The following is a 57671-nucleotide window of genomic DNA, read 5'->3' as shown; positions in this document are numbered from 1 at the left end:
CGGAATTCATCAGGGCGCGGCGCGCGCTGCACGTGAGCTGGCAGGTCGGCGTTTTCGTCGTGGGGCTCGCGGTGGTCGCGGCGGGCGTGATCATGCTCCCGCTGCCGGGCCCCGGCTGGCTGGTGATCTTCGGCGGTATGGCGATCTGGGCGACCGAGTTCGTCTGGGCGCAGCTCGTGCTCCGCTGGACGAAACGCAAGGTCACGGAGGCGGCACAGCGCGCGCTCGACCCCAAGGTCCGGCGTCGCAACATCATCCTGACCACGGTCGGCCTGGTGATCGTGGCCGTCCTCGTCGGCGTCTACGTCTGGAAGTTCGGCTTCGAGATGCCCTGGAACATCACGGAGTGACCGGGCGGGACCGGCCCCTCGGCGGGCCGCTCACGCCGGTCGAGGCCACCCGCTGACATGGGGTAATGTTCTCTCTGCGCCCGGGCGATTAGCTCAGCGGGAGAGCGCTTCGTTCACACCGAAGAGGTCACTGGTTCGAACCCAGTATCGCCCACTTGTACGAAACGGCTCCGGTCCACGTCATCGTGGACCGGAGCCGTTCTCGTTGTCACCACGGGCCCCCGTGCCGGCCTGCCGAGGTCGAGCGGCACGGGGGCCCGTGTCGGCCTACGGAGGTCGGGCGCGCCCCGGGCCGCTTTCCCGCCGGGTCGCCGCCCCTCACGCTCCGTTCCGTGGCGCGTCTCCGACGGCCGCGGCGTCGTACGTTTTCGGCCGCGCGTCCCTCCCGCCTCACCTTGCGAAACGTGTTCGACCAGTCGATCGTGTGCGCCCACCTGTGCGTCTCTCTCCTGGATGCCGACCTCGCCGTAGGGGCCTGAGTGCCAGGTCGTCGTCGGCGTCGGCGAGATGCGGAAGGTGACGGTCCGTTACCTGAGGCGGGGTCGGATGAGGGTGATCGAGGTGACCGGCGGGGTGTGGCCCGGTACTTCGGGGGATGGGGGGAGTTTCCGGCGGGCGAGTGAAGTGGACTTCCAGGATTATGTGGACTTCTGAGGGAAGTTCTTGTGCCCGGCCATGGAACGAAATCCGGGCGCGCATTTCGGAACGCCGGCTGATTTTCTGCGGAAATACGACAAGAGCCGGAGCCGGTTCGCGCTCAAGTCGCGGATAAGGGCAGGAAATAGCAATCCGCTCGGAAATCGTTGAGCCGAAGTCGTGGGGGAGTGGTCGCGCCGGACGGGAAAGGGACCGGTATTCCGGTTCGATCCAACGCCGTGTCACTTGTCTTCGGTGGGGCGGCGCTTGGGGCCGGGTGAGCCCCGAGTGGGGGAGGGGGCGAGCGGGAGTCGTCGCGTCGGCGCGTACTCAAGGGGATGCGCCCCGTGTTCGTCAAGCACCCCGCGTGCGGCGCGCCGTGAGATGCGTCCGGACGGCCGTGGCGGCGAAATGTGAAGAGGGGCGGAGAGAAGTCGTACGTTCTCTCCCCGCCCCTGGTCGACGCATGGTCTCCGGACGTCGGTGCCGGACGCGGCGGTCGCCCGGTGTGCCCGTCTCATTACCGGAGACATCCCGCTGAATTCCGGTAAAGGGCCCGAAACCGTTCACCCTCGGCGGCCGCCGGTCAGTCCATCCGTCCCAGCACGTCCCGCACCCGGCGCGCGTCGCGGATCCGCTGCTCGTACGTGGCACCCAGGGCCAGCAGCAGCACACCGGCGAGCGCGGGCAGCACCCAGCGGGGGAGCGCCCCGACCATCTGCACGATGTACGGCGCCAGTTCGTGCAGCGCGTCCAGCGTGAGCACGGCGCCGCCCAGCAGCAGCGGCGCCTGGAGGCGGTGCCGGGCGCCCAGCAGCGTCACGGCCAGCGCCGCCGCACCGAGCAGCAGGGGACGCAGCGGCCGCGGGTCGGCCCACGCGGCCAGCAGGCTCGGGAAGAGCGTCAGGCACAGGCCCGGCGCGAACGCCGTCCACGACGACACCGCCGGGTCCTCGCGGCGCCGGTACGCGCCCACCAGCAGCGCCGGGACCGACACCGGCAGCGTGTACGCCTCCGGGGACGCCACGCCCCAGGCCGCCAGCCGCACCCAGGCGGCCAGCACGAACAGGACGGCGGCCGCATATCCCGCCGCGCGCCGGTCCTCCCGTACCGCCGTGCCCGCCGTGATGGCGGCGCACAGCGCGAGGACGGTCGCCAGCATCGGCGGGTCCGTGACGGTGAGCGCGATGGCGAAGAGTCCCGCGACGGCTCCGGCGATCTCGGCCGACACCGTCGTCGGCACGTCGGTGAGGCGCGCCGCCAGCAGGGCCGCCGCGACGGGGACCACGAGCACGAGCAGGGCCGTGTGCTGGGGCTGCCAGCCGAAGGCCGCGCCCGCCGCGCAGGCCAGGGCGGTGGTGTAGCCGAGGGCGGCGGGCGTTCCGGCCGGGCCGAGACCGGGCTGCCGGGCGACGGCCGCGAACAGGACGGTCAGCGAGGCGAACACGGTCAGCGTGGCGGTCTCGGAGGCGAGCGCCAGGAACGAGAGGTCGACGGAGGTGACCAGCGCCAGGACCACCGCCGCCGGCGAAAGACGCGGGCGACGGGCGTACCCGAGCAGCACGGCCACCGTCAGGCCGTGGACGGACAGGCCGGCCGCGTAAGGGAGTTCGAGCGCGGCCGGGAGGACGAGCGCCGTCGACCAGGAGAGGAGCAGAGCGCCCGTCCGGGCCGCGGTGCGCCAGGCGGTGGAGCGGACGACCGCCACCAGGACCGCCGCGACGAGGGCGAGGACGAGCGGTGCCGGGGCCGCGTCCGGGGGCCAGGGTAGGCCACGCGTCACCGCGTCCCGCGCGGTCGCCGGGGCACCGGACCACACCGAGCCCACCCGGGCGAGCGGTCCCACGAGCGCGACCACGACCGTGGGCAGCGCCCACACCACGGCGAGCGCCTGCACGGAGCCGGAGGCGGCGGCGATCCCACGGCGCACCGGCTCGGGTACGGCGGGCCGTACCGCCGCCAACAGGGCCAGCCCGCACAGCAGATGGCCGACAACGGTCCACTCGCCGGGCAGGACGGTCCGCAGCACACCGCCGAACGCGACGACCGTGATCAGTCCGCCGGCCGTGGCGGTCACGGTCGCGACGCCCGGCCTCGCCGCCGCCCACGCCGCCGTGAGCGCGATCGAGGCGGCGAGCAACAGCAGCGCGCCCGCCCGTGCGGCGGCGCTCGGACCGGCGGCCGTCCAGGACAGCCAGCAGGCGGCGAAGACACCCCAGCCGCCCAGACCGAACGCGCCGACGGCCGCGACGACCCGGACCGGTGTCCGCGCCGCCCGCAGCGCGATCACGGCGTCGAACGCGGCCGTCACCAGCAGGGCCGCCGTGATGGCGTGCGCCCCCGCGCCGACGGCCGCCGCCCAGAGGACGAGCGGGAACTGAGCGGCGACCACGGCGGCCGGAAGCGGCAGCCGCAGCCCGAAGCCCGCCCGAGTCCCGGGGGCGCCGTTCCCGGCACCGGACTTCGTGGGGGACGGCTGCCCGCCGCCCGCCCCGCCCGGCGCCTGGGCCCCCGCCCCGCCCGGCATCCGGGTCCCCGCCCCGCCCGGCATCCGATTCCCCGCCCCGCCCGGCATCCGGGTCCCCGCCCCGCCCGGCATCCGGTTCCCCGCGCCGCCCGGCATCCGGTTCCCCGCGCCGACCGTGAGCCCGTAAGCGGTCCAGCCCGTCGCCAGGAGCCACGAGGCGAGTGCCGCGTAGCCGACGGCGTCGGTGTCCGGGAGCGCGACCGTGTGCAGCGCGTACGCGTCCAGAACCGTCAGGACGAGGCCGAGTCCCGCCAGTGACTCGGCGGTCGACCGCAGGCCCCGCCGCAGCAGGGTCACCGGCGCCCCGAGCGCGGCCAGCGTCACCGCGCCGAGCACCGCCGACCGGCCGGCGATCCCCAGATGCCCCCAGCTCACCAGCGTGAACGCGATGGCGGCCACGGTGAGCAGGATGCCGCCGAGGACCAGGAGGACGTTCTGCACACCGGGTGCCGTGGCCTCGGGGTCACGCGGCCGAGGAGCCGCGGGCGCGGGCAGGGCGGGGCGCTGCTGGAGCACGTGGACCAGCCAGGCGCGACGGTGCAGCAACACGGCCCGTCGGGCGTCCAGTTGACGCAGCTCGGCGTCCAGGAGCCGCAGCTCCTCGGCCGGGGGCGGGATAGGGGTCATGCCTCGGAGTGTGGTTCCGGCCAGGTGGCCTGGACATGAGTGCGCGTACTCACGCCGTACTCAGGTCCGCCGAGAGGTGCCTGGGCACCGGAACCGGGCCGCCCCGGAGAGGGGGTCCAACTCGGCTCCGTACAGCGGGACATGGACCCGGGGCGGTCGTGGGCACACTCGTTCCATGGACTGGAGTCACTACCGCTTCCACACCGAGTGGGACCTGCCCGCGACCCCCACGGCCGTCTACGCCGCCCTGGAGCAGGCCGAGAACTACCCGCGCTGGTGGCCCCAGGTGCGCGAGGTGACGCCCGTCGACGACCGCAGCGGCGTCATCCGGATCCGCTCCACCCTGCCGTACGACATCACCTTCACCGCCCGCGAGGCGCGCAGGGACCCGGCGGCCGGCGTGCTGGAGATCGCCATGACCGGTGACCTGGACGGCTGGGCGCGCTGGACCCTCGACGCGACCGGGCCAGGAACCCGCGCCCCGTACGACCACGCGACCGGGCCGGGAACCCGCGCCCGCTACGACCAGGAAGTGCGGGTGACCACGGCGCTCCTGCGCCGCCTGGCCGTGCCCGGACGGCCCTTCTTCCGAGCCAACCACGCCCTGATGATGCGCGCCGGACGACGCGGACTGAGGGCCTACCTCGAAGCGGTTTGAACCACACCCGCCGGGACCTGTATGGTTCAGTGCGTTCCCGGGCGATTAGCTCAGTGGGAGAGCGCTTCGTTCACACCGAAGAGGTCACTGGTTCGAACCCAGTATCGCCCACCCGGAAAAGACCGGTCCGTCGTCGACGGACCGGTCTTTCGTTGTGCTCACCCGCTCACCCGCTCACACCGCCGCCGGTCAGCCCTTCCGGGCTTCCCGCGCTCTGCGTGGCCGCTCAGGCCGCCGCCGGGAGGTCCGGGCGCAGCGGCCACGCCGGGTCCACAGCCTCGGGGGAACCGCTGCGCGCGAACCACGCCTGGAGCCCGCGCGCCTGCGCCGCGTGCCACACCGCCTGGAGCGTGTGCAGCTCGGCCGGCGACAGCCGCTCCAGCCGCGAGGCGAACCGCCGCCCCACCGCTCTGACCAGCTCCAGCGAGGCCAGCGCGTCCGCCGCCGCGTCGTGCGCGCCCTCCAGCGCCACGTCGTAGTGGGCGCACAGGTCGGTCAGGGTGCGGCGGCCCTTGCGGTACCGGTCCAGATGCTTGTCCAGCACCCGGGGATCGAGCACCCGCAACGCCCTCGGCTCCAGCCAGCGGTCCAGCGGCGACGCCCGGTGCCGGCGCAACTCCCGGTCCAGGAGCGTCAGATCGAACGGAGCGTTCATCACCACGAGCGGGCGGCCCGCCGCGGCCTGCTCGCCCAGCTCGCGGGCTATCTCCTCCATCACGGGCGACGGCCAGCGGCCGTTGCGCCGCAGATGCTCGTCCGTGAGCCCGTGCACCGCCGTCGCCTCCGCGGGCACCGGCACTCCCGGGTTCACCAGCCAACGGGTCACCCTGGGGCGGGAACCCGCGGCGTCCTGGACGACGACGGCGGCCGACACGATCCGGTCGGTCTCCACGTCCACGCCCGTCGTCTCCGTGTCGAACGCGGCCAAAGGGCCCTCGTACCAGCACGTCATACCAACACAACTCCTCGTTCACCCACGGCAGATGACGCACCGTCTTCTGCCCGTTTGGTGATACCCGGGCTGTTTGCGCCGTACGCCGGAAGGAGACAACACAGGTACGGGTCTTTGCAGTTCAGCGACCCGAAGCGCGGACACACCAAGCCTGGAAGGCTGTTGCACTCATGGCACTCGCGCAGCCCGAGCGGGGCGGGCTGCTGCCCCAGCGGACGGCACCCCATCGCGGCTCACTCGCCACCACCGCCTGCATGGAGACACTCCAAGTGGGCTATCTGCACGCCGTAGCGGCGGCGGCCGGCTGCTCGCTGTCCCAGCCGTTCCCCGACAACGGCATCGACTGGCACGTCAGCCACAGCGCCCCCGGGCACACGGTCGACGACGAGGTCACCATCAAGGTGCAGCTCAAGTGCACCTACCAGATCCCGCCCGGCCCACCGGGACCCGCGTTCTCCTTCACGCTCGACAACGCCCACCTGGCGAAGCTCGCGCGCACCCCGGTCTCGGTGCACAAGATCCTCGTGGTGATGCTCGTGCCCCGGTCCCAGGACGACTGGCTGCGCGCCGGCCACGACCGGCTCGACCTGCGGCACTGCTGCTACTGGATCAACCTCGCCGGGCACGCCGTCACCGGCCGGCACCGGACCACCGTCCGCATCCCGACGGCCCGGATCTTCGACGACCGAGCCCTCTGCGAGATCATGACGAGGGTCGGGACGGGAGGCAGACCATGACACACCGCCCGGCACACCGTCCGGCAGACGAGCCCCCGCGCCCGGCCAGGGCACACCCGGCCGAGACCCTGTGGAGCGACCCGCCGGACCCCGGCCGGGTCGACCCCGCCGTCCTCGGCGCACTCCTGGAACGGCACGGCTGGCAGCGGTGCGGCGGAGCGCCCGGCCGGTACGGACGATGGACACCACCAGGGCCCGGGGGCGGCGGCACCAGCCTGCTGGTGCCGGAGAACCGGGCCTTCCCCGACAGCGACGACCTGCTCGGCGAGGCACTCGTCGCGCTGGGACGCAGCGGCGCGCCCTGTGCCCGCGACGTGCTGCTCGCCCTCGCCGTCCCCAGCGACGAGATCCGCTGGTGGCGCGACGTACCCACCGGGCCCGCCGGCGCCACGCCCTGGACCGTCGCGGAACACCTGCGCGGGGCCGCCCGGCAGACGCTCCTCGCCGCCGCGCTCGCCACCCGCGCCCGGGCCGGCTACCACGGCGCCCGGCACCGCAGGTCCGCCGCGGCCTCCCTGGACGGCGTCCTGGTCGGTGCCGAACCGGGCGGCCGGCGCCTGACCGCGTTCGTGCCCGCCGCCACCGGGCGGCCGCTCGCCGTCCGCCTTCACGAAGCGCTCCACGCCGCCCGCGAGGCGATCGACTACCAGCGGGCCACCGGCGGCATGGACGCCTTCGACGCGGCCGTCGAGGCGGGCGTCAGCCACGAACTCACCCAGGCCTTGGTGGCTCTCGTACGGGGGACCGAGGGCGCGCGGATCGCCGTCGAGTGGTCACCCGCCGTAGGCGCACCGCAGGGCGGCGCCAACCCCGCCGGCCCCGCTCCCGCCGAGCCCGTCGAGTTCTCGCCCGGCGACCTGCCCGTGCTGCGCGAGGCCGGAGCCCGGTATCTGCGCGAGGAGCCGTCCGTCCCGGTGCGCATCACCGCGGACGTGGTCAGGATGCGCCGCTCGGGACCGCGCGGCGCGGGCACGGTACGGCTGCGGGTCATCGCCGGCGCGGAGGTCCCGCACGTACGGGCCGCCCTCGACGAGGAGGCCTACCGGACGGCGGGCCGGGCCCATCTGGCCGGGCTGCCGCTGCGCGTGCACGGACGGCTGGAGAGCCGCGGCGGCTTCCGCCTGCTCACCGACGCCTCCGGGGTCACCCCCGTCCAGGTGGACGATGCCGAGCGGGACCGCCTGATGAAGTCGGGGCAGGAGCCGGCGGAGACGGCGGCCTTCTTCGAAGAGGCGTGCGGAGAGGGCTGAGGAGACCCGGGCCGGGGAGAGAAGGGCCGTTCGCTGTTCGGCGTTCGCTGTTTGACGTTCGCCGGACGCCGGACGTAAGCCGCTGGTCCGGACGCCGGACGCCGGTTGCCGATCCGGTCGCCGCTCGCCGGGACTGCGGGCCCCTGCGAGGACCGCGGAGCCCACCGGGCCGGGCGTCGGGCGGGGGCTCGGGCCGGGCGCGCGCGGGCTGTCCACAACCCTTTCGCGGAGGGGCCCCCGGGCTCGGTAGGATTCGGGGCATTGCCATGCCATGCCGTATGTGGTGTGGAGTCGCCTTCAGTCAGGAGAGTCCGGTGTCAGAGGTCCGTGTGATCATCCAACGCGATTCCGAGCGGGAAGAGCGCGTGGTGACGACGGGCACTACGGCCGCCGAGCTGTTCGCCGGCCGGCGCACCATCATCGCCGCCCGCGTGGCCGGCGAGCTGAAGGACCTCGCCTACGAGGTGAGGGACGGCGAGGAGATCGAGCCCGTCGAGATCTCCTCCGAGGACGGCCTGAACATCCTGCGCCACTCCACCGCGCACGTCATGGCCCAGGCCGTGCAGGAGCTGTTCCCCGAGGCCAAGCTCGGCATCGGGCCGCCGGTCAAGGACGGCTTCTACTACGACTTCGACGTCGAGAAGCCCTTCACCCCGGAGGACCTCAAGGCCGTCGAGAAGAAGATGCAGGAGATCCAGAAGCGCGGCCAGCGCTTCTCCCGCCGCGTCGTCACCGACGAGGACGCCCGCGAGGAGCTGGCCGCCGAGCCCTACAAGCTGGAGCTCATCGGCATCAAGGGCTCCGCGTCCTCGGACGACGGCGCGGACGTCGAGGTGGGCGGCGGCGAGCTGACCATCTACGACAACCTCGACGCGAAGACCGGCGAGCTGTGCTGGAAGGACCTCTGCCGCGGTCCCCACCTGCCCACCACCCGCAACATCCCGGCGTTCAAGCTCATGCGCAACGCCGCCGCGTACTGGCGCGGCAGCGAGAAGAACCCCATGCTCCAGCGCATCTACGGCACCGCCTGGCCCTCCAAGGAGGAGCTGAAGGCGCACCTCGATTTCCTCGCCGAGGCCGAGAAGCGCGACCACCGCAAGCTGGGCAACGAACTGGACCTGTTCTCCATCCCGGACCAGATCGGCTCCGGCCTCGCCGTCTTCCACCCCAAGGGCGGCATCATCCGCCGGGTCATGGAGGACTACTCGCGCCGCCGGCACGAGGAAGAGGGCTACGAGTTCGTATACACCCCGCACGCCACCAAGGGGAAGCTCTTCGAGACCTCGGGCCACCTGGACTGGTACGCCGACGGCATGTACCCGCCCATGCAGCTCGACGAGGGCGTGGACTACTACCTCAAGCCCATGAACTGCCCGATGCACAACCTGATCTTCGACGCGCGCGGCCGTTCCTACCGTGAACTGCCCCTGCGCCTCTTCGAGTTCGGCACCGTGTACCGGTACGAGAAGTCCGGCGTCGTGCACGGCCTGACCCGCGCCCGCGGCTTCACCCAGGACGACGCGCACATCTACTGCACCAAGGAGCAGATGGCGGACGAGCTGGACAGGACGCTCACCTTCGTCCTGAACCTGCTGCGCGACTACGGCCTCACCGACTTCTACCTGGAGCTGTCCACCAAGGACCCGGAGAAGTTCGTCGGCTCGGACGAGGTCTGGGAAGAGGCCACCGAGACGCTCCGCCAGGTCGCCGAGAAGCAGGGCCTCCCGCTCGTCCCGGACCCGGGCGGCGCCGCCTTCTACGGCCCGAAGATCTCCGTGCAGGCGCGTGACGCCATCGGCCGCACCTGGCAGATGTCGACCGTCCAGCTGGACTTCAACCTGCCCGAGCGCTTCGACCTGGAGTACACCGGCCCGGACGGCACCAAGCAGCGCCCGGTCATGATCCACCGCGCCCTGTTCGGCTCCATCGAGCGGTTCTTCGCCGTCCTCCTGGAGCACTACGCGGGCGCGTTCCCGGCGTGGCTGTCCCCGGTGCAGGCGGTGGGTATCCCCGTGGGCGACGCGCACGTGGAGTACCTGGAGGAGTTCGCGGCGGACGCCCGTAAGAAGGGCCTGCGGGTCGAGGTGGACTCGTCGTCCGACCGTATGCAGAAGAAGATCCGTACGCAGCAGAAGCTCAAGGTGCCGTTCATGATCATCGTCGGTGACGACGACATGAACGCCGGCACGGTGTCCTTCCGCTACCGCGACGGCTCGCAGGAGAACGGCATTCCGCGCGACGAGGCCATCGCCAAGCTCGTGGACGTGGTGGAGCGTCGCGTACAGGTGTGACGCGCTCCCCGCCCGGCGGGGTCCAGGCCCCCGGAAGCTCAGCTCTCCGGGGGCTTCTCCCTGTCCCCCTCGCGGGCGAACACCTGGAGCAGCCAGGAGGAGAACGAGCCGGTCACCGCGCCGAGCAGGGCCAGCCCGCACGCCATCATGACGACGGCGACCACCCGTCCCCGCACCGTCACGGGCGTCACGTCCCCGTAGCCCACCGTCGCGAGCGTGGAGCAGGCCCACCACACGGAGTCCCCGAAGGTGCGGATGGTCGCGCCGGGCGCCGTGTACTCCGCCTGGTAGACGGCGAGGGCGCCGGCGAAGCCGAGCAGCAGGACCGCGATGCCCGCGTAGAACATCACCCGCGTGTACAGCGGCAGCCGCGGCTCGCCCCGCCGGTCCAGCACGGCGTCGTACAGCCTGACGATCCACAGGGGCCGCAGCAGCGGCAGGACGACGACCAGCGTGTCCAGGCCGTGACTGCGCACGAAGCCGAGGCCCCGCCCGCTCAGCCGCCAGCGCACCAGGTAGTCGCCGATGAACATGGCCCAGGTGGCCGCGATCACGGCCAGGCAGATCCGCCGGCCCCACTCGGGCATCCCGTGCGCCAGCACATGAGCGGCGTAGGCGGCCAGGAAGAGCATCGACGCGATCCCCAGCGGCAGCTCGGTGCGCAGCCTCCAGCGTCGTGTCGGGCTGTCGTCGTCCATGGGCCCCAGCTTGGTCGCAGGCCCCTTTGCCGGGCACCCGCCGACACGCCGCGAACGGGCGAAGCAATATGCTGCTCACCATGACGAGTGAGCCGGAGCAGCAGATCGGAGTGGGAACGCAGGACGCGTTCCAGCGCCTTTGGACGCCCCACCGGATGGCTTACATCCAGGGCGAGAACAAGCCCACCGGCCCGGGGGCCGACGACGGCTGTCCCTTCTGCTCGATCCCGGCCAAGTCCGACGAGGACGGGCTGATCGTGAAGCGCGGCGAGCAGGTGTACGCGGTGCTGAACCTGTACCCGTACAACGGCGGCCACCTGATGGTGGTGCCCTACCGGCACGTCGCCGACTACACCGATCTCACCGCACCCGAGACCCTGGAACTGGGCGAGCTGACCAAGCAGGCCATGACCGCGCTGCGGACCGCCTCCGGGGCGCACGGCTTCAACATCGGCATGAACCAGGGCGCGGTCGCGGGCGCCGGTATCGCCGCCCATCTGCACCAGCACATCGTCCCGCGCTGGGGCGGCGACACGAACTTCATGCCGGTGGTCGGCCACACCAAGATCCTGCCGCAGCTCCTCGCGGACACCCGCAAGATGCTGGCGGACGCCTGGCCCACGGCCTGATCCAGCCCGGGAGCCGCCAGGTCCCGCGCCGGGCGCCCCTGTCCGGGGCGCCCGCACTTGTTCAGGGCGCCCGTACTCGTTCAGGGCGCCCGTACCCGTTCGGCTTCACTCGGGCCGCGCGGTAGTACGTACCGATCGCTCTACGCCTCGTACGAGCGAGCCCTACGCGTCGTACAGGTCGGCCTTGCGAGGGGCCGCGTCCTGGACCGCGGTGCTGAGGAACGCCGAGCGGGTGCCGAACTTCTCGGTGTCCACGCCGTTCTCCTCCAGGACCTTGATCGCCGCCGCGTGCACCACGCGCAGCACGGGTGTGGCGGCCCGCAGCGCGTCGTCCGCCATGAAGCGGTGCCGCCACGGCTGGTCGGCCCAGGCGTGCCGCAGCCCGAAGGGCTCGGGCAGCGCGAGCGAGCCGCCCAGCCAGTCGAGCAGCGGGGGATACCAGCTCAGCGGCGCCCGCGCGGCCAGCCGTACGACCTCGTCCGCGGTGACCAGCGGCAGGTTCACCTTGCGGGTCTCCCAGAACCGGACGGTCTTGGCGACCTCCTTGGTCGGGGCCTCCGGTTTGGTGGTGAACAGCGGGTTCACCGGGCCCAGCGCGTGACCGGTGACCTCGATGCGCAGCGTCTCGTGCAGCACCGTCACCGTGATCAGCATCGTGATGACCAACTGGCCGTCCCAGAGCGTCCACTGCACGCCCAGGTAGTGCCGGTCGCCGCTGCCGAACTGCTGCTTGTTGCAGATGTCCTGGATGGCGTGGGTCTTGACCGTGTAGGCCTCGACGTCCGTGCCGCCGGGCCGGGACACCGCCTTCGCGTTCTCGCCGATCGGTGTGACCACCCAGTGCTTGATCGAAGGCGCCGGGAAACCACCGGTGTTGAGCGGGCCGCGCTCCAGCATGCGCAACTGGTCGTGGATGCTGCGGATGACGTCCCAACTGCGGAACGGGTGGATCTCCTTGGCCGCGTCCCGGGGCACCAGGTCCTCGGCGAGCTGCCAGCTTCCCCAGCGCGTGCCCATGCCGAGGATGCCCTTGGGGCCCGCGTAGAACACGGAGTTGGACTGCTGCTCGGCGCTCAGGCGGGCGAGGGACTGGCGCAGCCGCTCCGCCGCCGTCTCACCCGGGCTGCCGGGGACCGCCTCCGGGATCTTGGCGCCGAGGCCGCCGCCCGACAGGAGGCTGTCCCAGCGCGCCCGCAGGTCCTTGGCCGTGCGCTCGCAGATCTGCTTCGCCCACAGCCAGCCGACCACGGGCAGGACCACCGACGCCCGGCCGTACCACCCCCAGAAGCCCGTGAACGGCATCTTCAGCAGGAACAGGACGGCGAGGGCACCGGCCGCGAACAGCAGCATGGTGCCGAAGGCGGAGGCCCGCTTGTTCTCGCTCTTGGCGATCTGGGTGCGGATGGTGAAGACCAGCAGCCACACCACGAGGCCCGGCAGGAACAGCAGTCCGCAGAGCACCATGATGGCCGACAGCCAGTTGTCGCGGTCCCGGCGGATGTTGGTCGCCGCGAGACAGTGCTCCACGACGACCTGCGGCTCGGTGCCGAAGGACTGGATGAGCGGCTTGCGGCCGGCGCCGAGCATGCGGCCGGTGACCGCCGTCGCGAAGGCCTCGCCGAGGTTCGGCGCGAGCAGCTTGATCCGCGGGGCCTTGACGGTGGACTGGTGCCATTCGTTGTCGGCCTTGAGGATCTGCGCGACCGGGCCGTCCCGGTAGGCGGCCGAGGCCAGCGCGAACGTGGCCGCCGTCTGTCCCGCGGAGCCCGTGAGCGGCACCTGCGCCCCGGGAGTGAAATCGAACCCCTCGAACGTCACTTCCGCCCCCATCGCCGCCGCACCCGCTCCTGCGGCTTTCCCGACTTCGGTGCTCCGCACACCTGTTGATCAGGTCATCGTCTTGATCAGGTTCTCAGAGTAACGGCGTTGACCGACATTCGTCGGCGGACGGCCGAAGCCGTCCGCTGACGAAGGCACCCCGAACCCGCGCGGCCCCGGGGCCCGTTCACCCTCCGAACGCTCAGGTCTCCGGGTTCCGTTCCCGATCCGAACGCTCAGGTCTCCGGGTTCCGTTCCGGGTCCCGGCGCTCAGGCTTCCGGGCTCTGTTCCCGGACGCGTTCGGCGATCTGCTGCGGCATCGGTTCGTGCCGCGCGTAGTGCCGGTCGAACCGGGCGGTGCCGTGCGAGACGGACCGCAGATCGACGGCGTACCGCCCGATCTCGATCTCCGGGACCTCGGCCCGTACCAGCGTGCGCCCGCCGCCCGCCTGCTCGGTGCCGACCACCCGGCCGCGCCGGCCCGACAGGTCGCTCATCACGGCGCCCACATAGTCGTCGCCCACCAGCACGCTCACCTCGGCCACCGGCTCCAGCAGATGGATCCGGGCGTCGGCCGCCGCCTCGCGCAGTGCCAGCGCGCCCGCCGTCTGGAAGGCGGCGTCGGAGGAGTCCACCGAGTGCGCCTTGCCGTCGCGCAGGGTGACCCGTACGTCGACGAGCGGATAGCCGGCCGCCACGCCCCGGGCCGCCTGGGCGCGCACGCCCTTCTCGACGGAGGGGATGAACTGGCGCGGCACGGCGCCGCCGACGACCTTGTCCACGAACTCGATGCCCGAGCCGTTCGGCAGCGGTTCCACCTCGATCTCGCAGATCGCGAACTGGCCGTGCCCGCCGGACTGCTTCACGTGCCGGCCCCGCCCGGTGGCCGGGTCCGCGAACGTCTCGCGCAGGGAGACCTTGTGCGGGACCACGTCGACCTGCACGCCGTACCGGTGGCGCAGCCGCTCCAGCGCGACGTCCGCGTGCGCCTCGCCCAGGCACCACAGGACCACCTGGTGGGTGCTCTGGTTGTGCTCCAGCCGCATGGTGGGGTCCTCGGCGACCAGCCGGGCGAGCCCCTGCGAGAGCTTGTCCTCGTCCGCCTTGCTGTGCGCCTCGATGGCCAGCGGGAGCAGCGGGTCCGGCATCTGCCAGGGCTCCATGAGGAGCGGATCGTCCTTGGCCGAGAGGGTGTCGCCGGTCTCGGCGCGGTTCAGCTTGGCCACGCTCGCGAGATCGCCCGCGATGCAGTGCGTCAGGGCCCGCTGCTGCTTGCCGAACGGCGCGGACAGCGTGCCGATCCGTTCGTCGACGTCATGGTCCTCGTGGCCGCGGTCGGTCAGCCCGTGCCCGGACACGTGCACCGTCGCGTCGGGGCGCAGCGTCCCCGAGAAGACCCGGACCAGCGAGACCCGGCCCACGTACGGGTCCGATGCGGTCTTCACCACCTCGGCGACCAGCGGTCCGTCCGGGTCGCACGCCGCCACCTCGCGGGCCGCGCCGTCCGGCGTGGTGACCGCCGGTGCCGGGCGCTCCAGCGGGGTGGGGAAGCCGCCGGTGACCAGTTCGAGGAGTTCGACCGTGCCGAGGCCCTGGCGGGCGCCCTCGGCGGCCGGGGCGGCGGCGAGCACCGGGAAGAAGCTGCCGCGGGCCACCGCCCGCTCCAGGTCCTGCACGAGCGTCTTGAGGTCGATGTCCTCGCCGCCGAGATAGCGGTCCATCAACGTCTCGTCCTCGCTCTCGGCGATGATCCCCTCGATCAGCCGGTTGCGGGCGTCCTCGATGAGCCGCCGCTGCTCGGGACCCGGTTCCGCCTCCTCGCGCTCCCCGGAGGAGTAGTCGAACAGCCGCTCCGTCAGCAGGCCGATCAGGCCGGTCACCGGGGCGTGCCCGTCCGGCCCCTCGGGACCCCGCAGCGGCAGGTACAGCGGCAGGACGGCGTCGGGGTCGTCGCCGCCGAACGCCTCCGCGCAGATCCGGGTCATCTCCTCGAAGTCCGCCCGCGCCGATTCGAGATGGGTGACCACGATGGCCCGCGGCATCCCGACGGCCGCGCACTCCTCCCACACCATCCGGGTCGAGCCGTCCACCCCGTCCGAGGCCGAGACGACGAAGAGGGCCGCGTCCGCCGCGCGCAGACCGGCCCTCAGTTCCCCGACGAAATCCGCGTACCCCGGGGTGTCCAGAATGTTGATCTTGTATCCGCCCCAGTCGACGGGGACCAGGGAGAGCTGTACCGAGCGCTGCTGCCGGTGCTCGATCTCGTCGTAGTCCGAGACGGTGCCGCCGTCCTCGACGCGGCCCGCCCGGTTCACCGCTCCCGCCGTCAGCGCGAGAGCCTCCACCAGGGTCGTCTTGCCCGATCCGCTGTGGCCGACCAGCACCACATTCCGTACGGACGCGGGGTGGTCGGCCGCCGTAGCCCTGCCGGCGGCTCCGGGGTGTGCGTTCGCCTTGTCGCCCATGGCCTTGCCTCCCGTGCACGGTGAGGTCACTGTGGGCGCGGACATGCGGGGCCGCGTGCGGTGGCGGCACCGGTGACGCCCGCGGTGTCTTCGAGCTTCGCACTCGCGTCACGAGGCGTCCATACAGTGGACGTGATCGCGCCCCGGCACCCCCGGCGCGGCGTCGTGACACGGGCCTGTGGGTGCCCGGCCGTCGCACCGGCGCGCGCGTGGCTACGATGGGGCGGCCGGTGGCCAGCAGGGGCCGCCCGGCGACACCGACCCTCGGGAAGGCCATGCTGAACAAGTACGCGCGTGCATTCTTCACGCGTGTCCTCACACCGTTCGCCGCGTTTCTCATCCGCCGGGGGGTAAGCCCCGACACGGTCACCTTCTTGGGCACGGCCGGAGTGATGGCGGGCGCACTGGTCTTCTTCCCCCGGGGAGAGTTCTTCTGGGGCACGATCGTCATCACGCTCTTCGTGTTCTCCGACCTCGTCGACGGGAACATGGCGCGCCAGCTCGGCCGCTCCAGCCGCTGGGGCGCCTTCCTGGACTCCACGCTCGACCGGGTGGCCGACGGCGCGATCTTCGGCGGCTTCGCCCTCTGGTACGCGGGCAACGGCGACGACAACGTCCTGTGCGCGGTCTCGATCTTCTGTCTGGCCAGCGGCCAGGTGGTGTCGTACACCAAGGCGCGCGGCGAGGCGATCGGCCTGCCGGTCGCCGTCAACGGTCTGGTGGAGCGCGCCGAACGTCTGGTGATCTCCCTGGTCGCGGCCGGTCTGGCGGGCCTGCACGGGTTCGGCGTGCCGGGCATCCAGGTGCTGCTGCCGATCGCGCTGTGGATCGTCGCCGTCGGCAGCCTGATCACGCTGGTCCAGCGTGTCGTCACCGTCCGGCGCGAGTCGGCCGAGGCGGACGCGGCCGCCGCTGCCGCCGCGAACAGCGAGGCGACCCCGTGACCAGCGTCCGGGACCGGCTGGCGGACGGTGCCTACGCGGCGGGCTGGAGCATCGTCAAGAAGCTGCCCGAGCCCGTCGCCGTACGCCTCGGGCGGACCATCGCGGACCTCGCCTGGAAGAAGCGCGGCAAGGGCGTCCAGCGCCTGGAGAGCAACTACGCGCGCGTGCTGCCCGACGCGACACCGGAGCGCCTCGCCGAACTCTCCCGGGCCGGCATGCGCTCGTACCTGCGCTACTGGATGGAGTCGTTCCGCCTCCCGGCGTGGAGCGCGGACCGGGTGAAGGCCGGCTTCGAGCCGAAGGACCTGCACCACCTCACCGACGGGCTCGCCGCCGGCAAGGGCGTCATCCTCGCCCTGCCCCACATGGCGAACTGGGACCTCGCCGGCGCCTGGGTCACCACCAAGCTGGAGACGCCCTTCACCACCGTCGCCGAACGCCTCAAGCCCGAGTCGCTCTACGACCGCTTCGTCGCCTACCGCGAGGGGCTCGGCATGGAGGTCCTGCCGCACAGCGGCGGCAGCGCCTTCGGCACCCTCGCCCGGCGGCTGCGCGACGGCGGACTGATCTGCCTGGTCGCCGAACGCGACCTGTCCTCGTCCGGCGTCGAGGTGCGCTTCTTCGGCGAGGCGACCCGGATGCCCGCGGGACCCGCCCTGCTGGCCCAGCAGACCGGCGCCGCGCTGCTGCCCGTGACGCTCTGGTACGACGACTCGGCCGTCATGCGGGGCCGCGTCCATCCGCCCGTCGAGGTCCCCGAGTCAGGCACCCGTGCCGAGAAGACGTCTGTCATGACACAGGCGATGGCCGACGCCTTCGCCACGGGAATCGCCGAGCACCCGGAGGACTGGCACATGCTGCAACGGCTGTGGCTCAAGGACCTCGACCCCGGGAAGAAGGCCCCGTGAGGATCGGCATCGTCTGCCCGTACTCCTGGGACGTCCCGGGCGGCGTCCAGTTCCACATCCGGGACCTGGCCCAGCACCTCATCGGCCTGGGCCACGACGTCTCCGTCCTCGCCCCCTCGGACGACGACACACCCCTGCCGCCGTACGTCGTCTCGGCCGGCCGCGCGGTCCCGGTGCCCTACAACGGCTCGGTGGCCCGGCTCAACTTCGGCTTCCTGTCGGCCGCGCGGGTACGGCGGTGGCTGCACGACGGCACCTTCGACGTGGTCCACATCCACGAACCCTCCTCGCCCTCCCTCGGCCTGCTGACCTGCTGGGCGGCGCAGGGCCCGATCGTGGCGACCTTCCACACCTCCAACCCGCGCTCCCGGGCGATGGTCGCCGCGTACTCGATCCTCCAGGCCGCCCTGGAGAAGATCAGCGCGCGCATCGCGGTCAGCGAGTACGCCCGCCGCACCCTCGTCGAGCACCTCGGCGGCGACGCCGTCGTCATCCCGAACGGCGTCGACGTCGACTTCTTCGCCCGCGCCAAGCCCAAGCCCGAGTGGCAGGGCGACACCATCGGCTTCATCGGCCGCATCGACGAACCCCGCAAGGGCCTGCCGGTGCTCATGAGGGCCCTGCCGAAGATCCTCGCCGAGCGGCCGCAGACCCGGCTCCTGGTCGCCGGGCGCGGCGACGAGAAGGAGGCCGTGGAGCCGCTGCCGGCCGAGATGCGCTCGCGCGTCGAGTTCCTCGGCATGATCAGCGACGAGGACAAGGCCCGCTTCCTGCGCAGCGTCGACCTGTACGTCGCGCCCAACACGGGCGGCGAGAGCTTCGGGATCATCCTGGTCGAGGCGATGTCCGCGGGCGCGCCGGTGCTCGCCGCCGACCTCGACGCGTTCGCCCAGGTCCTCGACCAGGGCGCGGCCGGCGAACTGTTCGCCAACGAGGACGCGGACGCCCTCGCCGCCGCCGCGATCCGTCTGCTCGCCGACCCGCAGCGCCGGGCCGAGCTGCGCGAGCGGGGGAGCGCCCACGTGCGGCGCTTCGACTGGTCGACGGTCGGCGCGGACATCCTCGCCGTCTACGAGACGGTGACGGACGGCGCGGCAGCGGTCGCCACGGACGAACGCACCGGCCTGCGAGCACGCTTCGGCCTGGCGGCCCGCGACTGATCCCCTGGCGGGGGGCCGCTTGCGGTCAGGCGCTGCCCGAGGCGGTCGGCCGCCTGCCGTCTGGGGGTGCTGCAGTGTCGTCTTGGAGCGCTCCCGGCGGTCGGCCACCTGCGGTGGTGGGGCGGCCTGAGCGGTCGGCCACCTGTGGTCGTGGGGGGCGCCTCGCGCACCGGGGCGATGACGGCGCCGGAGATGAGAAGCGGCCGACCGGGACGCCGTCGCCGTACGCGATCGTGTGGACGCACCTCGCGCCAGCTGCCCCGCTCCGCCGCCACAGCGGCATCCCCCGCGCGGGTGGACGTTTCCCGCCCCGCCTCGTCCGCCGCGCGGGTGGACGATTTCCGCTCCGCCTCGTCCGCCGCGCGGTTGGACGATTTCCGCTCCGCCTCACCGGGGAGGCGCCGTGGGCGTGCGGCGCGAGGGCCGCGTGGGGCCGAGGAGGCGCACCGGTAGCCTTGCGGTCCGTGACCGCAACCCTCATCTGGATCCTCGTCGCGCTCGTCGCGATCGGCCTCTATCTGAGCTGGACCGCCGGGCGGCTCGACCGTCTGCACGCCCGGATCGACGCCGCCCGTGCCGCCCTCGACGCGCAGTTGCTGCGCCGGGCCTCCGTGGCGCAGGAACTGGCCACCTCCGGAGTGCTCGACCCGGCCGCCTCGATCGTCCTCTACGAGGCGGCCCACGCCGCTCGCCAGGCCGAGGAGGAGCAGCGTGAGGTGGCGGAGAGCGAGCTGAGCCAGGCCCTGCGGGCGGTGTTCGGGGAGACCCAGCAGGTCGAGGCGGTCCGCGAGGTGCCCGGCGGCGAGGAGGCGGCCGGTGAACTCGCCCAGGCCGTGCGGCGGGTGCCGATGGCCCGGCGCTTCCACAACGACGCCGTACGGGCCGCCCGCGCGCTGCGCCGCCACCGCAAGGTCCGCTGGTTCCGGCTGGCCGGACACGCCCCCTTCCCGATGGCCTTCGAGATGGACGACGAGCCTCCGACCGCGCTGGCCGACCGCCCCACGACCTGAGCCGCCCCCCCCGGAGGGCAGGGGAGCGCACGCCGCTCGCGGGGAAAACGATCCACCGCCTCCTCATTGGCCCTTGCAGTGGACTGGTCACCTCGCGTTTCCTCGAAAGCGCACAAACCGTCTTTCACCCAGCGAGGTCACCCGTGTCCAGCACCCTCCCCAGCACCGCCCCGTCCGAGAACACCGCGACCGGCACCGCCCGCGTCAAGCGCGGCATGGCCGAGCAGCTCAAGGGCGGCGTGATCATGGACGTGGTCAACGCCGAGCAGGCGAAGATCGCCGAGGACGCCGGCGCCGTGGCCGTCATGGCCCTGGAGCGGGTCCCCGCCGACATCCGCAAGGACGGCGGCGTGGCCCGGATGTCGGACCCGAACATGATCGAGGAGATCATCGAGGCCGTCTCCATCCCGGTCATGGCCAAGTCGCGCATCGGCCACTTCGTCGAGGCCCAGGTACTGCAGTCCCTCGGCGTCGACTACATCGACGAGTCCGAGGTCCTCACCCCGGCCGACGAGGTCAACCACTCCGACAAGTGGGCCTTCACGACCCCCTTCGTCTGCGGTGCCACCAACCTGGGCGAGGCCCTGCGCCGCATCGCCGAGGGCGCGGCCATGATCCGCTCCAAGGGCGAGGCCGGCACCGGCAACGTCGTCGAGGCCGTCCGCCACCTGCGCCAGATCAAGAACGAGATCGCCAAGCTGCGCGGCTTCGACAACAACGAGCTGTACGCCGCCGCCAAGGAGCTGCGCGCCCCGTACGAGATCGTCAAGGAGGTCGCCGAGCTGGGCAAGCTCCCGGTCGTCCTGTTCTCCGCCGGTGGTGTCGCCACCCCCGCCGACGCCGCGCTCATGCGCCAGCTCGGCGCCGAGGGCGTCTTCGTCGGCTCCGGCATCTTCAAGTCCGGCGACCCGGCCAAGCGCGCCGCCGCCATCGTGAAGGCCACCACCTTCTTCGACGACCCGAAGATCATCGCGGACGCTTCCCGCAACCTCGGCGAGGCCATGGTCGGCATCAACTGCGACACCCTCCCCGAGACCGAGCGCTACGCCAACCGCGGCTGGTAGTCACCCATGAACACTCCCGGCACCCCCGTCATCGGCGTCCTGGCCCTCCAGGGCGACGTACGGGAGCACCTCGTCGCCCTGGCCGCGGCGGACGCCGTGGCCAGGCCGGTGCGGCGCCCCGAGGAACTCGCCGAGGTCGACGGCCTGGTCATCCCCGGCGGCGAGTCCACCACCATCTCCAAGCTGGCCGTCCTCTTCGGCGTGATGGAGCCGCTGCGCGCGCGCGTGCGCGACGGCATGCCCGTCTACGGCACCTGCGCCGGCATGATCATGCTCGCCGACAAGATCCTCGACCCGCGCTCGGGCCAGGAGACAGTCGGCGGGATCGACATGATCGTGCGCCGCAACGCCTTCGGACGCCAGAACGAGTCCTTCGAGGCGGCGGTCGCCGTCCGGGGCGTCGAGGGCGATCCTGTGGAGGGCGTCTTCATCCGTGCCCCCTGGGTCGAGTCCGTGGGCGCCGAGGCCGAGGTGCTGGCCGAGCACGAGGGCCACATCGTCGCCGTCCGCCAGGGCAGCGCGCTCGCCACGTCGTTCCACCCGGAGCTGACCGGCGACCACCGTGTGCACGGCCTGTTCGTCGACATGGTGCGCGCGAACCGGACAGCGGCGTCCTAGTAGGATCTGGAGGTCCCCTCAGGCTCCGCGAGCCCGGGGGAGTTCGTCCAGGTTGGGTTACGCGAAGGAGACAGGCAGATGTCCGGCCACTCTAAATGGGCTACGACGAAGCACAAGAAGGCCGTGATCGACGCCAAGCGCGGCAAGCTCTTCGCGAAGATGATCAAGAACATCGAAGTCGCGGCCCGTACCGGCGGCGCCGACGTGTCCGGCAACCCGACGCTGTTCGACGCCATCCAGAAGGCCAAGAAGAGCTCGGTCCCGAACAAGAACATCGACTCCGCCGTCAAGCGCGGAGCCGGTCTCGAAGCCGGTGGCGCCGACTACGAGACGATCATGTACGAGGGCTACGGGCCCAACGGTGTCGCGGTGCTCATCGAGTGCCTCACCGACAACCGCAACCGCGCCGCCTCGGACGTCCGCGTCGCCATGACCCGCAACGGCGGGAACATGGCCGACCCGGGCTCGGTGTCGTACCTCTTCAACCGCAAGGGCGTCGTCATCGTCCCCAAGGGCGAGCTGACCGAGGACGACGTCCTCGGGGCCGTGCTCGACGCGGGCGCCGAAGAGGTCAACGACCTCGGCGACACCTTCGAGGTTCTCTCCGAGGCCACCGACCTGGTCGCGGTGCGCACCGCGCTCCAGGACGCCGGCATCGACTACGACTCCGCCGACGCCAACTTCGTCCCGACCATGCAGGTCGAGCTGGACGAGGACGGCGCCCGGAAGATCTTCAAGCTGATCGACGCCCTGGAGGACAGCGACGACGTGCAGAACGTCTTCGCCAACTTCGACGTCAGCGACGAGGTCATGGAGAAGGTCGACGCCTGAGGGTTCGCACCGATCGAGGGGCCGACGGGCCGACGGGACACACCCGTCGGCCCGTCGCTTTGTGGGTGCCACCCGATAGCCTGCACGAACAGGCGAACCAAGGAGGGGCCGGCGTGCGGGTGCTGGGGGTTGACCCGGGGTTGACCCGGTGCGGTGTCGGGGTGGTCGAGGGAGTCGCGGGCCGCCCCCTGACCATGTGCGGCGTCGGTGTCGTACGCACCCCGGCGGACGCCGAGCTGGGCCTGCGCCTGGTCGCCGTCGAGCAGGGCATCGAGCACTGGCTCGACGAGTACCGGCCCGAATTCGTCGCCGTGGAGCGGGTGTTCAGCCAGCACAACGTGCGTACGGTGATGGGCACCGCCCAGGCCAGCGCCGTCGCGATGCTCTGCGCGGCCCGCCGCGGCATCCCGGTCGCCCTGCACACCCCGAGCGAGGTGAAGGCCGCCGTCACCGGCAGCGGACGCGCCGACAAGGCGCAGGTCGGCGCCATGGTCACCCGGCTGCTCCGGCTCGACGCGCCCCCCAAACCCGCCGACGCGGCCGACGCCCTCGCGCTCGCCATCTGCCACATCTGGCGCGGCCCCGCCAAGAACCGCCTCCACGAAGCCGCCACCACCGTGAACCAGCCACACCAGGCCGTCGCGCGGAACCGCCTCCAGCAGGCGGTCGCCGCGCACGCCGCACGCCAAGCGTCGAACGCCGCAAGCCAAGCATCGAAAGGCCGTACCGCATGATCGCCTTCGTCAGCGGCCCGGTCGCCGCCCTCGCACCCGACTCGGCCGTGGTCGAGGTCGGCGGCATCGGCATCGCCGTCCAGTGCTCGCCGGGCACCCTCGCCGGACTGCGCATGGGGCAGCAGACCAAGCTCGCCACCTCCCTCGTCGTCCGCGAGGACTCCCTCACGCTCTACGGCTTCGTCGACGACGACGAGCGCCAGGTCTTCGAGCTGCTCCAGACCGCGAGCGGCGTCGGTCCGCGCCTCGCGCAGGCGATGCTGGCCGTGCACAGCCCGGACGCGCTGCGCCGCGCCGTCTCCACCGGCGACGAGAAGGCGCTCGTCGCCGTCCCCGGCATCGGCAAGAAGGGCGCGCAGAAGCTGCTCCTCGAACTGAAGGACCGGCTCGGCGAACCCCTCGGCCCCGGCGGCCCGGCCATCGGCACGGCGGTCGCCGCCGGCTGGCGCGAGCAGCTGCACGCCGCGCTCATCGGCCTCGGCTACGCGACCCGCGAGGCCGACGAGGCGGTCTCCGCCGTCGCCCCGCAGGCCGAGGCCGCCGAAGGCACCCCGCAGGTGGGTCAGCTGCTGCGGGCCGCCCTCCAGACCCTGAACCGGGCCCGCTGACGACCCGGGCCGGCGCCGCGGGCGACGGCCCGCGCCCGGCGAACCGCCGACCGCCCCACCACCACGAGACCGCGAGGCACCACCGATGAACTGGGACGACACGACCGATGAAGCCGCCGCGGAGCGGTTGGTGGGCTCTGTCGCCGACCGTGAGGACCAGGCCGTCGAGGCCGCCCTGCGCCCCAAGGACCTGGACGAGTTCATCGGACAGGAGAAGGTCCGCGAACAGCTCGACCTGGTCCTGCGGGCCGCCCGCGCGCGCGGAGCCACCGCGGACCACGTGCTGCTGTCCGGCGCCCCCGGCCTCGGCAAGACCACCCTGTCCATGATCATCGCGGCCGAGATGGGCGCCCCCATCCGCATCACCAGCGGCCCCGCCATCCAGCACGCCGGCGACCTCGCCGCGATCCTCTCCTCCCTCCAGGAGGGCGAGGTGCTGTTCCTCGACGAGATCCACCGCATGTCCCGGCCCGCCGAGGAGATGCTCTACATGGCGATGGAGGACTTCCGCGTCGACGTCATCGTCGGCAAGGGCCCCGGCGCCACCGCGATCCCCCTGGAACTGCCCCCCTTCACCCTCGTCGGCGCCACCACGCGCGCGGGACTGCTGCCCCCGCCGCTGCGCGACCGCTTCGGCTTCACCGCGCACATGGAGTTCTACGGCCCCGGCGAGCTGGAGCGCGTCATCCACCGCTCCGCCGGCCTCCTCGACGTCGAGATCGGCACCGAGGGCGCCGCCGAGATCGCCGGACGCTCCCGCGGCACCCCCCGGATCGCCAACCGCCTGCTGCGCCGCGTGCGCGACTACGCCCAGGTCAAGGCGGACGGGATCATCACCCGGGAGATCGCCGCGGCGGCCCTGAAGGTGTACGAGGTCGACGCGCGGGGCCTGGACCGGCTCGACCGGGGGGTGCTGGAGGCGCTTCTCAAGCTCTTCGGCGGGGGACCGGTCGGCCTGTCCACACTCGCCGTCGCCGTGGGGGAGGAGCGTGAGACCGTGGAAGAGGTCGCCGAGCCCTTCCTCGTCCGGGAGGGACTCCTCGCCCGTACACCCCGCGGCCGGGTGGCGACGCCCGCGGCCTGGGCGCATCTCGGCCTCACGCCGCCCCGCCAGGCGGCGGGCGGAAACGGACAACAGGACCTGTTCGGGGCGTGACGGCGCGCACAGGTGCCGGGGCAGGAACCCCGGTGCCATGCTGAGCGTTGTTCCCTGAGCGCGGACTCGCTTAGACTCCGCCGATGCCGCCCTTGACGACGGCATACACACCCCCATCCAGCAGGCCGCTCACCACATGCGGTCGAAGAAGGAAGTTCCGACCCGTGAGTCTCGTGACCCTCCTCCCGTTCATCGTGCTCATCGGGGCCATGTTCCTGATGACCCGGTCGGCCAAGAAGAAGCAGCAGCAGGCGGCTTCCATGCGCAATGAGCTGCAGCCCGGCTCCGGCGTGCGCACGATCGGTGGTATGTACGCCACCGTCAAGGAGGTCAACGAGGAGACCGTCCTCCTCGACGCGGCTCCGGGTGTGGACCTGCTCTTCGCGAAGAACGCGATCGGCGCCGTCCTCTCGGACGACGAGTACAACCGCATCGTGCACGGCATCGAGCACGACCTGAAGGCCGACGGCAGCTACGTGCCCGACGACGCCTCCTCCCTCACCGAGACCGACGAGCCCGCCGCCGACGCCTCTTCCGACGCCTCCGACGACAAGCCCCTCGACCTCGGCAAGAAGGACGTGGCCGCCGCGCCCGCCGACGAGGTCGCCGAGGCGAAGGCCGACCAGGCCGCCGACGTCGACGCGAGCGAGCCGAAGAAGACCGACGGCGAGGCCGACGCGAAGTAGTCACGACCCGGGAGCGCGGCGCGAACCGCTTGCGCCCCGCACCTCCCGGGACGTGCTGTTCTCGCGCGGAGTCCCGACACCATGGCATGGCCGTCCACGCGCTCACCCGGCGCCGGGCGGCCCGAGAGGGAGTACGAGAAGGTGGCAGCACCGAAGAAGGGCCGGAGCGCCCGTGCCCAGAGCAGGCCGGGGCGCGCGCTGGTCCTGATCCTGATCGCCATCGCGGCGCTCACCGGGGGAATGTTCGCCTCCGGACACACCACTCCGCGTCTCGGCATCGACCTCGCCGGCGGCACGAGCATCACGCTCACGGCGAAGAACGAGCCCGGTCAGCCGAACGCGATCAACAAGACCAACATGGACACCGCGGTCGACATCATGAACCGCCGTGTCAACGGTCTCGGTGTGTCCGAGGCCGAGGTGCAGACCCAGGGATCCGACAACATCATCGTCAACATCCCCAAGGGCACGAACTCCAAGCAGGCCCGCGAGCAGGTCGGCACCACGGCCAAGCTGTACTTCCGCCCCGTGCTGACCACCGAGATCTCCGGCGCGGACGCCTCGGCCAGCCCCTCGCCCAGCGCGTCGGGCGGCTCGAAGGCCACGGACAAGGCCACCTCCTCGGCGTCTCCGTCCTCCTCGGCGTCCCCGTCCTCGTCCGTGACGCCGTCGGCCACCGCCACCTCCCAGGGCCGCGCGGTCACCGACGCCCTGAAGGCGGACGCCAGCCCCTCGGCGAGCAGCACCGCGAGTTCCTCCGCCTCCTCCGACGCCTCGCCGGCGCCGAGCGGCAGCGCGGACCCCGCGACGGCCAAGCTCCAGGCCGAGTACGCCGCGCTCGACTGCACGGACAAGGCCGACCGCGCCAAGGCCGGTGACGGCGCCAAGCCCGCCGACCCGACCGTCGCCTGCGGCCAGAACTCGTCGGGCCAGTGGCAGAAGTACGTGCTCGGCCCGGCCGAGGTCGCCGGTACGGACATCAAGAAGGCCGGCGCCGTCTTCGACACCCAGACCGCCGCGGGCTGGAAGGTCACCATGGACTTCACGTCCAGTGGCTCCAAGAAGTTCGCCGCCATCACCGGCAAGCTCGCGCAGCAGCAGCCCCCGCAGAACCAGTTCGCCATCGTCCTCGACGGCGAGGTCGTCTCCGACCCGTCCGTGTCCCAGTCGCTCAGCGGCAGCGCGGAGATCTCCGGAAGCTTCACCCAGACCGAGGCCCAGGACCTGGCCAACATGCTGAAGTACGGCGCGCTGCCGCTCAGCTTCAAGGAGTCCAGCGTCACCACGGTGACCGCCGCCCTCGGTGGCGAGCAGCTTCACGCCGGTCTGATCGCCGGCGCCATCGGCCTCGCCCTGGTCGTCCTCTACCTGGTGATCTACTACCGGGGCCTGTCGGTCATCGCCATCGCCTCGCTGCTGGTCTCCGCCATCCTCACCTACGTCCTCATGGCGCTGCTCGGCCCGGCCATCGGCTTCGCGCTGAACCTGCCGGCCGTCTGCGGCGCGATCGTCGCGATCGGCATCACGGCGGACTCGTTCATCGTGTTCTTCGAACGCATCCGGGACGAGATCCGCGAGGGCCGCTCACTGCGGCCCGCCGTCGAGCGTGCCTGGCCGCGAGCCCGGCGCACCATCCTGGTCTCCGACTTCGTGTCGTTCCTCGCCGCCGCGGTGCTCTTCATCGTCACCGTCGGCAAGGTCCAGGGCTTCGCGTTCACCCTCGGTCTGACCACCGTGCTGGACGTCGTCGTCGTCTTCTTCTTCACGAAGCCGCTCATGACGATCCTGGCCCGCAAGAAGTTCTTCGCGAACGGCCACCCCTGGTCCGGCCTCGACCCGAAGCGACTGGGCGCCAAGCCGCCGCTGCGCCGCACCCGTCGCCCCTCCGCCCCCGTCGACACGAAGGAGGCGTGAGATGTCGAAACTCGGCACCCTCGGCGCCCGACTGCACCGCGGCGAGATCGGCTACGACTTCGTCGGCAAGCGCAAGATCTGGTACGGCATCTCGATCCTGATCACCATCACGGCCATCCTCGGCCTGACGGTGCGGGGCCTGAACATGGGCATCGAGTTCCAGGGCGGCGCCGTCTTCACCACCGAGAAGACCAGCATCTCGGTCGCCCAGGCGGAGACCTTCGCGGAAGACGCCTCCGGTCACGACGCCGTCGTCCAGAAGCTCGGCAACGGCGGACTGCGCGTGCAGATCGCCGGCATCGACACCGACAAGTCGGACACGATCAAGGACCAGCTCGCCAAGGACCTCGGCGTCGACTCGGAGCGGATCAACGCCGACCTGGTCGGCCCGAGCTGGGGTGACCAGATCGCCAACAAGGCCTGGGAGGGCCTGGCGATCTTCATGGTCCTCGTGGTGATCTACCTGGCCATCGCGTTCGAGTGGCGCATGGCCATCGCCGCGCTGGTCGCGCTGATCCACGACATCACCATCACCGTCGGCATCTACGCCCTGGTCGGCTTCGAGGTCACCCCGGGCACGGTGATCGGTCTGCTCACCATCCTCGGTTACTCGCTCTACGACACGGTCGTCGTCTTCGACAGCCTCAAGGAGCAGACGAAGGACATCACCAAGCAGACCCGCTGGACCTACAGCGACATCGCCGACCGGTCGATCAACAGCACCCTGGTGCGGTCCATCAACACCACGGTGGTCGCGCTGCTGCCGGTCGCCGGTCTGCTCTTCATCGGCGGCGGCGTGCTCGGCGCGGGCATGCTCAACGACATCTCGCTGTCGCTGTTCGTCGGCCTCGCGGCCGGCGCGTACTCCTCGATCTTCATCGCCACGCCGCTCGTCGCCGACCTCAAGGAGCGCGAGCCGCAGATGAAGGCGCTGCGCAAGCGCGTCCTCGCCAAGCGGGCGCAGGCGGCGGCCAAGGGCGAGTCCCTGGAGCCGCAGGCCGCCCAGCCGGCCTACGACGACGAGGAGCCCGAGGACGCGACCCCCGCGGTCGTCGGTCCCCGCAACCAGCCCGCCTCGCGCTCCCGCGGCCGTGGCCGTCCCTCGGGGAAGCGCCGATGACCGGCATCGAGGAGCTGCTCTCCAGCCGCATCCGTGACGTGGCGGACTACCCGGAGCCGGGCGTGATGTTCAAGGACATCACCCCGCTGCTGGCCGACCCCGCCGCGTTCGGCGCGCTGACCGACGCCCTCGCGGACATCGCGGTGCGCACCGGGGCCACCAAGGTCGTCGGCCTGGAGGCCCGCGGCTTCATCCTCGGCGCCCCGGTCGCCGTCCGCGCGGGGCTCGGTTTCATCCCGGTGCGCAAGGCGGGCAAGCTCCCCGGAGCGACGCTGGCCCAGTCCTACGACCTGGAGTACGGCTCCGCCGAGATCGAGGTGCACGCCGAGGACCTGAGCGCGGGCGACCGCGTCCTGGTCGTCGACGACGTCCTCGCCACCGGTGGCACCGCGGAGGCCTCGCTCCAGCTCATCCGCCGGGCGGGCGCCGAGGTCGCGGGCGTCGCCGTGCTGATGGAGCTGGGCTTCCTGAGCGGCCGGGCCCGCTTGGAGGCGGCCCTCGCGGGTGCGCCGCTGGAGGCGCTGCTCACGATCTGAGCGCCCTCGGCGGCCACCGGGAGGAAAGTCCCGCGCCGGCCCGCCGAAAGGCCTGAGACACCCGCAGGACACCGCGCAGGCGGGCCCCGGAGGAATCCGGGGCCCGCCTGCGGCGTTCCGGCTGTACGAGGCGGTCCCGGCGGCCGACCAGGAGGCCGGCGCCCGGGATCGCTACCATGGGATCTCCGGAGCCTGACCGGGGGACCCGGAACGCGCACGAGGAGCCCTCTTGCCAGACGAGGCCCAGCCACTCGCCCCCAGTGCCCAGCGCCTGGGAGGAACCGCCTCCACCAAGCCCGAGCCCGCCTCGGGCCCCGCGGAGAAGCCCGCCGAGAACACCGCGAGCGGGCCGGTCGAGCACGCCGCGAGCGGGCCGGTCGAGCACGCCCAGTCCGCACCGGACGGCACGGCGGCCGAGGAGGCACGTCCCAAGCCGGCCCCTCCCGAGCGCACCGAGAGCGCCCCGAACACCCCGGCGGTCCGCCCCGCGCCCGGCCAGCCCGTGCGCTCGGGCGGCTCCTCCAACCGGGTCCGCGCCCGCCTGGCCCGCCTCGGCGTCCAGCGGTCGAACCCGTACAACCCGGTCCTGGAACCGCTGCTGCGGATCGTGCGCGGCAACGACCCCAAGATCGAGACGGCCACGCTGCGGCAGATCGAGAAGGCCTACCAGGTCGCCGAGCGCTGGCACCGCGGCCAGAAGCGCAAGAGCGGCGACCCGTACATCACGCACCCGCTCGCCGTCACCACGATCCTCGCCGAGCTGGGCATGGACCCGGCCACCCTGATGGCCGGTCTGCTGCACGACACCGTCGAGGACACCGAGTACGGCCTGGACACCCTCAAGCGCGACTTCGGCGACCAGGTCGCCCTGCTCGTCGACGGCGTCACCAAGCTCGACAAGGTGAAGTTCGGCGAAGCCGCGCAGGCCGAGACCGTGCGCAAGATGGTCGTCGCCATGGCCAAGGACCCCCGCGTCCTGGTCATCAAGCTCGCCGACCGCCTGCACAACATGCGCACCATGCGCTACCTCAAGCGCGAGAAGCAGGAGAAGAAGGCGCGCGAGACCCTGGAGATCTACGCGCCGCTCGCCCACCGCCTGGGCATGAACACCATCAAGTGGGAGCTGGAGGACCTCGCCTTCGCGATCCTCTACCCCAAGATGTACGACGAGATCGTGCGGCTGGTCGCCGAGCGCGCCCCCAAGCGCGACGAGTACCTCGCCATAGTGACCGACGAGGTCCAGTCCGACCTGCGCGCGGCCCGCATCAAGGCGACCGTCACCGGCCGCCCGAAGCACTACTACAGCGTCTACCAGAAGATGATCGTCCGCGGCCGTGACTTCGCGGAGATCTACGACCTGGTGGGCATCCGCGTCCTCGTGGACACCGTCCGCGACTGCTACGCGGCGCTCGGCACCGTGCACGCGCGATGGAACCCGGTCCCCGGCCGGTTCAAGGACTACATCGCGATGCCCAAGTTCAACATGTACCAGTCGCTGCACACGACGGTCATCGGCCCGAACGGCAAGCCCGTCGAGCTGCAGATCCGCACCTTCGACATGCACCGCCGCGCCGAGTACGGCATCGCCGCGCACTGGAAGTACAAGCAGGAGACCGTCGCCGGCTCCTCCAAGATCCGCACCGACGTGCCCCGGGCCGCGAAGGGCAGCGCCGGCCAGGACACCGTCAACGACATGGCCTGGCTGCGCCAGCTGCTCGACTGGCAGAAGGAGACCGAGGACCCCAGCGAGTTCCTGGAGTCCCTGCGCTTCGACCTGTCGCGCAACGAGGTCTTCGTCTTCACGCCCAAGGGCGACGTGATAGCGCTGCCGGCCGGTGCCACCCCGGTGGACTTCGCCTACGCGGTCCACACCGAGGTCGGCCACCGGACCATAGGAGCGCGGGTCAACGGCCGTCTCGTACCGCTCGAATCGACCCTGGACAACGGCGACCTGGTGGAGGTCTTCACCTCCAAGGCGGCCGGCGCGGGCCCGTCCCGCGACTGGCTCGGCTTCGTGAAGTCGCCGCGCGCCCGGAACAAGATCCGCGCCTGGTTCTCCAAAGAGCGCCGCGACGAGGCGATCGAGCACGGCAAGGACGCCATCGCCCGCGCGATGCGCAAGCAGAACCTGCCGATCCAGCGCATCCTGACCGGCGACTCCCTGGTCACCCTCGCGCACGAGATGCGCTACCCCGACATCTCGTCGCTGTACGCAGCGATCGGCGAGGGCCACGTCACCGCGCAGAGCGTCGTCCAGAAGCTCGTCCAGGCGCTCGGCGGCGAGGAGGCGGCCAGCGAGGAGATCGACGAGTCCGTACCGCCCACCCGGGGCCGCAGCCGCAAGCGGCGCAGCAACAACGACCCCGGTGTGGTCGTCAAGGGCGTCGACGACGTCTGGGTCAAGCTCGCCCGGTGCTGCACCCCGGTGCCCGGCGACCCGATCATCGGCTTCGTCACCCGCGGCAGCGGCGTATCGGTTCACCGCAGCGACTGCGTCAACGTCGACTCGCTGTCCCGCGAGCCCGAGCGCATCCTCGAGGTCGAGTGGGCGCCCACCCAGTCCTCGGTGTTCCTCGTCGCCATACAGGTCGAGGCGCTGGACCGCTCCCGGCTGCTCTCCGACGTCACCCGCGTCCTGTCGGACCAGCACGTCAACATCCTGTCCGCGGCCGTCCAGACCTCGCGCGACCGGGTGGCCACCTCCCGCTTCACCTTCGAGATGGGCGACCCCAAGCACCTGGGCCACGTCCTGAAGGCGGTGCGCGGTGTGGAGGGCGTCTACGACGTCTACCGGGTGACCTCGGCCCGCAGGCCCTCGGAGGCCTGAGCCGGGGCCGGGGGAACTCCTCGACGGGCCCGAGCAGCGAGAAGGGGCTCCCGTACGGTGCGTACGGGAGCCCCTTCTCGTGTGAAGCCGCGCGGCCCGCGCCTTCTTGCCTGCTCAGCCGCCGAACTCCTGAAGGCCCTTCAGCGCCTGGTCCAGCAGCGCCTGACGGCCGTCCAGCTCCTTCTGGAGCTTGTCGGCCTTCGAGGTGTTGCCCGCCGAGCGCGCCGCCTCGATCTGGCCCTGGAGCTTGTCCACGGCGGCCTGGAGCTGACCGGTCAGACCCTCGGCACGCGCGCGTGCCTCCGGGTTCGTCCGGCGCCACTCGGTCTCCTCGGACTCCTGCAGAGCCCGCTCCACCGCGTGCATCCGCCCCTCGACCTTGGGGCGGGCGTCACGCGGCACGTGACCGATGGCCTCCCAGCGCTCGTTGATCGAGCGGAAGGCCGCGCGCGCCGCCTTCAGATCCTGCACCGGGACGAGCTTCTCGGCCTCCTCGGCCAGCTCCTCCTTGAGCTTCAGGTTCTCCGCCTGCTCAGCGTCCCGCTCGGCGAACACCGAGCCGCGCGCCGCGAAGAACACGTCCTGCGCGCCGCGGAAGCGGTTCCACAGGTCGTCCTCGTGTTCGCGCTGGGCGCGGCCCGCGGCCTTCCAGTCCGCCATCAGCTCGCGGTAGCGGGCCGCCGTCGGACCCCAGTCGGTCGAACCGGACAGCGACTCGGCCTCCGCGACCAGCTTCTCCTTGGCCTTGCGGGCGTCCTCGCGCTGCGCGTCCAGCGACGCGAAGTGCGCCTTGCGCCGCTTGGAGAACGCCGAGCGCGCGTGCGAGAAGCGGTGCCACAGCTCGTCGTCCGACTTGCGGTCGAGCCGGGGCAGCCCCTTCCACGTGTCCACCAGGGCACGCAGCCGCTCGCCCGCCGACCGCCACTGGTCGCTCTGCGCCAGCTCCTCGGCCTCGACGACCAGCGCCTCCTTGGCGTGCCGCGCCTCGTCGGACTGCTTGGCCCGCTGGACCTTGCGCTCCTCACGGCGGGCCTCGACCGTCTCGACGAGCTTGTCCAGCCGGACCTTCAGCGCCTCCAGATCGCCCACCGCGTGGTGGGCCACCACCTGCTCACGGATGTGATCGATGGCGGCCTGGGCGTCCTTCGCCGACAGGTCGGTGGTCTTCACTCGCTTCTCGAGGAGGCCGATCTCGACAACCAGGCCCTCGTACTTGCGCTCGAAGTAGGCCAGCGCCTCATCGGGGGAGCCGGCCTGCCAGGAACCGACGACCTGCTCGCCATCGGCCGTACGCACGTACACGGTCCCCGTCTCGTCGACGCGTCCCCACGGGTCGCTGCTCACAGCGCCTCCTCCACATGATGCCTGTGAGGGGCGGCAGCGCCCCCTGGCATCGTCCACAGTTTCGTCACGGCCAACATAGGCGACCGGCGGGTTGCCTGTCCGCATCCAGCGCCACCGAAGTTCCCCCGGTTGACGCTCAGGATTTGGCGACGGTCGCCTTGTCGATCACCACGGTCGCGTTCGGCGCGGTGTTGCCCGTCTGCGGGTCGGCGGCCTGCGCGCCGGCGCCGGCGATCTTCTTGAGCACCTTCATGCCGGCCGCGGACACCGTGCCGAACGGTGTGTAGTCCGGCGGGAGCTGGCTGTCCTGGTACACCAGGAAGAACTGGCTGCCGCCGGTGTCGCGCCCCTTCTGCGTCTGGGCGTTGTACTGGTTCGCCATCGCGACGGTGCCCGCCGGGTACACGTTGCCCTTGAGGCTCTTGTCCTTGAGGTTCTCGTCCGGGATCGTGTAGCCGGGCCCGCCGGCGCCGGTGCCCTCGGGGTCGCCGCACTGGAGCACGTAGATGCCCTCGGTGGTGAGCCGGTGGCACTTGGTGTGGTCGAAGAAGCCCTTCCCGGCGAGGAAGGCGAAGGAGTTCACCGTGTGCGGGGCCGCCGACGCCTTGAGGGCGATGTCTATCTCGCCGCAGGTCGTCGCCATCTTCATCGTGTAGTCCGCGGACGTGTCGATGGTGACCGCCGGTTCCTTCTTCCAGCTCATCGTCTTCACCTTGCCCGCCGCCGGCTTCCCGCACGGGTCGGGCGCCTTGGACGGGGTCGCGCTCGGCGTCACCTCGGAGCCGGCGCTCGTCTTCTTCTTGTCGTCGCTCTTGAAGACCCCGGTCGCGTACGACAGCGCACCGCCCGCGACGAGCACGCCGACGACGGACGCGATCACCGCGTTGCGTGTATGGGTCCTGCGTCGCGCGGCCGTGCGGCGCTGCTGCTGTCGCAAGAACTTCTCCCGGGCGAGCTGACGCCGCCGCTGTTCCTGGCTGACCACCGGGTTTCTCCTCGTGCGTCTCGTACGTCGATGGGACGCGTGCGTCTTGTGAGCCGACCGCCTGCGTGTGCCCCGTACCGTATATGGGTTCGCTGAGGAAACGGCAGCGCCGGTAGGCTCTGATCCACAGCCACCCGCCCCGTACGACACCAGCGCGTACGCCACCCTGAAGGACGATCGTGCTCATTGCCGGGTTCCCCGCCGGGGCCTGGGGGACCAACTGTTATCTGGTCGCCCCCGCCGCGGGTGAGGAGTGCGTGATCATCGACCCGGGCCACCAGGCCGCCCAGGGCGTCGAGGACGCGCTCGCCAAGCATCGGCTCAAGCCCGTCGCGGTCATCCTCACCCACGGCCACATCGACCACGTCGCCTCGGTCGTTCCCGTCTGCGGGGCGCACGACGTGCCCGCCTGGATCCACCCCGAGGACCGGTACATGATGAGCGACCCCGAGCGCGCGCTCGGCCGCTCCATCGGGATGCCGCTGATGGGCGAGCTGACCGTGGGCGAGCCGGACGACGTGCGGACCCTGGCCGACGGCGCGGAGCTGAGACTCGCGGGCCTCGACCTGTCCGTCGCGCACACGCCGGGCCATACGAAGGGGTCGGTGGCGTTCCGGATGCCCGAGAGCGCGGACGTCCCGTCCGTGTTCTTCTCCGGGGATCTGCTCTTCGCCGGCTCCGTCGGACGCACCGACCTGCCCGGCGGCGACATGGACGACCTGCTCGACTCGCTGGGCCGCGTGTGCCTGCCGCTCGACGACTCCACCGTGGTGCTGTCCGGCCACGGCCCCCAGACGACCATCGGCCAGGAGCGCGCCACCAACCCGTATCTGCGGCAGGTGGCGGCGAGCCGGCCGGAACGCGGAGCGGACCCCGCCTCCGCTCCTCGACGAGGAATGTGACGAGAGACTTCCGTGAGCACCTTCAAGGCCCCCAAGGGCACGTACGACCTGATCCCGCCGGAGAGCGCCAAGTACCTCGCCGTCCGCGAGGCCATCGCCGCGCCGCTGCGCAACTCCGGCTACGGCTACATCGAGACCCCCGGTTTCGAGAACGTCGAACTCTTCGCGCGCGGTGTCGGTGAGTCCACCGACATCGTGACCAAGGAGATGTACGCCTTCGAGACCAAGGGCGGCGACCGGCTGGCACTGCGCCCCGAGGGCACCGCCTCCGTGCTGCGCGCGGCCCTCGAAGCCAACCTGCACAAGGCGGGCAACCTCCCCGTCAAGCTCTGGTACTCCGGCTCCTACTACCGCTACGAGCGTCCCCAGAAGGGCCGTTACCGCCACTTCTCCCAGGTGGGCGCCGAGGCGATCGGTGCCGAGGACCCGGCGCTCGACGCCGAGCTGATCATCCTGGCGGACCAGGCGTACCGCTCACTGGGCCTGCGGAACTTCCGCATCCTGCTCAACAGCCTGGGCGACAAGGAGTGCCGTCCCGTCTACCGGGCCGCGCTGCAGGAGTTCCTGCGCGGGCTCGACCTGGACGAGGACACGCTGCGCCGCGCGGAGATCAACCCGCTGCGGGTGCTCGACGACAAGCGCGACGACGTCCAGAAGCAGCTCACCGGCGCTCCGTTGCTGCGGGACTACCTGTGCGACGCGTGCAAGGCGTACCACGAGGAGGTGCGCGACCTGATCACCGCGGCGGGCGTCTCCTTCGAGGACGACCCGAAGCTGGTGCGCGGCCTGGACTACTACACGCGCACCACGTTCGAATTCGTGCACGACGGTCTCGGCTCGCAGTCCGCGGTGGGCGGCGGCGGCCGTTACGACGGCCTGTCCGAGATGATCGGCGGCCCCGCGCTGCCGTCCGTCGGCTGGGCCCTCGGCGTCGACCGTACGGTGCTGGCGCTGGAGGCGGAGGGCGTGCGGCTCGAAATCCCCGCGTCCACCAGTGTGTTCGCGGTGCCGCTCGGCGAGGAGGCGCGCCGGGTGCTGTTCGGCGTGGTCACCGAACTGCGCAAGCTCGGTGTGGCCGCCGACTTCTCGTACGGCGCGAAGGGCCTCAAGGGCGCGATGAAGAACGCCAACCGGTCGGGCGCGCGGTACACCGTCGTGGCCGGTGAGCGTGACCTCGCCGAGGGCGTCGTGCAGCTCAAGGACATGGAGTCCGGGGAGCAGACGGCGGTCGCCGTGGCCGAGATCGTCGGCGAACTGCGCTCCCGGCTGGGCTGACCGGAGTTCCCGCCCCCTCCCGGAGCGGAGGGGGCGGGAGACCGGCTCCGGCGCGCCGGAAGGTCAGCCCTCGCGCCGGTTCGTCCAGCGGAAGGTCAGCCGTCGCGCCGGTTCTTCCACCGGAAGGTCAGCAGGCACAGCAGCAGACCTCCGACGCACCACGCCCCGAGCACCAGGGCGATCCGGCCGAACTCCCAGTCGCCCGCCTGCTCCAGGACCTTCGCCGACTCGGGCAGGAACACCCCGCGCAGCCCCTGGCACATCCACTTCAGGGGGAACAGGGCGCCGATGTTCAGCATCCAGTCCGGGATGGTGTCGATGGCGATGTAGACGCCGGAGATGAACTGGAGCACCAGGAACGGCAGGACGACCACCGAGGTGGCGCTCTTGCCCGACTTGGGGACCGAGCTGACCGCGATGCCGAGGAGCGCGCACGCGGTGAGGCCGAGGACGAAGATCCAGGCGAAGTCCGCCCACTTGCCGGCGTCCGAGGGCAGGTCCACGCCGTACAGCGTGGTGCCGACCAGGAGCAGGATCGCGGTCTCCAGGGCGCCGGTGACGAGAACCAGCCAGATCTTGCCGAGGAAGTAGGCGGCCGGTGGCATCGGGGTGCCGCGCAGCCGGCGCAGCACCTTCTCGTCCCGTTCGATCGCGATCGATATGCCGAGGGACTGGAAGCTGGTGGACATGATGCCCGCCGCCATCATCGCCGGGACGTAGAGCTGGGAGGCGGTGATGCCCGCGCCCTCCACGTCGTCGCTGAAGATCGACGCGAACAGGAAGAGGAAGACGACCGGGAAGGCGAAGGTGAACACCACCTGGTCGCGCTGCCGGAAGAACTGCCTGATCTCCAGGGCGCCGCGGCGCAGCCCGAGCCCCCAGGCGCCGGGCAGGCCGCCCGCCGCGGCCTTGGCGCGGGCGCGTACGTCGGTGGCGGTCATCGCGCGTCCTCCTGGCCGGTCAGCCGCAGATAGACGTCCTCAAGGGTCGGGCGGCTCACCCGCAGCCCCGGGATCTCCCCGTCGAAGCGGTGCGTGAGTTCGGCGACGGTCCGGGTGGGCGTCCGGGTGCGCTCGCTGCGCGGGGTGCCGTCGGCCTCCGTCCATGCGACCGTCGCCTCCGTGCCGAACCGCTCGCGCAGCGCGGCCGGTTCGCCCTCCGCGACGACCCTGCCCCGGCTGACCACCGCGAGCCGGTCGGCGAGGGCCTCCGCCTCCTCCAGGTAGTGCGTGGTCAGCAGGATCGTCGTGCCCTCGCCGGCCAGCCCCCGGATCAGCTCCCAGAACTGCCGCCGGGCCGCCGGGTCGAAGCCCGTGGTCGGCTCGTCCAGCAGCAGCAGTTCGGGACCGCCGATCACGCCGAGCGCGACGTCGAGCCGCCTGCGCTGGCCACCCGAGAGCGACTTGATCCGGCTGCCCGCCTTCTGTTCCAGACCGACCAGACCGATGACCTCCTCGGGATCACGCGGATTCGGGTAATAGCGGGCGAAATGCCGCACCGTCTCGCGGACCGTCAACTCGGCGGGCGCGGATTCGTCCTGCCAGACGATGCCGACGCGCGAGCGCCACGCGCGCGTGCCGGCCGCCGGGTCCGAGCCGAGCACCGAGACCTCGCCCGCGTCCCGCCGCCGGTTGCCCTGGAGGATCTCCACCGTGGTGCTCTTGCCCGCTCCGTTCGGCCCGAGCAGGCCGAACACCTCGCCCTGCCGGATGCCGAGGTCGATGCCGTCGACCGCGGTGACGTCCCCGTACTGCTTGCGCAGCCCCCGTACGTCGACCGCGAGTTGCTCCCCGTGTGTCGTCATGGCGAAGAGCATGCCGCCGAACCGGGCGCTCCGGGGCGTCCCCGGCCTACTTTCTTATGTCCACCGAACGGTGGACGAGGGGCCTCGTGCGGCACAATGACCCTGCCCGCAGGCCCCTTCGAAGCAACGGAAACGGCGTGATGAGCAAGACGACAGTCAAGGACGCCCCGACCGACCAGGAACGCCCCGCGGCGACCCGCACGGCCGGCGCGAGCCGTGCCCTCGCCCTGCTGCTGGTGATCACGGGCGCGGCCGGTCTCCTTGCCGCGTGGGTCATCACGATCGACAAGTTCAAGCTGCTGGAGAACCCGAACTTCGTCCCCGGGTGCAGCCTGAACCCGGTCGTCTCCTGCGGCAACATCATGAAGAGCGACCAGGCCTCCGCCTTCGGCTTCCCCAACCCGATGCTCGGTCTCGTCGCCTACGGCATCGTGATCTGCGTCGGCGTGAGCCTGCTCGCCCGCGCCACCTTTCCCCGCTGGTACTGGCTGACCTTCAACTTCGGCACCCTCTTCGGGGTCGCCTTCTGCACCTGGCTCCAGTTCCAGTCGCTGTACCGGATCAACTCGCTGTGCCTGTGGTGCAGCCTCGCCTGGGTCGCCACGATCACCATGTTCTGGTACGTGACCTCCTTCAACGTCCGCAACGGCTTCCTGCCCGCCCCGCGCTGGGCGAGGAGCTTCTTCGGCGAGTTCACCTGGGTCCTGCCCGTACTGCACATCGGCATCATCGGCATGCTGATCCTGACCCGCTGGTGGGACTTCTGGACGAGCTGACGGGCCGCCCGCGCGGGCCTGACGGACCGCCCGCGCAGGCCGGCCGGCGTCCGCGCGCCCTCCCCGGCCGACGGCCCCGGCGGGATTGTCAGTGGCGTGACATAGGGTTTTGGACGTGGAGCCCGACCTGTTCACCGCAGCAGCAGAAGAACGCCAGGAGAAGGACCCGTCCAGCAGCCCCCTGGCGGTGCGGATGCGCCCGCGCACCCTCGACGACGTCGTGGGCCAGCAGCATCTGCTGAAGCCGGGCTCCCCCCTGCGCAGACTCGTCGCCGAGGGCGCGGGCGGCCCGGCCGGACCGTCCTCGGTGATCCTCTGGGGCCCGCCCGGCACCGGAAAGACCACCCTCGCCTACGTCGTCTCCAAGGCCACCGACAAGCGCTTCGTCGAGCTGTCCGCCATCACCGCCGGCGTCAAGGAGGTGCGCGCCGTCATCGACGGCGCCCGCCGCGCCACCGGCGGCTTCGGCAAGGAGACCGTCCTCTTCCTGGACGAGATCCACCGCTTCAGCAAGGCCCAGCAGGACTCCCTGCTGCCCGCCGTGGAGAACCGCTGGGTCACCCTCATCGCCGCGACCACCGAGAACCCGTACTTCTCGGTGATCTCCCCCCTGCTCTCCCGCTCCCTGCTCCTCACCCTGGAGCCGCTCACCGACGACGACCTGCGCGGCCTGCTGCGCCGGGCCCTCGGCGACGAGCGCGGCCTCAAGGACGCCGTCACCCTCCCCGAGGACACCCAGGAGCACCTGCTGCGCATCGCCGGCGGCGACGCCCGGCGCGCCCTGACCGCCCTGGAGGCCGCGGCCGGCGCCGCCCTCGACAAGGGCGAGCCGGCGATCACCCTCCAGACCCTGGAGGAGACCGTCGACCGCGCCGCCGTGAAGTACGACCGCGACGGCGACCAGCACTACGACGTGGCCAGCGCGCTCATCAAGTCCATCCGCGGCTCCGACGTCGACGCCGCCCTGCACTACCTCGCCCGCATGATCGAGGCGGGCGAGGACCCCCGGTTCATCGCCCGCCGCCTGATGATCTCCGCGAGCGAGGACATCGGCCTCGCCGACCCGAACGCGCTGCCGATCGCGGTCGCCGCCGCCCAGGCCGTCGCGATGATCGGCTTCCCCGAGGCCGCGCTCACCCTCAGCCACGCCACCATCGCCCTCGCCCTGGCCCCGAAGTCCAACGCCGCGACGACCGCCATCGGCGCCGCCATGGAGGACGTCCGCAAGGGCCACGCCGGCCCCGTCCCGACCCATCTGCGCGACGGGCACTACAAGGGCGCCGCCAAGCTCGGCCACGCCCAGGGCTACGTGTACCCGCACGACCTGCCCGAGGGCATCGCCGCCCAGCAGTACGCGCCGGAGGAGCTGAAGGACCGGGAGTACTACACCCCCACCCGGCACGGCGCCGAGGCACGCTACGCGGACGCCGTCGAGTGGACCCGCCAGCACCTCGGTCGAGGGCGGTCCTGAGCACCCTGTAGCATGGCTCGAAGCGCTGCGTCCCGTGTCCGGCTCCGGTCGGCACCACCAGAACGGGACATCCAGCCGGAGCCTCCGCCAGCACGGGGGGATTCCAGGAGCGTCGCGCACCGTCGAAGGTGTCGCGGGCAACCCACCACCACCCGGGATTCCGGGACCGGTCGGTGGGTCACTCGCGTGCTGCACGTATGTGCCCAGACCCAGGAGCGGCTGCCCGCCCCGTCCGCGTGGACTCCGCGCAGGCGAGGAGGGTTTCCCGGGCTGCGGATTGCGACCTCCCCTAACCCTGGTGAAGCCGTATTCGCATCAGAAACACGAGGTGTTTGGTTCATGGCGAACCAGTCCCGCCCCAAGGTCAAGAAGTCGCGTGCGCTCGGTATCGCGCTGACCCCGAAGGCCGTCAAGTACTTCGAGGCCCGCCCCTACCCGCCGGGTGAGCACGGCCGTGGCCGCAAGCAGAACTCGGACTACAAGGTCCGTCTGCTGGAGAAGCAGCGTCTGCGCGCGCAGTACGACGTGTCCGAGCGCCAGCTCGTCCGCGCCTACGAGCGTGCCTCCAAGGTCCAGGGCAAGACCGGTGAGGCCCTGATCATCGAGCTGGAGCGTCGTCTCGACGCGCTGGTCCTGCGTTCGGGCATCGCCCGCACGATCTACCAGGCCCGCCAGATGGTCGTTCACGGCCACATCGAGGTCAACGGCCAGAAGGTCGACAAGCCCTCGTTCCGCGTCCGTCCCGACGACGTCGTGATGGTCCGCGAGCGCAGCCGCGGCAAGACGCTGTTCGAGGTCTCCCGCGCCGGTGGCTTCGCCCCCGACGGCGAGACCCCGCGCTACCTCCAGGTGAACCTCCCGGCCCTGGCCTTCCGCCTGGACCGTGAGCCGAACCGCAAGGAGATCCCGGTGATCTGCGACGAGCAGCTCGTCGTCGAGTACTACGCCCGCTGATCTTCTTCCGGCGGACGTGGCACCACCGCGCGTCAGCGTCAGCCCGTCGTCTCCCCGCCCTTCGCGGTGGGGGAGACGGCGGGCTTTCGCACGTCCGGGACCAGCCGGCGCGGCGACGGCACCGCCCCCAGCGCCAAAGCGCCCGTCCCGCCCAGCGCCCGGGCGATGGCCGCCTCCTGCCCGAGCAGCTCGCCCTCCCGTACGCACCGCGCGTACCGCTCCTCGCCCAGCTGCTCCCGGGCCAGCGCCGCGCAGCGCTCGTGCGGCGCGTTGTAGTGGGCCGAGCCGAACAGCGGCAGCCCCACCGACGGCCACATCCGGGACGCCGCGCCCTGGAGCAGCGCCGCCTCGGCCGGATCACCGTCCACCGCGGTGACCAGCGCGAGCAGCTCGACCGCGAGCACGGCGCCCAGCAGATCGTGGAAGGCGCGCGCGATCCCGAGCCCGCGCCGCAGCAGATCCCGGGCGCGGGCCGTGTCGCCGCCCGCCTGGGCCTCGTAGGCGAGGACGTACAGCGCGTACCCCAGCGCCCAGCGCTCCCCGTGGTCCTCGCAGACCCGGCGGACGTCCTCGCAGAGCTTCACCGCGCCCGGCAGATCGCCCTGGAAGGCCAGCGCCATCGCCAGCTCGACCTGGCCCATCAGCACGTTGCTGTTCAGCTCGCCGATCTCCCGGTAGCGGTCGAGGGCGGAGCGCAGCAGGGTCTCGGCGCGCGCCATGTCGTCCGTGACCAGCGCCAGGCAGCCGGTGCGGTGCTCGGCGTACGCGATCGCCACCGCGCTGTTCGAACGCTCCGCCTCCTCACGGCACTCGTGCAGCGCCGACAGCGCGGACACCGGGTCGCCCTGCAGGACCGCCACGTAGCCGAGCACCCACAGCGCCTTCAGCCGTGACTGGTCGCGGTCCCCGTCCAGTTCGACACTGCGCTCCAGCCAGTGCCGGCCCTCCGAGAGCCGGCCGCAGCCCACCCAGTAGAACCACAGGGCGCCCGCCAGGTACTGGCCCAGATGCGCGTCCCGCGGCTCGGTCAGCGAGAACTCCAGCGCACAGCGCAGATTCGGCAGCTCCGTCTCCACCCGCGCCGCGACCTCGCCCTGCCGCGGCGAGAACCAGTCCAGCTCGCACCAGGTGGCCAGCCCCATGTACCAGTCCCGGTGCCGGCGGCGCAGCCGCGTCGCGTCGCCCGTCGCCTCCAGCCACTCGGCGCCGTACGCCCGGACCGTGTCCAGCATCCGGTAGCGCACCCCGGCCGCCGTCTCCTCGCGGGACAGCACCGACTGCGCGAGCAGCGCGTCCAGCACGTCCAGGACGTCGTCGGCGTGCAGCCCGCCCCCGCTGCACACGTACTCGACGGCCTCCAGGTCGAACCGCCCGGCGAACACCGACAGCCGCGCCCACAGCAGCCGCTCCCGCGCGGTGCACAGCTCGTGACTCCAGCCGATCGCGGTCCGCAGGGTCTGGTGCCGGGGCAGCGCGTCCCGCCCGTTCCCGGTCAGCAGCCGGAACCGGTCCTCCAGCCGGGCGAGCACCTGGCCGGGGGAGAGGACGCCGAGCCGGCCCGCGGCCAGCTCGACCGCCAGCGGGATCCCGTCCAGGCGCCGGCACAGCTCCGCCACCTCGGCCCGGTTCCCCTCGTCCAGCGTGAACCCGTCCACCCGGGCCGCCGCCCGGTCCGCGAACAGCTCCGCCGCCTCCGCCTCCGCCAGCGGCGCCAGCGGGAACACCCGCTCGCCCCCGAGCCCCAGCGGCCGGCGCCCCACCGCCAGCACCCGCAGGCCCCCGGCCCGCCGCAGCAGCGCGCCGGCCAGCGCGGCGCTCACCTCCACCAGGTGCTCGAAACCGTCCAGTACCAGCAGGAGCCGGCGGTCGGCGAGATGGTCGAGCAGCACCTGCCGGGGCGGCTTCGCGGTGTGGTCCGTGAGACCGAGGGCCTCCACCACCGCGTACTCCACGAGATCCGGATCGTGCACCGCGGACAGATCCACCCGGCACACCTGGTCGAAGCCGTCCGCGCCCGCCGCCGCGCGCACCGCGAGACGGGACTTCCCGACGCCCCCCACCCCCGTCACCGTGACCAGCCGCGCCGACTCCAGCAGCTCGGCCAGCCGCGCCAGTTCGGCCGAGCGCCCCACGAACGCGTCGAGTTCAAGGGGCAGATCACCGGGTACCGGGGGAGCGGAGCGCCGGACGGAGTGAGAACGCTGCATGGGACACGGAGCGTACTGACCCGTGAGCACTCCGTACAATCGCTTCGCACAACTCCAGGTGCGGCAGCCGGTAATGCGGTACGGAGCCTCGGTGCCGGCGCGATAGGCTCGGGGCACGACTTTTCGATGATCCGGCAGGCGGACAGGGAGCGGGTGCGACAGTGACCGGTGGTGAGGTGGCCGGCATCCTGGTGGCCGTCTTCTGGGCGATCCTGGTGTCCTTCCTCGCCGTCGCGCTGGCGCGACTGGCCCAGACGCTCAAGGCGACCACCAAGCTCGTGGCGGACGTGACCGAACAGGCCGTCCCGCTGCTCGCGGACGCCTCGGCGGCCGTGCGCTCCGCGCAGACCCAGATCGACCGCGTCGACGCCATCGCGTCGGACGTGCAGGAGGTGACGTCGAACGCGTCGGCACTGTCGACGACCGTCGCCTCCACCTTCGGCGGCCCTCTGGTCAAGGTCGCGGCGTTCGGTTACGGCGTACGCCGGGCCATCGGAGGCCGCCGAGAGAACGAGCCCGACAAGGCGTCCCGGCGAACCGTGATCGTGGGCCGCACCGTCCCGTCCTCGCGACGGGGAAAGCGGAAGAAGGACTGACGCAGCGATGTTCCGCCGTACGTTCTGGTTCACCGCGGGCGCAGCCGCGGGTGTATGGGCCACCACCAAGGTCAACCGCAAGATCCGTTCGCTGACCCCCGAGAGCCTCGCGGCGCAGGCCGCCAACAAGGCGATCGACGCGGGCCACCGGCTCAAGGACTTCGCCCTCGACGTCCGCGACGGGATGGCCCAGCGGGAGGCCGAACTCGGCGAGGTGCTCGGCCTGAACGGCCGCCCCGACCCCGAACTCCCCACCCAGCGCCGCATCGCCGCGATCGGCGACGCCGGGCAGCCCGGCGGCGACAAGCACATCAAGTACATCGAGAACACGACGTACACGTACAACCGGAATGAGGACCACTGATGGAGTCGGCTGAAATCCGCCGCCGCTGGTTGAGCTTCTACGAGGAGCGCGGTCACACCGTCGTCCCTTCGGCGTCGCTCATCGCGGACGACCCGACTCTGCTCCTCGTCCCCGCCGGCATGGTCCCCTTCAAGCCGTACTTCCTCGGTGAGGTCAAGCCGCCGTGGTCGCGCGCCACCAGCGTGCAGAAGTGCGTGCGCACCCCCGACATCGAAGAGGTCGGCAAGACCACCCGGCACGGCACGTTCTTCCAGATGTGCGGCAACTTCTCCTTCGGCGACTACTTCAAGGAAGGCGCCATCACCTACGCCTGGGAGCTGCTCACGCTGCCCCAGGACCAGGGTGGTTACGGGCTCGACCCGGAGCGCCTGTGGATCACGGTCTACCTGGAGGACGACGAGGCCGAGGCCATCTGGCGCGACAAGATCGGCGTCCCGGCCGAGCGCATCCAGCGCCTCGGCAAGAAGGACAACTACTGGTCCATGGGCGTCCCGGGACCCTGCGGCCCCTGCTCCGAGATCAACTACGACCGCGGCCCCGAGTTCGGCGTCGAGGGCGGCCCGGCCGTCAACGACGAGCGCTACGTGGAGATCTGGAACCTGGTCTTCATGCAGTACGAGCGCGGCGAGGGCATCTCCAAGGACGACTTCGAGATCCTCGGCGAGCTGCCCAGCAAGAACATCGACACCGGCCTCGGCCTGGAACGCCTCGCCATGATTCTGCAGGGCGTGCGGAACATGTACGAGATCGACACCTCCATGGCCGTGATCAAGAAGGCCACCGAGCTGACCGGCGTCGAGTACGGCGCCGCCCACAGCTCCGACGTCTCCCTGCGCGTGGTCACCGACCACATGCGCACCTCCGTCATGCTCATCGGCGACGGCGTGAGCCCCGGCAACGAGGGCCGCGGCTATGTGCTGCGCCGCATCATGCGCCGAGCCATCCGCAACATGCGCCTGCTCGGCGCCACCGGCCCGGTCGTCAAGGACCTCATCGACGTCGTGATCGAGATGATGGGCCGGCAGTACCCCGAGCTGGTCAGCGACCGGCAGCGGATCGAGACCGTGGCCCTCGCCGAGGAGGCCGCCTTCCTCAAGACGCTGAAGGCCGGCACGAACATCCTCGACACCGCCATCCTGGACACCAAGGAGTCCGGCGGCACGGTCCTCGCCGGCGACAAGGCGTTCCTGCTCCACGACACCTGGGGCTTCCCGATCGACCTCACCCTGGAGATGGCCGCCGAGCAGGGCCTGTCGGTGGACGAGGACGGGTTCCGCCGCCTGATGAAGGAGCAGCGGGACAAGGCCAAGGCCGACGCCCGTGCCAAGAAGACCGGCCACGCCGACCTCGGCGCCTACCGCCAGATCGCGGACGCCGCCGGTGAGACGGACTTCATCGGCTACGACCGCACCGAGGGCGAGTCGACCATCGTCGGCATCCTCGTCGACGGCGTCTCCTCCCCGGCCGCCACCGAGGGCGACGAGGTCGAGATCGTCCTCGACCGCACCCCCTTCTACGCCGAGGGCGGCGGCCAGATCGGCGACACCGGCCGCATCCGGGTCGACTCCGGCGCGATCATCGAGGTCCGCGACTGCCAGAAGCCGGTCCCGGGCGTGTACGTCCACAAGGGTGTCGTGCAGGTCGGCGAGGCCACCGTCGGCGCCAAGGCGCAGGCCACCATCGACGTGCGCCGGCGTACCGCCATCGCCCGCGCCCACTCGGCCACCCACCTCACGCACCAGGCGCTGCGCGACGCGCTGGGCCCGACGGCCGCCCAGGCCGGTTCCGAGAACCAGCCCGGCCGTTTCCGCTTCGACTTCGGTTCCCCCGCGGCCGTCCCCACGTCCGTCATGACCGACGTCGAGCAGCAGATCAACGAGGTGCTCGCCCGCGACCTGGACGTCGAGGCCGAGGTCATGAGCATCGACGAGGCCAAGAAGCAGGGCGCCATCGCCGAGTTCGGCGAGAAGTACGGCGAGCGCGTCCGCGTGGTGACCATCGGCGACTTCTCCAAGGAGCTGTGCGGCGGCACGCACGTCCACAACACCGCCCAGCTCGGCCTGGTCAAGCTGCTCGGCGAGTCGTCCATCGGGTCGGGTGTGCGCCGCATCGAGGCCCTCGTCGGCGTCGACGCGTACAACTTCCTCGCCCGGGAGCACACGGTCGTCGCCCAGCTCCAGGAACTGGTGAAGGGCCGCGCCGAGGAGCTTCCGGAGAAGGTCGCCGCCATGCTCGGCAAGCTGAAGGACGCCGAGAAGGAGATCGAGAAGTTCCGCGCGGAGAAGGTCCTCCAGGCCGCCGCCGGTCTCGTGGAGTCCGCCCAGGACGTCAACGGCGTCGCCCTGGTCACCGGCCAGGTGCCGGACGGCACCGGCGCCGACGACCTGCGCAAGCTGGTCCTCGACGTACGCGGCCGCATCCAGGGCGGACGGGCCGCCGTCGTGGCCCTGTTCACCGTGGCCGGCGGCAAGCCGCTGACGGTCATCGCCACCAACGAGGCCGCCCGTGAGCGGGGCCTCAAGGCCGGTGAGCTGGTCCGCGCCGCCGCCAAGACCCTCGGCGGCGGCGGTGGCGGCAAGCCGGACGTCGCCCAGGGCGGCGGCCAGAACCCGGCCGCCATCGGTGAAGCCGTCGACGCGGTCCGGCGCCTCGTCGCCGAGACCGCCAAGTAGGGGTCCGCGGACATGCGCAGAGGACGCCGGCTCGCGATCGATGTCGGGGACGCCCGGATCGGGGTCGCCTCGTGCGACCCCGACGGGATCCTCGCGACGCCGGTGGAGACGGTCCCGGGACGTGACGTCCCGGCCGCCCACCGCCGGCTGAGGCAGCTCGTCGAGGAGTACGAGCCGATCGAGGTCGTCGTCGGTCTCCCTCGCTCCCTCAAGGGGGGCGAGGGCCCCGCCGCCGTCAAGGTCCGCGCCTTCGCCCAGGAGCTGGCCCGGGGGATCACCCCCGTGGGGGTACGGCTGGTGGACGAGCGGATGACGACGGTGACGGCGAGTCAGGGGCTGCGTGCCTCGGGCGTGAAGTCGAAGAAGGGCCGCTCGGTCATCGACCAGGCGGCAGCCGTCGTCATCCTCCAACAGGCCCTGGAATCCGAACGGGTGTCAGGCGCTTCGCCCGGCGAGGGCGTCGAAGTGGTCATGTGATCGCGATACGGTAACGTTCCGCGCGATGCGGTGGTGTTCGAACAGCCCCCGCACAGCAAAGAGGCGGACGGGAGCCGAGCCACTGGAGCCGGCAGCGGACGGCTCGCGGCTTGTAGGGGATCGATGACTGAGTATGGCCGGGGCCCAGGCTCCGAACCGTGGCATCCGGAGGACCCGTTGTACGGGGACGGCGGATGGGGCGGACAGGCCGCCGACGGCCGGTCCGCCTACGACGGCGGCCGGCCGCAGCACTATCCGCAGGCGGCGCACCAGGCCCAGCAGGGCGACTGGGGCACCGGCGGGCACCCGTACGACCAGGGGCAGCAGCAGTACCAGCAGCCCCAGGGCGCTCCCGGCCAGTACCAGGGCCAGGGCCAGGGCCAGGGCCACCAGCAGTTCCAGGGACAGCCGTACCAGGACGGGCAGCAGTACCCCGCCCAGGGGAACCCCCAGTACCCCGACCAGGCCCAGCAGCACTACACCGGGCAGGGCCAGCCGCAGTACCCCGATCAGGGGCAGCAGCAGTACGGCGGTCAGGACGGCCGGCAGTACGACGAGGCCGGCTGGCAGACCGGGGGCCACCCCCAGGTGCCCTACGGCGCAGATCCGGCCGACCCCTACGCGGGCCAGTACACCGGCGAGCAGCCCGACTTCTACAACACCCCCGAGGCCTATCCGCCGCCCGAGCCCCCCGCCCGGCGCCGTGCGGAGCCCGAACCGACGCCGGACTGGGACCCGGGCCCCGACCAGGGCGAGCACGCCTTCTTCGCGGGCGGCGACGAGGACGACGACCTCGACGACGATGACGACCCCAAGGGCCGCACGGGCCGGGGCGACCGCAAGGGGCGCGCCGGCGGCAAGGGCAGGAAGCGGCGCAGCGGCTGCGCCTGTCTGGTGGTCGTCGCGGTCTTCGGCGGCGGTCTCGCCGGCGTCGGCTATTTCGGCTACCACTACTACCAAAATCGTTTCGGCTCGGCACCCGACTACGCGGGCGAGGGCTCGGGCCAGGTGACCGTCGAGATCAACAAGGGCGCCGGCGGCTACGAGATCGGCCAGAAGCTCAAGGAACTCGGCGTCGTCAAGAGCGTGGACGCCTTCGTCTCCGCCCAGCAGGAGAACCCGCACGGCAAGGAGATCCAGGCGGGAGCCTATCTGCTGCGCAAGGAGATGTCCGCCGCGAGCGCCGTCAAGCTGATGCTCGATCCCAAGAGCCAGAACAACGTGATCGTGGCACCCGGCCGCCGCAACGCCGATGTCTACAAGCTGATCGACACCAAGCTCGGCCTCTCCCAGGGCACCACCAGTGCCGTGGCCAAGAAGGACTACAAGAGCCTCGGACTGCCGAGCTGGGCGAACAGCAACAACGACATAAAGGATCCGCTGGAAGGATTCCTCTGGCCCGCCACCTACCCGGCGGCGAAGGGCATGAAGCCCGAGAACGTGCTCAGGAGCATGGTCAAGCAGGCCACCGGCAACTACGCGGCGATGGGGCTGGAGAGCAAGGCGAAGGCCCTCAAGCTCGCCGACCCGCTCCAGGTCGTCACGGTCGCGAGTCTGGTCCAGGCGGAAGGCAAGACGCACGACGACTTCCGCAAGATGGCCGAGGTCATCTACAACCGGCTCAAGCCCACCAACACCGAGACCAACCAGTTGCTCCAGTTCGACTCAACGTTCAACTACCTGAACCGGCAGAGCAAGATCCACATCAGCGAGTCCGAGATCAACAGCAACAAGGACCCGTACAACACGTACACGCAGAAGGGGCTGCCCCCCGGTCCGATCGGCAATCCCGGTGTCGAGGCGCTGAAGGCGACGTTCAACCCGACGAAGGACGGCTGGATGTACTTCGTGGCGACCGACGGTCACAGCAAGACCGAGTTCGCCAAGAACAACGCCGATTTCGAGAAGCTCAAGGAAAAGTTCAATGACAGTTCGGGCTGACGCCCGCCGGGCCGCCGTCCTCGGGTCGCCGATCGCCCACTCCCTCTCCCCGGTGCTGCACCGCGCCGCGTACCGGGAACTGGGCCTCGCCGACCGCTCGTACGACCGCTTCGAGGTCGACGAGGAGACGCTGCCCGGCTTCCTCGGCGGGCTCGGGCCCGAGTGGGCGGGGCTGTCGCTGACCATGCCGCTCAAGCGGGCCGTGATCCCGCTGCTCGACACCGTCACCGAGACGGCCGCCTCCGTCGAGGCGGTCAACACCGTGGTGTTCACCGAGGACGGGCGGCGCACCGGCGACAACACCGACATCCCCGGGATGGTCGCCGCGCTGCGCGAGCGGGGCATCGAGCAGGTCGAGTCGGCCGCGATCCTCGGCGCCGGCGCCACCGCCTCCTCCGCCCTCGCCGCGCTCGCGCGGATCTGCGCCGGCGAGGTCGTCGCCTACGTGCGCAGCGCGGAGCGCGCCGCCGAGATGCGGCGGTGGGGCGAGCGGCTCGGCGTCGAGGTCCGCACCGCGGACTGGGCGGACGCCGCGGAGGCGCTGCGGGCGCCGCTGGTCATCGCCACGACACCGGCGGGGACGACGGACGCGCTGGCCGCGGCCGTTCCGGAACGCCCGGCGACCCTCTTCGACGTGCTGTACGACCCCTGGCCCACCGGCCTCGCGGCGCGCTGGTCGGCGTACGGCGGCGCGGTCGTCGGCGGGCTCGACCTGCTCGTCCACCAGGCGGTCCTCCAGGTCGAACAGATGACCGGGTGTACGCCCGCGCCACTGGACGCCATGCGCAAGGCCGGCGAACACGCCCTCGCGGCCCGCTAGAACCCGGCACACAGGGCCTTCGAGCCCTTTCCGGCCCGCCGTCACCCGCCCCTCGCCACCCGCCGCACCCCGGCCGGCCGCGTCCGCCTGATGGACCTGCGGCCGGTTCCCGCCGCCGGACGTGGGAGGATCGGGGGTGGCGGGCCTGGGCCGCGCACCCGGTCGCGCCGTCGCCGTACGCGAGGACGCGCGTACGCAGCAGCAGTACCAGGGCGCGAGCATGAGGAGCACCGTTGAGCAGGTTGCGCTGGCTGACCGCGGGGGAGTCCCACGGTCCCGCACTTGTGGCGACGCTGGAGGGACTTCCCGCCGGCGTGCCGATCACCACGGACATGGTGGCGGACCACCTGGCCCGGCGGCGCCTCGGCTATGGACGCGGTGCCCGGATGAAGTTCGAGCGCGACGAGGTCACCTTCCTCGGCGGCGTCCGGCACGGCCTCACCCTCGGTTCCCCGATCGCCGTCATGGTCGGCAACACCGAGTGGCCCAAGTGGGAGCAGGTCATGGCCGCCGACCCGGTCGACCCGGCGATCCTCGCCGACCTCGCCCGCAACGCCCCGCTGACCCGCCCCCGCCCCGGCCACGCCGACCTCGCCGGCATGCAGAAGTACGGCTTCGACGAGGCCCGCCCGATCCTGGAGCGCGCCTCCGCCCGTGAGACCGCCGCCCGCGTGGCGCTCGGCGCGGTCGCCCGCTCCTACCTCAAGGAGACGGCCGGGATCGAGATCGTCTCCCACGTCGTGGAACTGGCCGCCGCCAAGGCGCCCTACGGCGTCCTCCCCAAGCCCTCCGACGTCGACAAGCTCGACGCCGACCCGGTGCGATGCCTCGACGCCGACGCCTCGAAGGCGATGGTCGCGGAGATCGACCAGGCCCACAAGGACGGCGACACGCTGGGCGGCGTCGTCGAGGTGCTCGCGTACGGCGTGCCGGTGGGCCTCGGCTCGCACGTGCACTGGGACCGGCGCCTCGATGCCCGGCTCGCGGCCGCGCTCATGGGCATCCAGGCGATCAAGGGCGTCGAGGTCGGCGACGGCTTCGACCTGGCCCGCGTGCCCGGTTCCCAGGCGCACGACGAGATCGTGCACACCGCGGACGGCATCCGCCGCTCCACCGGCCGTTCCGGCGGCACCGAGGGCGGCCTGACCACCGGCGAACCGCTGCGCGTACGCGCCGCGATGAAGCCCATCGCCACCGTGCCGCGCGCGCTCGCCACCATCGACGTCGCCACCGGCGAGGCCGCCAAGGCCCACCACCAGCGCTCCGACGTCTGCGCCGTGCCGGCCGCCGGCATCGTCGCCGAGGCCATGGTCGCCCTCGTGCTGGCCGACGCCGTCGCGGAGAAGTTCGGCGGCGACAGCGTCACCGAGACCCGCCGCAACGTCACCGGTTACCTCGAGAACCTGGCCATCCGGTGACCGCCCCGCTGCTCGTCCTCGTCGGCCCGATGGGGGTCGGCAAGTCCACGGTGGGCGCGCTCGTCGCCGAGCGGCTCGGCCGCGGCTTCCGGGACACGGACGAGGACATCGTCGCCGCGCAGGGCCGCACCATCGCCGACATCTTCGTCGATGAGGGCGAGGCCGCCTTCCGAGCGATCGAGAAGCGGGCCGTGGCGGAGGCGCTCGCCGGACACGACGGTGTGCTCGCCCTCGGCGGCGGCTCGATCCTCGACGCGGACACCCGCGCCCTGCTCGCCGGCCACCAGGTCGTCTACCTCTCCATGGACGTGGAGGAGGCGGTCCAGCGCACCGGCCTGAACGCGGCCCGGCCGCTGCTCGCAGTCAACCCGCGCCGTCAGTGGCGCGAGCTGATGGAGGCCCGCCGCCATCTGTACACCGAAGTCGCCCGCGCGGTCGTGGCGACCGACGGCCGCACCCCCCAAGAGGTCGCCCAAGCGGTCCTCGACGCACTGGAGTTGAAGGAAGCATGAGCGAGGCAGTGACCCGCATCCAGGTCGGTGGCACCGCGGGCACCGACCCCTACGAGGTTCTGGTCGGCCGTCAACTCCTCGGTGAACTGGCCGGGTTGATCGGCGAGAAGGCCAAGCGGGTCGCCGTGGTGCACCCCGAGGCGCTCGCCGAGACGGGGGAGGCGTTGCGCGCCGACCTCGCGGAGCAGGGCTTCGAGGCCGTCGCGATCCAGGTGCCGAACGCCGAGGAGGCCAAGACCGTCGAGGTCGCCGCCTATTGCTGGAAGGCGCTCGGCCAGTCCGGCTTCACCCGCACCGACGTCATCGTCGGGGTGGGCGGCGGCGCGACCACCGACCTGGCCGGTTTCGTGGCCGCGAGCTGGCTGCGCGGAGTGCGCTGGATCGCCGTCCCGACCACCGTGCTCGGCATGGTGGACGCGGCGGTCGGCGGCAAGACCGGCATCAACACCGCCGAGGGCAAGAACCTCGTCGGCGCCTTCCACCCGCCCGCCGGTGTGCTCTGCGACCTGGCCGCGCTGGACTCGCTGCCGGTCAACGACTTCGTCTCCGGTCTCGCCGAGGTCATCAAGGCCGGCTTCATCGCCGACCCCGCCATCCTCGACCTCATCGAGTCCGACCCCGAGGCGGCCAGGACACCCGCGGGACCGCACACCGCCGAGCTGATCGAGCGCTCCATCAAGGTCAAGGCGGAGGTCGTCTCCGGCGACCTCAAGGAGTCGGGGCTGCGCGAGATCCTCAACTACGGCCACACGCTCGCGCACGCCATCGAGAAGAACGAGCGCTACAAGTGGCGGCACGGCGCGGCCGTCTCCGTCGGCATGCACTTCGCCGCCGAACTCGGCCGCCTCGCGGGCCGTCTGGACGACGCGACCGCCGACCGCCACCGCAGCGTCCTGGAGTCCGTGGGCCTCCCGCTGAGCTACCGCTACGACCAGTGGCCCAAGCTCCTGGAGAACATGAAGGTCGACAAGAAGTCCCGCGGCGACCTGCTGCGCTTCATCGTCCTCGACGGACTCGCCAAGCCGACCGTCCTGGAGGGCCCCGACCCGGCCGTCCTCCTCGCGGCGTACGGCGAGGTCGCGGAGTAGCGGGCGCCGCACCCAGGGCCGCGTTCACGGCGCCGGCCGCCCGCCCGGTGACCGGGCGGGTGGCCACGGGCGGTGCCCCCGGTGATCGGGCCGGCCGCGACGCGTGTCCCCGGTGACCGGGCCGGCCGCTCCGGCCGAACCCCGGGCGACCGGGCTCATCGTGCCGGGTCGTGTCCCCGGTGACCGGGCTGGCCGGCCCAGGCAGCACGCCTGGCGAGGGGGCTGACCGCGCTGGCCGCGCTCTCGGTGGCCGGGCTGATCGCGCCGGGTCGTGTCCCCGGTGACCGGGCTGGCCGGCCCCGGCAGCACCCCTGGGGAGCGGGCTGGCCGCGCTCCCGGTGGCCGGGCTGATCGTGCCGGGTCGTGTCCCCTGTGACCGGGCTGGCCGGCCCAGGCAGTACCCCTGGGGAGCGGGGTGACCGCGCTGGCCGCGCTCTCGGTGGCTGGGCCTGACCGCCTCGGCCGTACTCCCCGCGACCGAGCTGACCGGCCCCGGCCGCACCCCCGGTGACCGCGCTGACCGTACTCCCGGTCATCGGGGTGACCGCACCCCTGGCGACCGGGCTCACCGCGACGGCCCGTGCCCCCGGTGACCCGGCTCACCGGGAACGCCGGACCCGGTGGCCGTATTCACCGGGAAGGCCCCTGCTCAACCCGTTCTGCCCCTCGTTCACGGGCACTTCGCGGCTTGCCCGGCCGTTCACACAACGACGGCCGGGGAGGGTACCGTTCGGTAGCGGCGGGACCGGTGTCCCGTCCGCCAGCGCCCATTGCCTGTACGAGACGGAGTGGCACCGGATGCAGCACGCAGTGGGGGCTCCGCTGCCGCCGCCCCATCAGCCGGGGCACGGACCGGCCGGAGGCTGGTCACCCGCCGGACACCATCCGGGGCAGCCGGGCCCCGCGCCCGCTCCGGGATTCGCCGGAGGCCCGGTCCCGCCGGGTGCCCCTCCCGCTCAGCCCCCGCAGCACCCCGCGGCCCCCCAGCACGCGCCCGGGCAGCCTCCGCAGCACCCCTCCGCGCAGCCTCCGGCCCACCGGCCGGTGCCGCCGCCGGACAGCACCGGGCACGTTCAACTGCCGCCCGGCGCCCCGGTCGCCATGCCGAGCCCGCCGCCCGCCCCCGGCACCCCCGACCCGGCCGCCACCACGCTCGCCGTCCTGCTCATCGGCCCCGCCGGCGCCGGCAAGACCAGCGTCGCCAAGTACTGGGCAGACCACCGCCGCGTCCCCACCGCCCACATCAGCCTGGACGACGTACGCGAGTGGGTCCGCTCGGGCTTCGCCGACCCCCAGTCGGGGTGGAACGACCACTCCGAGGCGCAGTACCGCCTGGCCCGCCGCACCTGCGGCTTCGCCGCGCGGAACTTCCTGGCCAACGGCATCTCCTGCATCCTGGACGACGCCGTGTTCCCGGACCGTCCGGTCGTCGGCCTCGGCGGCTGGAAGCGGCACGTCGGGCCGGGCCTGCTGCCGGTCGTGCTGCTGCCGGGCCTGGAGATCGTCCTGGAGCGCAACGCGGAGCGCTCGGGCAACCGCCGGCTCAGTGACGAGGAGGTCGCGCGCATCCACGGCCGGATGGCCGGCTGGTACGGCTCGGGCCTTCCCATCATCGACAACTCCCAGCTCGACGTGGCCACCACGGCCCGCGTCCTGGACGACGTCCTGGCCCGCTCGATCGCGAGCCCACCCCAGTGGTGAAGCACCCCTGACCCGCCCCGCCGCTCCACCCGCCCGGACCGGGGTGGGGCAAGCTCCCCGGGCCTGGGAGGTTCGGCCCGCGCTCGACTGGATGATCCGTCCGGCCCCGCCCGGCCCCCGTCCGGCCCTCTGGACCGGCGGCATCCGCCCCGCGCTCGTACGCTCGGTTCATGTCAGAGGTGTACGCGACCCGCAGAGAGCGGCTCCGGGAACGTTGTGCGGCGAGTGGTGGCGCGACCGCGCTGGTGACTCGGCCCGCCAATGTGAGGTACCTCGCGGGCGCGGCTCCGCGCGGCTCCGTCCTGCTGCTGCTCGGCCGGGGCGAGGACATGCTGCTGTGCGGTGGACCGCCGACCGGCGATGTCGCGGAGGGACGCCCGGACGACGCGCTGGACCTGCGGGTCCTGCCGCGCGCCGGCGGTGACCCGGCCGTCGCCGCCGCCGGCATGGCCGCCGGACACGGCGCCGACACCCTCGCCGTCGAGGAACACCATCTGACCGTCACCCGCCACCGCGCCCTCGGCTCGGTCGCCCCCCGGCTGCGCCTCACGGATCTGGGCGGCGCGGTCGAACAGCTCCGCGTCATCAAAGACGAGGAGGAGATCTCCGCCCTGCGGACCGGCGCCGAGATCGCCGACCAGGCCCTCGGCGAACTCCTCGAATCCATCCTCGTCGGCCGGACCGAACGCCATCTCGCGCTGGAACTGGAGCGCAGACTCGTCGACCACGGCGCCGACGGACCCGCCTTCACCACCTCGGTCGGCACCGGCCCGAACTCGGGCAGGCGCGGCCACCGCCCCACCGACCGGCGGGTGGAGGAGGGCGACTTCCTCTCCGTCTGCCTGGGCGCGGCCTACCGCGGCTACCGCTGTGAGATCGGCCGTACGTTCGTGATCGGCACCTCGCCCGCCGACTGGCAGATCGAGCTGTACGACCTCGTCTTCGCCGCTCAGCGCGCCGCCCGCGAGGCGCTCCTGCCCGGCGCCGCCTACCGCGACGTGGACCACGCCGCCCGCCAGGTACTGGACTCCGCCGGGCACGCGGAAGGGCTGTCCCCCCTCACCGGGCACGGGGTCGGGCTCGAAATCGACGAGGACCCGCAGCTTGCCCCCGCGGCCATGGGTAAACTGGACGCTTGCGTGCCGGTCACCGTCGAACCGGGGGTCCACCTCCCGGGACGGGGCGGCGTCCGGATCGATGACACGCTCGTCGTACGCCCCGAGGCGGACGGCGGACCCGAGCTACTCACCATCACGACCAAGGAGCTGCTCGCGCTCTAGCTCTCGGAGCTGTGCGCCTGCGCCGGGGTCGTCCACGTCAGTCCAGGAGATTCCGCAACCGTGGCTTCCACGAACGACCTCAAGAACGGCCTGGTGCTCAAGCTCGACGGAGGCCAGCTCTGGTCCGTCGTCGAGTTCCAGCACGTCAAGCCCGGCAAGGGCCCGGCCTTCGTGCGCACCAAGCTGAAGAACGTGCTCTCCGGCAAGGTCGTCGACAAGACGTTCAACGCCGGCGTCAAGGTCGAGACGGCCACGATCGACAAGCGCGACATGCAGTTCTCGTACATGGACGGCGAGTACTTCGTCTTCATGGACATGGACACGTACGACCAGCTCATGGTCGACCGCAAGTCCGTCGGCGACGCCGCCAACTTCCTGATCGAGGGCTTCACCGCCACCGTCGCCCAGCACGAGGGCGAGGTGCTCTTCGTGGAGCTGCCCGCCGCCGTCGAGCTGGTCATCCAGGAGACCGAGCCCGGCGTCCAGGGCGACCGCTCCACCGGTGGCACCAAGCCCGCCACCCTGGAGACCGGCCACCAGATCCAGGTCCCGCTCTTCATCACCACCGGTGAGAAGATCAAGGTCGACACCCGCACGAGCGACTACCTCGGCCGGGTGAACAGCTAACCGTGGCTGCCCGCAACACGGCCCGCAAGCGCGCCTTCCAGATCCTCTTCGAGGGCGACCAGCGCGGTGTGGACGTCCTGACGGTCCTCGCCGACTGGATCCGGCACTCCCGGTCCGACACCCGGCAGCCGCCGGTCAGCGAGTACACGATGCAGCTCGTCGAGGGGTACGCCACCAAGGTGCGCCGGATCGACGACCTGATCGCGCAGTACGCCGTCGGCTGGACGCTGGACAGGATGCCGGTCGTGGACCGCAACATCCTGCGTCTCGGCGCCTACGAGCTGATCTGGGTCGACGAGACCCCCGACGCGGTGGTGCTCGACGAGTCGGTGCAGCTCGCCAAGGAGTTCTCCACGGACGACTCGCCCTCGTTCGTGAACGGCCTGCTCGGCCGTTTCAAGGAGCTGAAGCCGTCGCTGCGCCGCGACGAGGACTAGTCACGGCGCGAACGGCGCGAACGACAGCCGCGTACGCCCCCCGGGGGGGGCGTAGGCAACGCCGGAGGGCCCGCGGCACGACCGCCGCGGGCCCTCCGGCGTTCTCGGACGTTCTCCGGTGTCCTCCGGCTGTTCTCCGGCTGTTCTCCGGTGTCTCCGAGGCCTCACCGCCCCCGCCCGGTTCCCACCGCTGGGAGCGCGAAAAACCGCCGGGGGGGGGCGGCGGCAACAGTGAGGTCCCACCCCCCCGGCCGCGTCTTCTTGT

Annotated in this window: 49 protein-coding genes and 2 tRNA genes (1 of these 51 running past the window's edge); 41 read left to right on the top strand and 10 right to left on the bottom strand. The window is 71.8% G+C overall.

The features are described from left to right. Together AB0912_RS25400 and AB0912_RS25395 are read left to right on the top strand one after the other, a co-directional pair. Positions 1–350, top strand: partial view of a TIGR02611 family protein gene (locus AB0912_RS25400; protein ID WP_366703543.1) — the 3' portion only. 85 nt of this gene lie to the left of the window's left edge; only the last 350 of its 435 coding nucleotides appear in the window; the start codon falls outside the window, past its left edge; the stop codon is at positions 348–350. Positions 351–432: 82 nt separating this feature from the next. Further along, positions 433–504 (top strand) — tRNA-Val (locus AB0912_RS25395). Between the two features lie 1068 nt (positions 505–1572). Here AB0912_RS25395 and AB0912_RS25390 read toward each other — a convergent pair. Next, positions 1573–4140 carry a hypothetical protein gene (locus AB0912_RS25390; protein ID WP_366703541.1) on the bottom strand — a complete coding sequence of 856 codons (2568 nt, stop codon included), beginning with the start codon at positions 4138–4140 and terminating at the stop codon, positions 1573–1575. A gap of 175 nt (positions 4141–4315) precedes the next feature. On the opposite strand from AB0912_RS25390, the gene AB0912_RS25385 reads away from it, so the two are divergent. Beyond that, entirely contained in the window at positions 4316–4798 is a 483-nt protein-coding gene (locus AB0912_RS25385) for an SRPBCC family protein (protein WP_366703539.1), read from the top strand. Between the two features lie 39 nt (positions 4799–4837). Next, positions 4838–4909 (top strand) — tRNA-Val (locus tag AB0912_RS25380). A 115-nt stretch (positions 4910–5024) separates the two neighbouring features. Here AB0912_RS25380 and AB0912_RS25375 read toward each other — a convergent pair. Continuing rightward, on the bottom strand, positions 5025–5750 hold the full coding sequence (locus tag AB0912_RS25375) for a 3'-5' exonuclease (RefSeq protein ID WP_366703537.1): 726 nt from the start codon (positions 5748–5750) through the stop codon (positions 5025–5027). Between the two features lie 170 nt (positions 5751–5920). Between AB0912_RS25375 and AB0912_RS25370 the strand changes: the two genes are divergently transcribed. The 3 genes from AB0912_RS25370 to thrS all read left to right on the top strand — a co-directional run bounded on the left by AB0912_RS25370 (position 5921) and on the right by thrS (position 10028). After that, positions 5921–6487, top strand: a complete 567-nt coding sequence (locus tag AB0912_RS25370) for a DUF4365 domain-containing protein (protein ID WP_366703535.1) — start codon at positions 5921–5923, stop codon at positions 6485–6487. Further along, complete coding sequence (locus tag AB0912_RS25365) at positions 6484–7737, top strand: hypothetical protein (RefSeq protein WP_366703533.1); 1254 nt, start codon at positions 6484–6486, stop codon at positions 7735–7737. The genes AB0912_RS25370 and AB0912_RS25365 overlap by 4 nt, the downstream gene beginning before the upstream one ends. A 314-nt stretch (positions 7738–8051) precedes the next feature. Beyond that, positions 8052–10028: a threonine--tRNA ligase gene (gene thrS, locus AB0912_RS25360; RefSeq protein WP_366703531.1), complete on the top strand. Its 1977-nt coding sequence runs from the start codon at positions 8052–8054 to the stop codon at positions 10026–10028. Positions 10029–10066: 38 nt separating this feature from the next. On the opposite strand, the gene AB0912_RS25355 is transcribed toward thrS, so the two are convergent. Continuing rightward, positions 10067–10726: an ion channel gene (locus AB0912_RS25355; RefSeq protein ID WP_366703529.1), complete on the bottom strand. Its 660-nt coding sequence runs from the start codon at positions 10724–10726 to the stop codon at positions 10067–10069. Between the two features lie 68 nt (positions 10727–10794). On the opposite strand from AB0912_RS25355, the gene AB0912_RS25350 reads away from it, so the two are divergent. Beyond that, positions 10795–11355, top strand: coding sequence for an HIT domain-containing protein (locus AB0912_RS25350; protein WP_366703527.1), 561 nt, complete (start codon positions 10795–10797; stop codon positions 11353–11355). A 162-nt stretch (positions 11356–11517) separates the two neighbouring features. Here the strand turns inward: AB0912_RS25350 and AB0912_RS25345 are convergent, their stop codons facing one another. After that, positions 11518–13185, bottom strand: coding sequence for a hypothetical protein (locus AB0912_RS25345; RefSeq protein ID WP_366703525.1), 1668 nt, complete (start codon positions 13183–13185; stop codon positions 11518–11520). A gap of 258 nt (positions 13186–13443) precedes the next feature. Then, positions 13444–15639 carry an elongation factor G-like protein EF-G2 gene (locus AB0912_RS25340; RefSeq protein WP_366703523.1) on the bottom strand — a complete coding sequence of 732 codons (2196 nt, stop codon included), beginning with the start codon at positions 15637–15639 and terminating at the stop codon, positions 13444–13446. A 218-nt stretch (positions 15640–15857) separates the two neighbouring features. Here AB0912_RS25340 and pgsA point away from each other — a divergent pair, with 218 nt between their 5' ends. The 15 genes from pgsA (at position 15858) to AB0912_RS25265 (ending at position 31755) form a co-directional block, all read left to right on the top strand. Continuing rightward, entirely contained in the window at positions 15858–16583 is a 726-nt protein-coding gene (pgsA, locus tag AB0912_RS25335) for a phosphatidylinositol phosphate synthase (protein ID WP_366703567.1), read from the top strand. Continuing rightward, positions 16580–17491 (top strand): phosphatidylinositol mannoside acyltransferase, encoded by a 912-nt coding sequence (locus AB0912_RS25330; protein WP_366703521.1) that lies wholly within the window; start codon positions 16580–16582, stop codon positions 17489–17491. Before pgsA ends, AB0912_RS25330 begins: the two co-directional genes overlap by 4 nt. Then, positions 17488–18651: a glycosyltransferase family 4 protein gene (locus tag AB0912_RS25325; RefSeq protein ID WP_366703519.1), complete on the top strand. Its 1164-nt coding sequence runs from the start codon at positions 17488–17490 to the stop codon at positions 18649–18651. The genes AB0912_RS25330 and AB0912_RS25325 overlap by 4 nt, the downstream gene beginning before the upstream one ends. A gap of 464 nt (positions 18652–19115) precedes the next feature. Beyond that, positions 19116–19661, top strand: a complete 546-nt coding sequence (locus AB0912_RS25320; protein WP_366703517.1) for a hypothetical protein — start codon at positions 19116–19118, stop codon at positions 19659–19661. 143 nt (positions 19662–19804) lie between these two features. After that, positions 19805–20725 carry a pyridoxal 5'-phosphate synthase lyase subunit PdxS gene (pdxS, locus tag AB0912_RS25315; RefSeq protein WP_366703515.1) on the top strand — a complete coding sequence of 307 codons (921 nt, stop codon included), beginning with the start codon at positions 19805–19807 and terminating at the stop codon, positions 20723–20725. A gap of 6 nt (positions 20726–20731) precedes the next feature. Beyond that, a complete protein-coding gene (gene pdxT, locus AB0912_RS25310; RefSeq protein ID WP_366703513.1) occupies positions 20732–21343 on the top strand; it encodes a pyridoxal 5'-phosphate synthase glutaminase subunit PdxT in 612 nt (203 codons plus the stop codon). A 78-nt stretch (positions 21344–21421) separates the two neighbouring features. Then, positions 21422–22174, top strand: coding sequence for a YebC/PmpR family DNA-binding transcriptional regulator (locus tag AB0912_RS25305; RefSeq protein ID WP_366703511.1), 753 nt, complete (start codon positions 21422–21424; stop codon positions 22172–22174). A 113-nt stretch (positions 22175–22287) separates the two neighbouring features. Next, positions 22288–22908 (top strand): crossover junction endodeoxyribonuclease RuvC, encoded by a 621-nt coding sequence (ruvC, locus tag AB0912_RS25300; protein WP_366703509.1) that lies wholly within the window; start codon positions 22288–22290, stop codon positions 22906–22908. After that, positions 22905–23516: a Holliday junction branch migration protein RuvA gene (gene ruvA, locus AB0912_RS25295; protein ID WP_366703507.1), complete on the top strand. Its 612-nt coding sequence runs from the start codon at positions 22905–22907 to the stop codon at positions 23514–23516. The genes ruvC and ruvA overlap by 4 nt, the downstream gene beginning before the upstream one ends. 85 nt (positions 23517–23601) lie before the next feature. Continuing rightward, positions 23602–24672: a Holliday junction branch migration DNA helicase RuvB gene (ruvB, locus tag AB0912_RS25290; protein ID WP_366703505.1), complete on the top strand. Its 1071-nt coding sequence runs from the start codon at positions 23602–23604 to the stop codon at positions 24670–24672. Positions 24673–24836: 164 nt separating this feature from the next. Beyond that, positions 24837–25358, top strand: a complete 522-nt coding sequence (yajC, locus tag AB0912_RS25285) for a preprotein translocase subunit YajC (protein ID WP_366703503.1) — start codon at positions 24837–24839, stop codon at positions 25356–25358. 141 nt (positions 25359–25499) lie between these two features. After that, positions 25500–27272 (top strand): protein translocase subunit SecD, encoded by a 1773-nt coding sequence (gene secD, locus AB0912_RS25280; protein WP_366703501.1) that lies wholly within the window; start codon positions 25500–25502, stop codon positions 27270–27272. Between the two features lies 1 nt (position 27273). Next, complete coding sequence (gene secF / locus AB0912_RS25275; protein ID WP_366703499.1) at positions 27274–28392, top strand: protein translocase subunit SecF; 1119 nt, start codon at positions 27274–27276, stop codon at positions 28390–28392. Then, positions 28389–28928 (top strand): adenine phosphoribosyltransferase, encoded by a 540-nt coding sequence (locus AB0912_RS25270; RefSeq protein WP_366703497.1) that lies wholly within the window; start codon positions 28389–28391, stop codon positions 28926–28928. The genes secF and AB0912_RS25270 overlap by 4 nt, the downstream gene beginning before the upstream one ends. Positions 28929–29199: 271 nt before the next feature. Beyond that, positions 29200–31755 (top strand): RelA/SpoT family protein, encoded by a 2556-nt coding sequence (locus AB0912_RS25265; protein WP_366703565.1) that lies wholly within the window; start codon positions 29200–29202, stop codon positions 31753–31755. 114 nt (positions 31756–31869) lie between these two features. Here the strand turns inward: AB0912_RS25265 and AB0912_RS25260 are convergent, their stop codons facing one another. Both AB0912_RS25260 and AB0912_RS25255 read right to left on the bottom strand, forming a co-directional pair. Then, the gene (locus AB0912_RS25260) at positions 31870–33099 is read right to left on the bottom strand and encodes a DUF349 domain-containing protein (RefSeq protein ID WP_366703495.1); all 1230 of its coding nucleotides are present in this window, start codon (positions 33097–33099) and stop codon (positions 31870–31872) included. 136 nt (positions 33100–33235) lie between these two features. After that, the gene (locus AB0912_RS25255) at positions 33236–34084 is read right to left on the bottom strand and encodes a peptidylprolyl isomerase (protein ID WP_366703493.1); all 849 of its coding nucleotides are present in this window, start codon (positions 34082–34084) and stop codon (positions 33236–33238) included. Positions 34085–34263: 179 nt separating this feature from the next. Here AB0912_RS25255 and AB0912_RS25250 point away from each other — a divergent pair, with 179 nt between their 5' ends. Next, positions 34264–34986, top strand: a complete 723-nt coding sequence (locus AB0912_RS25250; protein ID WP_366703491.1) for an MBL fold metallo-hydrolase — start codon at positions 34264–34266, stop codon at positions 34984–34986. Positions 34987–34998: 12 nt separating this feature from the next. After that, a complete protein-coding gene (hisS, locus tag AB0912_RS25245; protein WP_366703489.1) occupies positions 34999–36261 on the top strand; it encodes a histidine--tRNA ligase in 1263 nt (420 codons plus the stop codon). 95 nt (positions 36262–36356) lie between these two features. On the opposite strand, the gene AB0912_RS25240 is transcribed toward hisS, so the two are convergent. Further along, entirely contained in the window at positions 36357–37202 is an 846-nt protein-coding gene (locus AB0912_RS25240; protein ID WP_366703487.1) for an ABC transporter permease, read from the bottom strand. Beyond that, positions 37199–38065 carry an ABC transporter ATP-binding protein gene (locus tag AB0912_RS25235; RefSeq protein ID WP_366703485.1) on the bottom strand — a complete coding sequence of 289 codons (867 nt, stop codon included), beginning with the start codon at positions 38063–38065 and terminating at the stop codon, positions 37199–37201. The genes AB0912_RS25240 and AB0912_RS25235 overlap by 4 nt, the downstream gene beginning before the upstream one ends. Positions 38066–38205: 140 nt before the next feature. Between AB0912_RS25235 and AB0912_RS25230 the strand changes: the two genes are divergently transcribed. The 3 genes from AB0912_RS25230 to rpsD all read left to right on the top strand — a co-directional run bounded on the left by AB0912_RS25230 (position 38206) and on the right by rpsD (position 41266). Next, positions 38206–38841 (top strand): vitamin K epoxide reductase family protein, encoded by a 636-nt coding sequence (locus tag AB0912_RS25230; protein ID WP_366703483.1) that lies wholly within the window; start codon positions 38206–38208, stop codon positions 38839–38841. A gap of 115 nt (positions 38842–38956) precedes the next feature. After that, a complete protein-coding gene (locus AB0912_RS25225; protein WP_366703480.1) occupies positions 38957–40312 on the top strand; it encodes a replication-associated recombination protein A in 1356 nt (451 codons plus the stop codon). Between the two features lie 339 nt (positions 40313–40651). After that, positions 40652–41266 carry a 30S ribosomal protein S4 gene (gene rpsD, locus AB0912_RS25220; protein ID WP_366703478.1) on the top strand — a complete coding sequence of 205 codons (615 nt, stop codon included), beginning with the start codon at positions 40652–40654 and terminating at the stop codon, positions 41264–41266. Positions 41267–41304: 38 nt separating this feature from the next. Here rpsD and AB0912_RS25215 read toward each other — a convergent pair whose 3' ends face one another. Then, complete coding sequence (locus AB0912_RS25215) at positions 41305–43473, bottom strand: regulator (RefSeq protein WP_366703476.1); 2169 nt, start codon at positions 43471–43473, stop codon at positions 41305–41307. Positions 43474–43634: 161 nt separating this feature from the next. Here AB0912_RS25215 and AB0912_RS25210 point away from each other — a divergent pair, with 161 nt between their 5' ends. The 13 genes from AB0912_RS25210 to nusB all read left to right on the top strand — a co-directional run bounded on the left by AB0912_RS25210 (position 43635) and on the right by nusB (position 57406). After that, entirely contained in the window at positions 43635–44069 is a 435-nt protein-coding gene (locus AB0912_RS25210) for a DUF948 domain-containing protein (protein ID WP_366703474.1), read from the top strand. Between the two features lie 7 nt (positions 44070–44076). Further along, positions 44077–44433 (top strand): DUF6167 family protein, encoded by a 357-nt coding sequence (locus AB0912_RS25205; protein ID WP_366703472.1) that lies wholly within the window; start codon positions 44077–44079, stop codon positions 44431–44433. Then, complete coding sequence (alaS, locus tag AB0912_RS25200) at positions 44433–47105, top strand: alanine--tRNA ligase (protein WP_366703470.1); 2673 nt, start codon at positions 44433–44435, stop codon at positions 47103–47105. The genes AB0912_RS25205 and alaS overlap by 1 nt, the downstream gene beginning before the upstream one ends. A 12-nt stretch (positions 47106–47117) precedes the next feature. Beyond that, positions 47118–47582 carry a Holliday junction resolvase RuvX gene (gene ruvX, locus AB0912_RS25195; protein WP_366703468.1) on the top strand — a complete coding sequence of 155 codons (465 nt, stop codon included), beginning with the start codon at positions 47118–47120 and terminating at the stop codon, positions 47580–47582. 123 nt (positions 47583–47705) lie between these two features. Beyond that, the gene (gene mltG, locus AB0912_RS25190; protein WP_366703465.1) at positions 47706–49523 is read left to right on the top strand and encodes an endolytic transglycosylase MltG; all 1818 of its coding nucleotides are present in this window, start codon (positions 47706–47708) and stop codon (positions 49521–49523) included. Further along, positions 49507–50343: a shikimate dehydrogenase gene (locus AB0912_RS25185; protein ID WP_366703463.1), complete on the top strand. Its 837-nt coding sequence runs from the start codon at positions 49507–49509 to the stop codon at positions 50341–50343. The genes mltG and AB0912_RS25185 overlap by 17 nt, the downstream gene beginning before the upstream one ends. Positions 50344–50576: 233 nt before the next feature. Continuing rightward, positions 50577–51761: a chorismate synthase gene (aroC, locus tag AB0912_RS25180; protein WP_366703461.1), complete on the top strand. Its 1185-nt coding sequence runs from the start codon at positions 50577–50579 to the stop codon at positions 51759–51761. A 29-nt stretch (positions 51762–51790) separates the two neighbouring features. Beyond that, positions 51791–52273, top strand: a complete 483-nt coding sequence (locus AB0912_RS25175; RefSeq protein ID WP_366703563.1) for a shikimate kinase — start codon at positions 51791–51793, stop codon at positions 52271–52273. Beyond that, positions 52270–53361, top strand: a complete 1092-nt coding sequence (gene aroB, locus AB0912_RS25170; protein ID WP_366703459.1) for a 3-dehydroquinate synthase — start codon at positions 52270–52272, stop codon at positions 53359–53361. Before AB0912_RS25175 ends, aroB begins: the two co-directional genes overlap by 4 nt. 798 nt (positions 53362–54159) lie before the next feature. After that, positions 54160–55062 (top strand): Pro-rich N-terminal domain-containing protein, encoded by a 903-nt coding sequence (locus AB0912_RS25165; protein WP_366703457.1) that lies wholly within the window; start codon positions 54160–54162, stop codon positions 55060–55062. Positions 55063–55232: 170 nt separating this feature from the next. Then, on the top strand, positions 55233–56342 hold the full coding sequence (locus AB0912_RS25160) for an aminopeptidase P family protein (protein ID WP_366703455.1): 1110 nt from the start codon (positions 55233–55235) through the stop codon (positions 56340–56342). Positions 56343–56402: 60 nt separating this feature from the next. Beyond that, positions 56403–56969, top strand: coding sequence for an elongation factor P (efp, locus tag AB0912_RS25155; protein ID WP_010988257.1), 567 nt, complete (start codon positions 56403–56405; stop codon positions 56967–56969). A 2-nt stretch (positions 56970–56971) separates the two neighbouring features. Continuing rightward, positions 56972–57406 carry a transcription antitermination factor NusB gene (gene nusB / locus AB0912_RS25150; protein WP_366703453.1) on the top strand — a complete coding sequence of 145 codons (435 nt, stop codon included), beginning with the start codon at positions 56972–56974 and terminating at the stop codon, positions 57404–57406. Positions 57407–57671 lie beyond the last annotated feature (265 nt).

The sequence above is a fragment of the Streptomyces sp. NPDC007084 genome (genome assembly GCF_040703595.1).
Classification (GTDB): domain Bacteria; phylum Actinomycetota; class Actinomycetes; order Streptomycetales; family Streptomycetaceae; genus Streptomyces.
The sequence above is the reverse complement of the archived record's forward strand: the minus strand, read 5'-3'. Positions and strand labels throughout refer to the sequence as shown.

What these genes read in the sequence shown, in the direction of transcription:
- AB0912_RS25305 (WP_366703511.1), top strand. Translation starts at nt 21,422, where the DNA reads ATGTCCGGCCACTCTAAATGGGCTACGACGAAGCACAAGAAGGCCGTG.
- AB0912_RS25185 (WP_366703463.1), top strand. Translation starts at nt 49,507, where the DNA reads ATGACAGTTCGGGCTGACGCCCGCCGGGCCGCCGTCCTCGGGTCGCCG.
- rpsD (WP_366703478.1), top strand. Translation starts at nt 40,652, where the DNA reads ATGGCGAACCAGTCCCGCCCCAAGGTCAAGAAGTCGCGTGCGCTCGGT.
- pgsA (WP_366703567.1), top strand. Translation starts at nt 15,858, where the DNA reads ATGGGGCGGCCGGTGGCCAGCAGGGGCCGCCCGGCGACACCGACCCTC.
- AB0912_RS25355 (WP_366703529.1), bottom strand. Translation starts at nt 10,726, where the DNA reads ATGGACGACGACAGCCCGACACGACGCTGGAGGCTGCGCACCGAGCTG.
- pdxT (WP_366703513.1), top strand. Translation starts at nt 20,732, where the DNA reads ATGAACACTCCCGGCACCCCCGTCATCGGCGTCCTGGCCCTCCAGGGC.
- AB0912_RS25270 (WP_366703497.1), top strand. Translation starts at nt 28,389, where the DNA reads ATGACCGGCATCGAGGAGCTGCTCTCCAGCCGCATCCGTGACGTGGCG.
- ruvX (WP_366703468.1), top strand. Translation starts at nt 47,118, where the DNA reads ATGCGCAGAGGACGCCGGCTCGCGATCGATGTCGGGGACGCCCGGATC.
- AB0912_RS25350 (WP_366703527.1), top strand. Translation starts at nt 10,795, where the DNA reads ATGCTGCTCACCATGACGAGTGAGCCGGAGCAGCAGATCGGAGTGGGA.
- aroB (WP_366703459.1), top strand. Translation starts at nt 52,270, where the DNA reads ATGAGCGAGGCAGTGACCCGCATCCAGGTCGGTGGCACCGCGGGCACC.
- alaS (WP_366703470.1), top strand. Translation starts at nt 44,433, where the DNA reads ATGGAGTCGGCTGAAATCCGCCGCCGCTGGTTGAGCTTCTACGAGGAG.
- secF (WP_366703499.1), top strand. Translation starts at nt 27,274, where the DNA reads ATGTCGAAACTCGGCACCCTCGGCGCCCGACTGCACCGCGGCGAGATC.
- AB0912_RS25205 (WP_366703472.1), top strand. Translation starts at nt 44,077, where the DNA reads ATGTTCCGCCGTACGTTCTGGTTCACCGCGGGCGCAGCCGCGGGTGTA.
- AB0912_RS25160 (WP_366703455.1), top strand. Translation starts at nt 55,233, where the DNA reads ATGTCAGAGGTGTACGCGACCCGCAGAGAGCGGCTCCGGGAACGTTGT.
- AB0912_RS25385 (WP_366703539.1), top strand. Translation starts at nt 4,316, where the DNA reads ATGGACTGGAGTCACTACCGCTTCCACACCGAGTGGGACCTGCCCGCG.
- AB0912_RS25230 (WP_366703483.1), top strand. Translation starts at nt 38,206, where the DNA reads ATGAGCAAGACGACAGTCAAGGACGCCCCGACCGACCAGGAACGCCCC.
- AB0912_RS25340 (WP_366703523.1), bottom strand. Translation starts at nt 15,639, where the DNA reads ATGGGCGACAAGGCGAACGCACACCCCGGAGCCGCCGGCAGGGCTACG.
- AB0912_RS25365 (WP_366703533.1), top strand. Translation starts at nt 6,484, where the DNA reads ATGACACACCGCCCGGCACACCGTCCGGCAGACGAGCCCCCGCGCCCG.
- AB0912_RS25345 (WP_366703525.1), bottom strand. Translation starts at nt 13,185, where the DNA reads ATGGGGGCGGAAGTGACGTTCGAGGGGTTCGATTTCACTCCCGGGGCG.
- AB0912_RS25235 (WP_366703485.1), bottom strand. Translation starts at nt 38,065, where the DNA reads ATGACGACACACGGGGAGCAACTCGCGGTCGACGTACGGGGGCTGCGC.
- AB0912_RS25215 (WP_366703476.1), bottom strand. Translation starts at nt 43,473, where the DNA reads ATGCAGCGTTCTCACTCCGTCCGGCGCTCCGCTCCCCCGGTACCCGGT.
- AB0912_RS25165 (WP_366703457.1), top strand. Translation starts at nt 54,160, where the DNA reads ATGCAGCACGCAGTGGGGGCTCCGCTGCCGCCGCCCCATCAGCCGGGG.
- AB0912_RS25175 (WP_366703563.1), top strand. Translation starts at nt 51,791, where the DNA reads ATGGGGGTCGGCAAGTCCACGGTGGGCGCGCTCGTCGCCGAGCGGCTC.
- ruvB (WP_366703505.1), top strand. Translation starts at nt 23,602, where the DNA reads ATGAACTGGGACGACACGACCGATGAAGCCGCCGCGGAGCGGTTGGTG.
- AB0912_RS25390 (WP_366703541.1), bottom strand. Translation starts at nt 4,140, where the DNA reads ATGACCCCTATCCCGCCCCCGGCCGAGGAGCTGCGGCTCCTGGACGCC.
- mltG (WP_366703465.1), top strand. Translation starts at nt 47,706, where the DNA reads ATGACTGAGTATGGCCGGGGCCCAGGCTCCGAACCGTGGCATCCGGAG.
- AB0912_RS25370 (WP_366703535.1), top strand. Translation starts at nt 5,921, where the DNA reads ATGGCACTCGCGCAGCCCGAGCGGGGCGGGCTGCTGCCCCAGCGGACG.
- AB0912_RS25240 (WP_366703487.1), bottom strand. Translation starts at nt 37,202, where the DNA reads ATGACCGCCACCGACGTACGCGCCCGCGCCAAGGCCGCGGCGGGCGGC.
- AB0912_RS25375 (WP_366703537.1), bottom strand. Translation starts at nt 5,750, where the DNA reads ATGACGTGCTGGTACGAGGGCCCTTTGGCCGCGTTCGACACGGAGACG.
- ruvA (WP_366703507.1), top strand. Translation starts at nt 22,905, where the DNA reads ATGATCGCCTTCGTCAGCGGCCCGGTCGCCGCCCTCGCACCCGACTCG.